General features: G+C 71.1%; 55 protein-coding genes and 1 rRNA gene (1 of these 56 running past the window's edge). 29 read left to right on the forward strand and 27 right to left on the reverse strand.

The features are described 5' to 3' along the window. The 4 genes from ABT129_RS20905 to ABT129_RS20920 all read right to left on the reverse strand — a co-directional run. Positions 1–510, reverse strand: the 5' portion of a protein-coding gene (locus tag ABT129_RS20905) for a heme-binding beta-barrel domain-containing protein (RefSeq protein ID WP_351903426.1). It extends 63 nt beyond the left edge of the window; only the first 510 of its 573 coding nucleotides appear in the window; it begins with the start codon at positions 508–510; the stop codon falls past the left edge of the window. Positions 511–738: 228 nt separating this feature from the next. After that, complete coding sequence (locus ABT129_RS20910) at positions 739–1,656, reverse strand: hypothetical protein (RefSeq protein WP_351903429.1); 918 nt, start codon at positions 1,654–1,656, stop codon at positions 739–741. After that, a complete protein-coding gene (locus ABT129_RS20915) occupies positions 1,653–2,507 on the reverse strand; it encodes a hypothetical protein (protein ID WP_351903431.1) in 855 nt (284 codons plus the stop codon). Before ABT129_RS20915 ends, ABT129_RS20910 begins: the two co-directional genes overlap by 4 nt. Before the next feature lie 17 nt (positions 2,508–2,524). Further along, the gene (locus tag ABT129_RS20920) at positions 2,525–3,322 is read right to left on the reverse strand and encodes a hypothetical protein (RefSeq protein WP_351903434.1); all 798 of its coding nucleotides are present in this window, start codon (positions 3,320–3,322) and stop codon (positions 2,525–2,527) included. Positions 3,323–3,527: 205 nt separating this feature from the next. Here ABT129_RS20920 and ABT129_RS20925 point away from each other — a divergent pair, with 205 nt between their 5' ends. Beyond that, complete coding sequence (locus ABT129_RS20925) at positions 3,528–3,893, forward strand: DsrE family protein (protein WP_351903437.1); 366 nt, start codon at positions 3,528–3,530, stop codon at positions 3,891–3,893. A 24-nt stretch (positions 3,894–3,917) separates the two neighbouring features. Here ABT129_RS20925 and ABT129_RS20930 read toward each other — a convergent pair whose 3' ends face one another. The 9 genes from ABT129_RS20930 to ABT129_RS20970 all read right to left on the reverse strand — a co-directional run bounded on the left by ABT129_RS20930 (position 3,918) and on the right by ABT129_RS20970 (position 9,742). After that, positions 3,918–4,319, reverse strand: coding sequence for a hypothetical protein (locus tag ABT129_RS20930; protein WP_351903440.1), 402 nt, complete (start codon positions 4,317–4,319; stop codon positions 3,918–3,920). A gap of 82 nt (positions 4,320–4,401) precedes the next feature. Then, positions 4,402–4,665 (reverse strand): DUF3099 domain-containing protein, encoded by a 264-nt coding sequence (locus ABT129_RS20935; protein ID WP_351903443.1) that lies wholly within the window; start codon positions 4,663–4,665, stop codon positions 4,402–4,404. A 98-nt stretch (positions 4,666–4,763) separates the two neighbouring features. Then, positions 4,764–5,051 (reverse strand): DUF1416 domain-containing protein, encoded by a 288-nt coding sequence (locus ABT129_RS20940; RefSeq protein ID WP_319311238.1) that lies wholly within the window; start codon positions 5,049–5,051, stop codon positions 4,764–4,766. A 51-nt stretch (positions 5,052–5,102) separates the two neighbouring features. After that, positions 5,103–5,948, reverse strand: coding sequence for a sulfurtransferase (locus tag ABT129_RS20945; protein ID WP_351903446.1), 846 nt, complete (start codon positions 5,946–5,948; stop codon positions 5,103–5,105). A gap of 171 nt (positions 5,949–6,119) precedes the next feature. After that, positions 6,120–6,200: an Ms5788A family Cys-rich leader peptide gene (locus ABT129_RS20950; RefSeq protein WP_351229977.1), complete on the reverse strand. Its 81-nt coding sequence runs from the start codon at positions 6,198–6,200 to the stop codon at positions 6,120–6,122. Positions 6,201–6,383: 183 nt separating this feature from the next. Then, positions 6,384–7,076, reverse strand: coding sequence for an LmeA family phospholipid-binding protein (locus tag ABT129_RS20955; RefSeq protein WP_351903449.1), 693 nt, complete (start codon positions 7,074–7,076; stop codon positions 6,384–6,386). 172 nt (positions 7,077–7,248) lie between these two features. Beyond that, complete coding sequence (locus tag ABT129_RS20960; RefSeq protein WP_351903452.1) at positions 7,249–8,622, reverse strand: hypothetical protein; 1,374 nt, start codon at positions 8,620–8,622, stop codon at positions 7,249–7,251. A gap of 10 nt (positions 8,623–8,632) precedes the next feature. Next, on the reverse strand, positions 8,633–8,887 hold the full coding sequence (locus ABT129_RS20965) for a MoaD/ThiS family protein (protein ID WP_351903455.1): 255 nt from the start codon (positions 8,885–8,887) through the stop codon (positions 8,633–8,635). A gap of 45 nt (positions 8,888–8,932) precedes the next feature. Then, positions 8,933–9,742, reverse strand: a complete 810-nt coding sequence (locus ABT129_RS20970; protein WP_351903458.1) for an alpha/beta hydrolase — start codon at positions 9,740–9,742, stop codon at positions 8,933–8,935. Between the two features lie 255 nt (positions 9,743–9,997). Here ABT129_RS20970 and ABT129_RS20975 point away from each other — a divergent pair, with 255 nt between their 5' ends. The 5 genes from ABT129_RS20975 to ABT129_RS20995 all read left to right on the forward strand — a co-directional run bounded on the left by ABT129_RS20975 (position 9,998) and on the right by ABT129_RS20995 (position 15,414). Further along, on the forward strand, positions 9,998–10,825 hold the full coding sequence (locus ABT129_RS20975; protein ID WP_351903461.1) for a response regulator transcription factor: 828 nt from the start codon (positions 9,998–10,000) through the stop codon (positions 10,823–10,825). Positions 10,826–10,849: 24 nt separating this feature from the next. After that, positions 10,850–11,878 carry a LacI family DNA-binding transcriptional regulator gene (locus tag ABT129_RS20980; protein ID WP_351903464.1) on the forward strand — a complete coding sequence of 343 codons (1,029 nt, stop codon included), beginning with the start codon at positions 10,850–10,852 and terminating at the stop codon, positions 11,876–11,878. Between the two features lie 124 nt (positions 11,879–12,002). Next, positions 12,003–13,208: a S1C family serine protease gene (locus tag ABT129_RS20985; protein WP_351903467.1), complete on the forward strand. Its 1,206-nt coding sequence runs from the start codon at positions 12,003–12,005 to the stop codon at positions 13,206–13,208. 32 nt (positions 13,209–13,240) lie between these two features. Then, positions 13,241–13,969 (forward strand): response regulator transcription factor, encoded by a 729-nt coding sequence (locus ABT129_RS20990; RefSeq protein ID WP_351903470.1) that lies wholly within the window; start codon positions 13,241–13,243, stop codon positions 13,967–13,969. Further along, on the forward strand, positions 13,966–15,414 hold the full coding sequence (locus ABT129_RS20995; RefSeq protein WP_351903473.1) for a sensor histidine kinase: 1,449 nt from the start codon (positions 13,966–13,968) through the stop codon (positions 15,412–15,414). The genes ABT129_RS20990 and ABT129_RS20995 overlap by 4 nt, the downstream gene beginning before the upstream one ends. Here the strand turns inward: ABT129_RS20995 and ABT129_RS21000 are convergent. Beyond that, positions 15,379–16,236, reverse strand: a complete 858-nt coding sequence (locus ABT129_RS21000) for a phosphatidylinositol-specific phospholipase C (RefSeq protein WP_351903476.1) — start codon at positions 16,234–16,236, stop codon at positions 15,379–15,381. The genes ABT129_RS20995 and ABT129_RS21000 overlap by 36 nt on opposite strands. A gap of 126 nt (positions 16,237–16,362) precedes the next feature. Then, positions 16,363–18,168, reverse strand: a complete 1,806-nt coding sequence (locus ABT129_RS21005) for a bifunctional metallophosphatase/5'-nucleotidase (protein ID WP_351903479.1) — start codon at positions 18,166–18,168, stop codon at positions 16,363–16,365. A 161-nt stretch (positions 18,169–18,329) separates the two neighbouring features. On the opposite strand from ABT129_RS21005, the gene mshD reads away from it, so the two are divergent. Next, the gene (gene mshD, locus ABT129_RS21010; protein WP_351903482.1) at positions 18,330–19,256 is read left to right on the forward strand and encodes a mycothiol synthase; all 927 of its coding nucleotides are present in this window, start codon (positions 18,330–18,332) and stop codon (positions 19,254–19,256) included. A 146-nt stretch (positions 19,257–19,402) separates the two neighbouring features. Here mshD and ABT129_RS21015 read toward each other — a convergent pair whose 3' ends face one another. From ABT129_RS21015 to ABT129_RS21030, 4 genes are all read right to left on the reverse strand, one after another. Next, positions 19,403–19,972 carry a hypothetical protein gene (locus tag ABT129_RS21015; protein ID WP_351903485.1) on the reverse strand — a complete coding sequence of 190 codons (570 nt, stop codon included), beginning with the start codon at positions 19,970–19,972 and terminating at the stop codon, positions 19,403–19,405. Next, positions 19,969–21,222: a DUF7224 domain-containing protein gene (locus ABT129_RS21020; RefSeq protein ID WP_351903488.1), complete on the reverse strand. Its 1,254-nt coding sequence runs from the start codon at positions 21,220–21,222 to the stop codon at positions 19,969–19,971. Before ABT129_RS21020 ends, ABT129_RS21015 begins: the two co-directional genes overlap by 4 nt. Then, positions 21,219–21,965 carry an ABC transporter ATP-binding protein gene (locus ABT129_RS21025; protein WP_351903491.1) on the reverse strand — a complete coding sequence of 249 codons (747 nt, stop codon included), beginning with the start codon at positions 21,963–21,965 and terminating at the stop codon, positions 21,219–21,221. The genes ABT129_RS21020 and ABT129_RS21025 overlap by 4 nt, the downstream gene beginning before the upstream one ends. 76 nt (positions 21,966–22,041) lie before the next feature. Next, the gene (locus tag ABT129_RS21030) at positions 22,042–22,473 is read right to left on the reverse strand and encodes a hypothetical protein (RefSeq protein WP_351903494.1); all 432 of its coding nucleotides are present in this window, start codon (positions 22,471–22,473) and stop codon (positions 22,042–22,044) included. 411 nt (positions 22,474–22,884) lie between these two features. On the opposite strand from ABT129_RS21030, the gene ABT129_RS21035 reads away from it, so the two are divergent. From ABT129_RS21035 to pstB, 10 genes are all read left to right on the forward strand, one after another. Continuing rightward, entirely contained in the window at positions 22,885–23,271 is a 387-nt protein-coding gene (locus ABT129_RS21035; protein WP_055601792.1) for a GntR family transcriptional regulator, read from the forward strand. Then, complete coding sequence (locus ABT129_RS21040) at positions 23,268–24,110, forward strand: ABC transporter ATP-binding protein (RefSeq protein WP_351903497.1); 843 nt, start codon at positions 23,268–23,270, stop codon at positions 24,108–24,110. The genes ABT129_RS21035 and ABT129_RS21040 overlap by 4 nt, the downstream gene beginning before the upstream one ends. Next, entirely contained in the window at positions 24,107–25,036 is a 930-nt protein-coding gene (locus ABT129_RS21045; RefSeq protein ID WP_351903500.1) for an ABC transporter permease, read from the forward strand. Before ABT129_RS21040 ends, ABT129_RS21045 begins: the two co-directional genes overlap by 4 nt. A 224-nt stretch (positions 25,037–25,260) precedes the next feature. Beyond that, on the forward strand, positions 25,261–27,528 hold the full coding sequence (locus tag ABT129_RS21050) for an RNA degradosome polyphosphate kinase (protein WP_351903503.1): 2,268 nt from the start codon (positions 25,261–25,263) through the stop codon (positions 27,526–27,528). Continuing rightward, a complete protein-coding gene (locus ABT129_RS21055; protein WP_351903506.1) occupies positions 27,515–28,507 on the forward strand; it encodes a CHAD domain-containing protein in 993 nt (330 codons plus the stop codon). Before ABT129_RS21050 ends, ABT129_RS21055 begins: the two co-directional genes overlap by 14 nt. Continuing rightward, positions 28,504–28,923 carry an NUDIX hydrolase gene (locus tag ABT129_RS21060; RefSeq protein ID WP_351903509.1) on the forward strand — a complete coding sequence of 140 codons (420 nt, stop codon included), beginning with the start codon at positions 28,504–28,506 and terminating at the stop codon, positions 28,921–28,923. The genes ABT129_RS21055 and ABT129_RS21060 overlap by 4 nt, the downstream gene beginning before the upstream one ends. A 257-nt stretch (positions 28,924–29,180) precedes the next feature. Then, positions 29,181–30,323 (forward strand): phosphate ABC transporter substrate-binding protein PstS, encoded by a 1,143-nt coding sequence (pstS, locus tag ABT129_RS21065; RefSeq protein WP_351903512.1) that lies wholly within the window; start codon positions 29,181–29,183, stop codon positions 30,321–30,323. A 106-nt stretch (positions 30,324–30,429) separates the two neighbouring features. After that, positions 30,430–31,404 (forward strand): phosphate ABC transporter permease subunit PstC, encoded by a 975-nt coding sequence (gene pstC / locus ABT129_RS21070; protein WP_351903515.1) that lies wholly within the window; start codon positions 30,430–30,432, stop codon positions 31,402–31,404. Next, positions 31,401–32,474 carry a phosphate ABC transporter permease PstA gene (gene pstA / locus ABT129_RS21075; protein ID WP_351903518.1) on the forward strand — a complete coding sequence of 358 codons (1,074 nt, stop codon included), beginning with the start codon at positions 31,401–31,403 and terminating at the stop codon, positions 32,472–32,474. The genes pstC and pstA overlap by 4 nt, the downstream gene beginning before the upstream one ends. Before the next feature lie 29 nt (positions 32,475–32,503). Further along, entirely contained in the window at positions 32,504–33,280 is a 777-nt protein-coding gene (gene pstB, locus ABT129_RS21080; RefSeq protein ID WP_351903521.1) for a phosphate ABC transporter ATP-binding protein PstB, read from the forward strand. 179 nt (positions 33,281–33,459) lie between these two features. Here the strand turns inward: pstB and ABT129_RS21085 are convergent, their stop codons facing one another. Further along, positions 33,460–34,458, reverse strand: a complete 999-nt coding sequence (locus ABT129_RS21085) for an inorganic phosphate transporter (protein ID WP_328488186.1) — start codon at positions 34,456–34,458, stop codon at positions 33,460–33,462. A 6-nt stretch (positions 34,459–34,464) separates the two neighbouring features. Next, complete coding sequence (locus ABT129_RS21090) at positions 34,465–35,085, reverse strand: DUF47 domain-containing protein (protein ID WP_053643397.1); 621 nt, start codon at positions 35,083–35,085, stop codon at positions 34,465–34,467. A 193-nt stretch (positions 35,086–35,278) separates the two neighbouring features. Between ABT129_RS21090 and ABT129_RS21095 the strand changes: the two genes are divergently transcribed. Next, on the forward strand, positions 35,279–35,635 hold the full coding sequence (locus ABT129_RS21095) for a metal-sensitive transcriptional regulator (protein ID WP_351903525.1): 357 nt from the start codon (positions 35,279–35,281) through the stop codon (positions 35,633–35,635). 39 nt (positions 35,636–35,674) lie between these two features. Here the strand turns inward: ABT129_RS21095 and ABT129_RS21100 are convergent, their stop codons facing one another. Together ABT129_RS21100 and ABT129_RS21105 are read right to left on the reverse strand one after the other, a co-directional pair. After that, positions 35,675–35,863 carry a hypothetical protein gene (locus tag ABT129_RS21100; RefSeq protein WP_351903528.1) on the reverse strand — a complete coding sequence of 63 codons (189 nt, stop codon included), beginning with the start codon at positions 35,861–35,863 and terminating at the stop codon, positions 35,675–35,677. A 150-nt stretch (positions 35,864–36,013) separates the two neighbouring features. Then, positions 36,014–36,856, reverse strand: coding sequence for an SCO4651 family lipoprotein (locus ABT129_RS21105; protein ID WP_351903530.1), 843 nt, complete (start codon positions 36,854–36,856; stop codon positions 36,014–36,016). Positions 36,857–36,986: 130 nt separating this feature from the next. Here ABT129_RS21105 and ABT129_RS21110 point away from each other — a divergent pair, with 130 nt between their 5' ends. Further along, positions 36,987–37,151, forward strand: a complete 165-nt coding sequence (locus ABT129_RS21110; protein WP_351903533.1) for a hypothetical protein — start codon at positions 36,987–36,989, stop codon at positions 37,149–37,151. A 54-nt stretch (positions 37,152–37,205) separates the two neighbouring features. Here the strand turns inward: ABT129_RS21110 and ABT129_RS21115 are convergent, their stop codons facing one another. Together ABT129_RS21115 and ABT129_RS21120 are read right to left on the reverse strand one after the other, a co-directional pair. Next, on the reverse strand, positions 37,206–37,928 hold the full coding sequence (locus ABT129_RS21115) for a phosphatase PAP2 family protein (protein ID WP_351903536.1): 723 nt from the start codon (positions 37,926–37,928) through the stop codon (positions 37,206–37,208). A 232-nt stretch (positions 37,929–38,160) separates the two neighbouring features. Next, positions 38,161–39,189 (reverse strand): C40 family peptidase, encoded by a 1,029-nt coding sequence (locus ABT129_RS21120; RefSeq protein WP_502981837.1) that lies wholly within the window; start codon positions 39,187–39,189, stop codon positions 38,161–38,163. Between the two features lie 367 nt (positions 39,190–39,556). On the opposite strand from ABT129_RS21120, the gene ABT129_RS21125 reads away from it, so the two are divergent. The 6 genes from ABT129_RS21125 to ABT129_RS21150 all read left to right on the forward strand — a co-directional run bounded on the left by ABT129_RS21125 (position 39,557) and on the right by ABT129_RS21150 (position 46,575). After that, positions 39,557–39,865 carry a DUF8827 family protein gene (locus ABT129_RS21125; protein WP_017242359.1) on the forward strand — a complete coding sequence of 103 codons (309 nt, stop codon included), beginning with the start codon at positions 39,557–39,559 and terminating at the stop codon, positions 39,863–39,865. Positions 39,866–39,964: 99 nt separating this feature from the next. Then, positions 39,965–40,804: a hypothetical protein gene (locus ABT129_RS21130; protein WP_351903542.1), complete on the forward strand. Its 840-nt coding sequence runs from the start codon at positions 39,965–39,967 to the stop codon at positions 40,802–40,804. Then, entirely contained in the window at positions 40,794–42,095 is a 1,302-nt protein-coding gene (locus ABT129_RS21135; protein WP_351903545.1) for a hypothetical protein, read from the forward strand. Before ABT129_RS21130 ends, ABT129_RS21135 begins: the two co-directional genes overlap by 11 nt. Further along, complete coding sequence (locus ABT129_RS21140; protein ID WP_351903548.1) at positions 42,092–43,645, forward strand: SCO6880 family protein; 1,554 nt, start codon at positions 42,092–42,094, stop codon at positions 43,643–43,645. Before ABT129_RS21135 ends, ABT129_RS21140 begins: the two co-directional genes overlap by 4 nt. Before the next feature lie 20 nt (positions 43,646–43,665). Continuing rightward, positions 43,666–45,060 (forward strand): ATP-binding protein, encoded by a 1,395-nt coding sequence (locus tag ABT129_RS21145; RefSeq protein ID WP_351903551.1) that lies wholly within the window; start codon positions 43,666–43,668, stop codon positions 45,058–45,060. Then, positions 45,061–46,575 carry a DEAD/DEAH box helicase family protein gene (locus tag ABT129_RS21150; protein WP_351903554.1) on the forward strand — a complete coding sequence of 505 codons (1,515 nt, stop codon included), beginning with the start codon at positions 45,061–45,063 and terminating at the stop codon, positions 46,573–46,575. 22 nt (positions 46,576–46,597) lie between these two features. Here the strand turns inward: ABT129_RS21150 and ABT129_RS21155 are convergent, their stop codons facing one another. Beyond that, positions 46,598–47,158 carry a GNAT family N-acetyltransferase gene (locus ABT129_RS21155; protein ID WP_351903556.1) on the reverse strand — a complete coding sequence of 187 codons (561 nt, stop codon included), beginning with the start codon at positions 47,156–47,158 and terminating at the stop codon, positions 46,598–46,600. 144 nt (positions 47,159–47,302) lie between these two features. On the opposite strand from ABT129_RS21155, the gene ABT129_RS21160 reads away from it, so the two are divergent. From ABT129_RS21160 to ABT129_RS21175, 4 genes are read left to right on the forward strand one after another with little or no spacing between them, the layout of a single operon-like run. Beyond that, positions 47,303–48,205: an ABC transporter ATP-binding protein gene (locus ABT129_RS21160; RefSeq protein ID WP_351903559.1), complete on the forward strand. Its 903-nt coding sequence runs from the start codon at positions 47,303–47,305 to the stop codon at positions 48,203–48,205. Then, positions 48,202–49,002 (forward strand): ABC transporter permease, encoded by an 801-nt coding sequence (locus tag ABT129_RS21165; protein ID WP_351903562.1) that lies wholly within the window; start codon positions 48,202–48,204, stop codon positions 49,000–49,002. Before ABT129_RS21160 ends, ABT129_RS21165 begins: the two co-directional genes overlap by 4 nt. Before the next feature lie 13 nt (positions 49,003–49,015). Beyond that, entirely contained in the window at positions 49,016–50,251 is a 1,236-nt protein-coding gene (locus ABT129_RS21170) for a sensor histidine kinase (RefSeq protein ID WP_351903565.1), read from the forward strand. Then, positions 50,248–50,916 carry a response regulator gene (locus ABT129_RS21175; RefSeq protein WP_351903568.1) on the forward strand — a complete coding sequence of 223 codons (669 nt, stop codon included), beginning with the start codon at positions 50,248–50,250 and terminating at the stop codon, positions 50,914–50,916. The genes ABT129_RS21170 and ABT129_RS21175 overlap by 4 nt, the downstream gene beginning before the upstream one ends. Before the next feature lie 61 nt (positions 50,917–50,977). On the opposite strand, the gene rrf is transcribed toward ABT129_RS21175, so the two are convergent. Further along, positions 50,978–51,069: ribosomal RNA gene (rrf, locus tag ABT129_RS21180) — 5S ribosomal RNA — on the reverse strand; the annotation flags it as partial.

Below are 51,069 nucleotides of genomic sequence, written 5' to 3' on the forward strand. Positions count from 1 at the left end.
CTCCTCCGGCGTCACGACCTTCTTCAGGTGCGCCGACATGTACGGCCGCAGCGGGACCTCGGGGGTCGCCTTCTCGCCCACCCACATGAGGTCGCTCTTGACGTAGCCGTACAGGCGCTTGCCACCGGAGTACGGGCCCGAGGCCGCGGTGCGGGCGACGGCGTCCGTCGCCAGGTCGATCTGCGGCTTCTGGTCGGCGAGCTCGCCGTACCAGATCTCGACGATGCCCTGGTCGCGGACCATGACGACCTCGACCTTGCGGTTCTTGTCGATGCGCCAGTAGCCGCTCTCGCTCTCCAGCGGACGGACCTTGTTGCCCTCGGCGTCCAGGACCCACGAGTGGGACGTGTACTCGAGGAAGTCCCGGCCGTCGTGGCTGAACGTCACGGACTGGCCGAAGTTGCACTTCTCGGCACCGGGGAAGTCGGAGACACCCGCGCCCTCCCACGTACCGAGCAGGAACGCGAGGGGGACGAGGTCCGGATTGAGGTCGGACGGGATCTCGATCATGAGCAGCTCTGGCGTTCTCTAGAAGTGGTTAGCGCTGGCCCTGGTACAGCTTCTTCACGACCAGTCCGGTGAAGGCGAGCACGCCCACGGCGACCAGGACCAGCAGCGTTTCGAAGAAAATGATCACAGGGTGCTCCTCGACTGAGCGGTGAAGGCGGAACGGGCCGAACCCCAGCTTAGTGGGCGGGGGTCCGGCCCACTCGGTGAGGTGGGTCTCGCGCGCTGCGGTCAGCCGAGCAGCTGCGCCTGGAGCGCGACGGCCTGCTGGAAGGGCACGGCCGCCGCCTCCCCCTTCCGGCTCTGGGCGACGAGCGCGAGCGTGTCGCCCGCCTGGAGGTACGCCCAGCGGGTCTGCTCCGGCCCGTACGGCTTCTCCTCGTCGAAGGCGTACAGGGAGAGGTAGCTCAGCCGGACCTCCTCCACCGAGGTGGCCTGCGTCTCCGCGTCGACCCCGGCCGGGAGCTTGAAGCCGCGCGTGCCCGTGTCCAGGATGTCGTCCTTGAACGCCTCGGCGAACGCGACCGACGAGAACCGCAGCAGGTAGATCCGGGTGGACGTACCGTCCGGCGTCGTCCAGCCGCGGGCGGCGATGTGCCGCAGGGCGGAGTCGGCCAGGGCCTCCTTCACCTCGCCCCGGTCGTCGGCGTCGAAGTGTTCGAGGTAGGTGTCGAGACCGATCCAGCCACCGTCGAGGCGGGGGTCGACCTTCGCGCCCACCGGGGCGGGCAGGACGAGTGCGCGCAGGTCGGCGTGGTGGATCTCGCCCCTGTTGCCGTCGGTGTACGGACGCTGGACCCCCTCGGGCAGCGCCGGCAGGGCGATCTTCGGGTAGGTCCAGCGGCCGTCGGACTCGGTCGCGAGACCGGGCACGTCGGTGCGCTCCATGGACGTGATCCCCAGGGCCGAACCGGCCCCGACCCCGCCGCAGACGAGGACCGCGGCGGTCCAGCGGGCGATCCCCCACAGCAACGGCCGCCGGGACTTCTTCGGCGCGGCGGCGGGCTTGGGCTCGACCTCGGTCCGGGCCTCGGGCCGGGCCTGGGCCTGGGCCTCGGGCACGGGCTGGGCCTGGGCCTCGGGCACGGGCTGGGCCTGGGCCTCGGGCACGGGCTGGGCGTGGGTCTGGGTCTGGGACTGCTCGGTCATACGTACTCCCCCGGGGACTCGATGTGGTCGAGCTGCTTCCTGAGCAGGTCGGCCGTGGCCGCCCGGTCGAACGGCCGGGCACTCGCCGCCGTGACCGCGACCATGACCTCGGAGTCGTAGGCGAGGCAGATCATGCCGTCGAGCCGCTCCTCCCGCTCCTTCTTCTTGAGCGTCTCGTCCTCGGGCACCAGGTAGCAGGCGGCGTTCCGGTGGTCCTTGACCTTGGGTCCCTTCGGGAACTCCAGGGCCTCCAGGACCTCCGTGCGGAGCCGGAAGCTCTCCTTGATCCGCTTCTTGTCCTTCATCCGCGTGATGTGGACGGTGATGACGGCCGCCTCGTCCAGGTCGGCGTAGGTACGGACCGCGACGCCCTGGAGGCCGAGCCGGTCGACGCCCTTCTCGTACGCGCGCCGCTTCTTGCCGGAGAGCCCCTCGCCCTCCCGCTTCATCAGCGCGACGGCGTCCTTCTCGCCGAGCTCGCCGTCGTTCCCGTACAGCTCCTGGTCGGGACCGAGCTCGTAGCCCTCCGGCACGGGCAGCAGCAGCTTGCTCAGCGGCGTCCCCGCCCTGCCGCGCGCGGCGGTCTCGGCCGGGTCCTCGTCGTTCGCGACCGGCTCCGGCGCGGACCACACCTGCGTCGGCGCGGTGCGGTCAGCGGAGGAGACGGTGACGGCGGTGTACGCGACACCGCCGCCCGCCACGCCGAGGACCAGCACGGAGGGCAGCACGATCCCGAGCAGGACGCGGCCCGCGCCGCGCTTGCGACGCGGCGACGGCTCGGCGGTCCCGCCGGCGGGAGCGGCGGTGGCGTCGGCGGCGGGACCGGCGTCCGGTCCGGTGGGTACGGTCACGTCGTTCCGGTCCTCACTCACAGGCGCCCCAGCTGTCGCTCGGCCAGCGAACGGATGTCGTTCTCCGAGATCTTCTTCGTGTCGAAGACGAAGATCTCGACCGCGATGTCGCCGCGGTAGAAGTAGGCCCTGGCCTGGTAGAGGTCCATGTAGCCGGACTCCCGGTGCACGGGGAAGACGTAGTAGCGGCCGTTGCCGGAGCCCTTGAGCTCCTCGCCCTCGTTCTCGGCGTACTCCTCGTCGGACATGTAGCCCTGCTGGTCCTCGACGTGCTCCCGCGCGCCGAGTACGTCTCCGGCCCGGTACTGGACCAGGCGGATCTCGGACACCCGGTCCGCGCCCGTCTTCCAGGACGTGACCGCGACGCGGCGGATCCCCAGCTCCAGCTGGTGGCTCAGCGCGTTCCCGGCCCGCTCGAAGTCGGAGGCGAAATCGGGAACGGACTGCCAGCCGTCGGCGTCCCCGAACTCGTCCTTCTTCGCACCCGCGGGCTTCGGGACCAGCAGCTTCCGCAGGTCGCCCTGGGACTTCGCCCGGCGGTCCTCCGAGGCAGGGAGCGGATCCGGTGCCTTGTCCTTCGGGAGGGGCTTCGGGTAGGCGAGGGCCGGCTGGTTCAGCGGCGGGAGCGGGGTCGGCTCGCGGTCCGCCTGGACGCCGTATCCGACGGCGGTCCCGCCGATGAGGCCGAGGACGGCGGCGACCGCGATCAGCCCGACCGTACGCAGGACGCGACGGGGCCGTACGACCGGAGCCGCGGCCTCGGTCACGGTCGGGGCCGCGGTCGCGGTCTCCGTGACCGCCACCGCATCCGTCAAGGTCGCGGTCTCCGTGGCCGTCTCCGCCACGGCGGACGGGGTCGGCGGTGGCGCCGTCTCCCCGCCCGTATCCGTATTTTGGATACTTTCTTCGTTGCTCAAGAGTCCCCCCACGAGACCTGAAGCGCGGATTCCGTTACCCGCGCACCCAGCTGACACCTGAGGGGCGCATGGGGTTGCAGTGCCGCGCATTACAGTTCGGCATATGGCGAAGAAGCTCGTGCTCAAGGTGACCGCGGGGGCCGACGCCCCCGAACGCTGCTCCCAGGCCTTCACGGTGGCCGCCGTCGCCGCCGCCAGCGGCGTCGAGGTCTCGCTCTGGCTGACCGGCGAGTCCTCGTGGTTCGCCCTTCCGGGCCGCGCCGCGGAGTTCGAGCTCCCGCACGCGGCCCCGCTGCCCGACCTGATCGACTCGATCCTGGCGGCCGGCGGCCGCATCACGGTCTGCACCCAGTGCGCGGCCCGCCGCGAGATCGAGGAGAAGGACCTCCTGGAGGGCTTCCGCATCGCCGGAGCCCAGCTCTTCGTCCAGGAGGCGATGGCCGACGAGACCCAGGCGCTCGTCTACTGACCGGCTCCTCCCCGGCGACAGGCCCTAGGCGCAGATGCGCTTGAAGGCGGTCGCACCGGGCCGGGCACGGAACGTCACCTCGTGCCCGGCATCGTCGGTGAAGACGGCCTCCGTCTCGGACCTCAGGGTCATCGTGCCGCGCTGGGTCGGGTTGTCCCACCCGTCGGGCGGGTTTCCCGAGCCGTCGGAGAGCGGGGTCTCCGCCTCGAAGTACGTCGAGCCGACTCGGGCCTCGTCGATGCCGCAGTGCGTGTAGAGGTCGAAGGGAATCGTCCGGACCGGCGGTGTCGTCCGGACGGGCGATGCCGTACCGACGGGCGGTGTCGTACCGACGGCCACCACGCCCTCGTCGGCCTTGACGCAGCCCGTGAGCACCCCGGCGACCACCGCGAGGGCGCAGAATATCCGTCCAGCTCTCTCAGCCATGGCCCTTCGACGTCCGGGCCGGGCCGGCGGTTCCGCACCGCTCACCGGGAACCGGTACAGGCCGCGATCCGTGGCCGGAGTCCTAGGGACCCCGGCGCTTCCTGCCGTCGAGTTCGTCCCACCACTCGTCCGACTTCGGGTCCCCCGAAGGGTCGTCCCACCAGCGGTCCTCGGGGCCCCGGCGGTTCGCGACCATCGCGGCGACCGGGGGGATGACCATGGCCACCACGCACATGCCGACGGCCACCGGCATCGAGAAGAGCCGCACGACGGCCCAGGCGCCCACGAACAGCAGCAGGCAGGCGCCCATCATCCAGAAGTAGACGTGGCGACGTCGTGCGTACACACCCTCAAGGGTACGACCGAAGGGCCGTGCCTCTAGTCCTGGAAATGGCGTCCAACCCCCCAGGAGGCACGGCCCTTCGGCCGGTTCGGTGTCGCGGGTCAGACCGCGATGGCGACCTCGGCGAGGCCACCGTGCTGCGCCACGACCTGACGGTCGGCGGTGCCGCCCGGAACCAGGGCGCGAACGGTCCACGTGCCCTCGGCCGCGTAGAAACGGAACTGTCCGGTGGCGGAGGTCGGGACCTCGGCCGTGAACTCGCCGGTCGAGTCCAGGAGGCGGACGTAACCCGTGACGGGCTCGCCGTCCTTGGTCACGAAGCCCTGGATGGTGGTCTCACCGGGCTTGATCGTCGAGGCGTCGGGGCCGCCGGGCTGCGCTCCACACATGGTGTTCTGTCCTTACGGTCGAGGGGTCCGGAGGAGGGGAGGATCCGGGGGTTACTTGTTGGCGCCGAGCTCGATCGGGACGCCGACGAGGGAGCCGTACTCGGTCCACGAGCCGTCGTAGTTCTTGACGTTCGTGACGTTGAGCAGCTCGTGCAGGACGAACCACGTGAGCGCGGAGCGCTCACCGATGCGGCAGTAGGCGATGGTGTCCTTCGCCAGGTCGACCTGCTCGTCCTCGTAGAGGGCCTTGAGCTCGTCGTCCGACTTGAAGGTGCCGTCGTCGTTGGCGTTCTTCGACCACGGGATGTTGCGGGCGCTCGGCACGTGGCCGGGGCGCTGCGACTGCTCCTGCGGGAGGTGCGCCGGGGCGAGCAGCTTGCCGGAGAACTCGTCGGGCGAGCGGACGTCGACCAGGTTCTGGGCGCCGATCGCGGAGACGACGTCGTCACGGAAGGCGCGGATCGAGGCGTCCTGGGCCTTGGCCTTGTACTCGGTGGCCGGGCGGTTCGGGACCTGGGAGCCGTCGACCAGGTCGCGGGAGTCGAGCTCCCACTTCTTGCGGCCGCCGTCGAGGAGCTTCACGTCCTGGTGGCCGTAGAGCTTGAAGTACCAGTAGGCGTAGGAGGCGAACCAGTTGTTGTTGCCGCCGTAGAGGACCACCGTGGTGTCGTTCGCGATGCCCTTGGCCGAGAGGAGCTTCTCGAAGCCCTCCTGGTCGATGAAGTCGCGGCGGACCGGGTCCTGGAGGTCCTGGGTCCAGTCGATCCGGATGGCGTTGCGGATGTGATTCTTCTCGTAGGCCGAGGTGTCCTCGTCGACCTCGACGAGGGCGACCTGCGGGTTGTCGAGGTTGGCCTCGACCCAGTCCGCGTCGACCAGGACGTCGCTGCGAGCCATGTTGTTCTCCTCCGGGGCAGTGTGCGGCGGTGTGGTGCGGGTGTGGTGCGGTACGCCTCGTCGCGCGAGTCGCGGGCAAGCGGAGCGTGCGTCGGTGACGTGCGTACGGCTACACGGGCGGCCCCGACCTCGGTCGGAGGGCCTGAGGAATACGGGAGTGGTGAGTCCCGCTCAGACGGGGCGACAGAGCATGGCGGCGACGCGGCACAGGTCTACTGCCCGCCGCTTCGTGAGATCCGCCTGTCGCTTCATGCCCACGATCGTAGGGACGGACAGGCGGCCGTGTCACCGGCGTGTCGTATTTTGAGACGCGATCGTCCGAGATGCGAGACGCGAGCGCGGGGGAGGACGGCCGGGGACGCCTCGGCGCCGAGGCGTCGGGCTCTGTTTCTGCGGATCGGACAGACTCGTCTCAGCATGTGACCAACGAGTACGTCAGCCCGCCAGGACGACGTCCTTGCCGCTCACGGAGACGGCCAGGCCGTCCGGTCGCGGCTCGATCTTCTCCACCTTCATCCCCGCTATGGCGCCGATCGGCCGCTCGAAGTCGGTGCGCGCGCGGACCAGGTCCTCGACGCCCGGGATGCCCTCGCCGGGCACCTTGTCGGCGCGGACCCGGATGGTGTCGCCGTTCACCAGGGTGACCGTCGAGAGGACCGTACGGGTCAGGCTGCGGCCCATGATCTCCACGCTGCCGGTCACCTTCACCTTGCCGTTGCCGCCGTAGGCGACGGTGGCCTCCCGGTCGGAGGCCGCCGTGAGGTCCGCGTACGAGATGAGGGCGGTCCCGCTCGCCGAGCCGGCCTTCGCGCCCGACCAGTTCCCGGTCACGGTCACGTCCCGCAGCGCCACGGTCAGCTCGCCGACCCGTATGCGCCGGTCGCCCGCCGTCGTCGTGATCCCGGTCGCCTTCACGTCGACCTCGTCGAACCGCTGGTCCGCGACCTGGGTGAGGAACGGGAAGCCCTTGATCTCCACGTCGAGGGAATCGGTGCTGTCGTAGGCGGAGGAGAGCTTCACCCGGCCGGCCGCCTCCGACTCGGCCCACGACACGGCCAGCCGGTCGATCCCCACGAGGACCCCGCCCAGCACGACGGCCACGATCAACAGAATCCGCAGTGCTCGCATGGGCTGCACGTCCCCCGAATCGACATGAATATGTTTCGGCCCCCCGACACGAAGATCGACGTGTCGGGGGGCCGCTTGGTTCCCGTGCCCCGTCCGGATCAGGGTCCCGTCAGGGACGGACCGGGGCCGGATCAGGGATGCGCCGGGGACGGACCGGTGCCCGTGCGTGGGCTCAGGCCAGGGCCCTGCCCAGCAGGTAGACGGCGGGCGCGGCGGCCGTCAGCGGCAGCGCGACACCGGCCGTCATGTGCACGAAGCGGGACGGGTAGTCGTAGCTGGCGACCCGCAGGCCGACGAGCGCGCAGACCCCGGCGCCGAGGCCGAGCAGCGCCCCGGAGGCCCCCAGGTCGGTGAGTCCGCCGGCCGCGATCCCCGCGCCCGCCGCGGCGAGCAGCGCGGCGACGAGCGAGACGGGGCCGGGCAGCGGGAGCGCGCGGGCGAGGACGGTGGCGGCGACCGCGATGCCGCCGACGACGACCGCGTCGGAGGCGGCGCCGAGGTGTCCGGTGGCGATGACGGTGAGCGCCGCCGAGGCGATGGTGGCCATCAGGCCGTACATGCGCTCGTCCGGGTCCGCGTGGCTGCGCAGCTGGAGGACGAGGCAGAGCAGCACCCAGACGCCGAGCGTGCCCAGGATCGCGGCGGCCGCGTGCTCGCGGCCGGTGACGAGCAGGGCGGCGTCGGCGGCGAGGCCGCCCGCGAAGGCGAGGGCGATGCCCTGCCGGGCGGGCCACATGCCGTTGAGCCGGAACCAGCCGGCGGCGGTGAGGCCCTGGAGCAGGACGAGCGGGACGAGGAGCCCGTACGTGCCGAGGGCGGCGCCCCCGGCGAGCAGCAGTCCGAGGACGGCGGTCAGGGCGGCGGGCTGCATCCCGGGCTCGATGACGGGCGAGCGGCCTTCGGCGCGGGCGCGCTGGGCGTCGGTGATCCGCGTGTTCCCCGAGGTGGTGGGCGAGGAGTAGGAAGGTCCCGCCTGGACCGGCGGGGCGGTGCCCGGGGGTACGGCCGCCGCCGGGACCTGGCCCGGGCCGGCGGCCGGGGCGGGCTCGTCGCCGTACGCGGCGGGGGCCCCGTACGACTCGTGCGCCGTGTACGGGGTCCGCGCAGGCGCGTACGGCTGCTCGTACGACTGCTGACCGTACGGCTGCTCGTACGGCTGCTGACCGGACGGCTGCTCCGCGTACGGCTGCGGTGCGTACGGCTGCTGCTGCTGGTGCGCCTCCGGCGCCCCGTAGGACACCGGGGGCTGGTACGGGGCCTGGTGCTGGTGCGGGTGCTGAGCCTGGTGCTGGTGCTGGTGCTGGTGCTGAGCCTGGTGCTGGTGCTGGTGCTGCTCCTGCAGCGGCGCCGCCGCGGCCTGTGCGGCCCGGGCCCGGTCGGCCTGGAGCTGTTCGTACGAGACGGCCGGCTGGTACGTGGTGTCCCAGGTCTGGCCCTCCCACGTCTGCGTGACGTCGGGGCCCGGCTGTCCCTGTCCCTGCCCCTGTCCCTGGCCGTTCGCGTACGGGTCGTACTGCTGACCGCCGTGGTACTGGTCGTTGCTCATGCTCTGGGGTTCACCCTCCTGCGAACGGGGGGAGCACCTCGACCGTGCCGCCCTCGGCAAGCCGTACCGTCTCATGGCTCCGGGTCCCGACGGGGTTCCCGTCGACCAGGAAGGAGCACCGCTGGAGGACCCGGACGAGCTCGCCCGGGTGCTCCGCGCGGACCGCGTCGAGCGCCTCCGCGAGGTGCTCGGCCGTGTACGGCTCCTCCGCGACACCGGCCGCGGCCTTGGCCGCGGCCCAGTAGCGGATGGTTCCCGCTGCCATAGCGGCGCTCCCTTCGTTCGTGTGCGCGCCGCCCTCCATGATGGTCTATGCGCGCGTCAGCCAGTCCCCGAGCCGGGCGAGCAGCTCCTCGTCCGCCGCGTTCTCGGCGTGGCCCATCCCCCGCTCCAGCCAGAGTTCCGCGTCGCCCGCCCCGGCCAGCATGCGCGGATGGTCGAGCGGGAAGTACGCGTCCCGGTCGCCGTGCACGATCAGCAGCGGGGTCGGCGCGATCAGCGGCACCGCCGCCACGGGGGAGAGCGGCACGGGGTCCCAGGCGCGCCGGTCGATCCGGGTGCGGAACCCGTACCGCCCGACCAGGCGGCCCGTCGGCCGGGTGACCACCCAGTGGAGCCGGCGCATCGGAGCCGTACCCCGGTAGTACCAGCGGGCGGGCGCGGAGACGGCGGCGACCGCGTCGGCGCGTCCCTCCGGTCCCCGGTCCAGGGCGGCGTGGCGCAGGACGACGGACCCGCCCATGGAGAAGCCGACCGTCGCCACGCGCGCGTGGCCGAGCTCCCGGGCCCAGCGGACGGCGGCGGACAGGTCGAGGACCTCCCGGTCGCCGACGGTGGAGCGGCCGCCGGATCCCCCGTGGCCACGGAAGGAGAAGGTGACGACGGCGGCGGCGCCTCGCTCCGCGAAGACCCGGGCGGCGCGCCGGACGGCGGGCCGGTCGGCCGACCCGGTGAACCCGTGGGCGACGACCACCGCCGTATCGGTGACACTTGCCGTGGAGGGTTCGTAAACCGCCTCGATCCGGACATCGTCATCCGTACGCAACATTGCACGCCGGGATCCGGAAGTGATCAGGGAGACATCCGCCATATGAAATCGACCCTCTCCCTCTGAACTCATGTGGGCTATTCTGCTGGGCAGAGGATCCGGGCGACGCAGCCCCCGGGTCCTTTTGCGTTTTCCGACCGTTGTTACGGACGGATGAACAAAAGCTCTCAGGGCGCGAGAGCCGGTAGTGATCTGTACGAAGCAGTGCACGTCCTCGCAGGGACCGAGGAGGAACCGCGTGATGAGCGAGCGAACGAAGCACGACCGGCCGACGGCACGGGTGACACCCCTGCCCGACCGAAGCCGAGGGCTCGGGGGTGGGGCGCGATGAGTTCACTGTTGCTCCTGACCAACGCCCTCCAGCCTTCCACCGAAGTGCTTCCGGCACTCGGTCTGCTGCTGCACAACGTCCGGGTCGCCCCGGCCGAGGGCCCCGCCCTCGTGGACACCCCCGGCGCGGACGTGATCCTCGTCGACGGGCGGCGCGACCTTCCCCAGGTGCGTTCGCTCTGCCAGCTGCTCCGCTCCACGGGGCCCGGCTGTCCGCTGATCCTCGTCGTCACCGAGGGCGGCCTCGCGGCCGTCACCGCCGACTGGGGCATCGACGACGTCCTCCTCGACACGGCGGGACCCGCCGAGGTCGAGGCGCGGCTGCGGCTCGCGATGGGCCGCCAGCAGATCGTCGCGGACGACTCCCCCATGGAGATCCGCAACGGAGACCTGTCGGTCGACGAGGCGACGTACAGCGCGAAGCTCAAGGGCCGGGTCCTCGACCTGACCTTCAAGGAGTTCGAGCTCCTCAAGTACCTGGCCCAGCACCCGGGCCGGGTCTTCACGCGCGCGCAGCTCCTCCAGGAGGTCTGGGGGTACGACTACTTCGGCGGCACCCGGACGGTCGACGTCCACGTGCGGCGGCTGCGGGCCAAGCTGGGCCCCGAGCACGAGTCGCTCATCGGGACCGTCCGCAACGTCGGCTACCGCTTCGTCACCCCGGAGAAGGTCGAGCGGGCGGCCGAGGAGGCGCGGGCCAAGGAGGAGGCCCGGGCCAAGGCGGGGGCCCCCTCCGGCACCGGCGTCAAGGACGCCACGGGCGGTGTCACCCCGCTGGAGGACAGGAACGTGTCAGATGCCACAGTGCGACCTGCCGGTAGGTAGGTCACCCCGCGTAGACTGCCGCGCGTGGCCAAGGTGACGCGGGATGACGTAGCTCGACTGGCAGGTACCTCGACCGCGGTCGTGAGCTACGTCATCAACAACGGACCCCGGCCGGTCGCCCCGGCCACGCGCGAGCGTGTCCTCGCCGCGATCAAGGAGCTGGGCTACCGTCCCGACCGGGTCGCCCAGGCCATGGCGTCCCGGCGCACGGACCTCATAGGCATGATCGTCCCGGACGCGCGGCAGCCGTTCTTCGCGGAGATGGCGCACGCGGTCGAGCAGGCCGCCGCCGAGCGCGGGAAGATGGTCCTCGTCGGCAACTCCGACTACCGCGACGAGCGCGAGGTGCACTACCTGCGGGCCTTCCTCGGCATGCGGGTCTCCGGACTGATCCTGGTCAGCCAGGGCATGAGCGAGCGGGCCGCGAGCGAGATCGAGGCCTGGGACGCGCGCGTGGTGCTGCTGCACGAGCGGCCCGAGGCGCTCGACGACGTCGCCGTCGTGACCGACGACGTCGGCGGCGCCCAGCTCGCCACCCGGCACCTCCTGGAGCACGGTCACGCGTACGTGGCGTGCATGGGCGGCATCCCGAACACCCCGGCCGTCGGCGACCCGGTCGCCGACCACGAGGAGGGCTGGCGCCGGGCCATGCTGGAGGCGGGCCGCTCGATCGAGGGCCGGCTCTTCCAGGCCCCGTACAACCGCTACGACGCCTACCAGGTGGCCCTCAAGCTGCTGGCCGGCCCGGACAGGCCGCCGGCCATCTTCTGCTCCACCGACGACCAGGCCTTCGGTGTCCTGCGGGCGGCGCGCGAGCTGCGCATCGAGGTGCCCACGGAGCTGGCGGTCGCGGGCTTCGACGACGTGAAGGAGGCGGCGCTGACCGATCCGCCGCTGACCACGATCTCCTCGGACCGGCCGGCGATGGCGCGGGCGGCGGTGGACCTGGTCCTGGACGACTCGCTCCGGGTGGCGGGCTCGCGCCGCGAGCGCGTGAAGCTCTTCCCGTCGGCCCTGGTCGTCCGCCGCTCCTGCGGTTGCGACGGCGGCTGAGCGCGGGTCCCCGCCGAGAGCCCTCCCTCCGGGGAGGGTTCTTTATTTCGGGCATACAGGGTTCTGTCGGGCTTCTCAGCCGGTCCTCAGACGGCTCTCATGAACGGCTCCGAGAGTCATAGCCATGACGGACTTCCAGGATCAGCAGCCGCAGCCCCCTTATCCGCCGCAGCCGCCGAGGCCGCCGTACGCACCGGCTCCGCAGCCGGACGCGTACGAGCGGACCGCTCCCCAGCCGTTCCCCACCGAGTCCTTCCCCGCCGGTCCTGGCGCCGCCGGGCCGCACGCCCCGGCGGGCGAGGGCCGGACGGCCGCCCAGCCGATCGTCACCGAGCCCGGCACCACGATCTGGCCGTCCGGCGGGCACGTGCCGCCGCCGGCTCCGCCCGTCCCGCCCGTCACCACCGCTCCGGACGATGGCCACGGCCCGCGCCCCCGGCGCCGGGCCAGGCGCGGCGTCGGCCTCATGGCGGCCGTGGCCATCGCCGCCGCGGCGATCGGCGGCGGCACCGCGACCCTGCTCCAGCAGCTCGGCTCCGACACCCCCGTCGCCGCCTCCTCGCAGGTGAGCGGGGTCAACGTGGCCGCGAGCAGCACGGGCACGGTCGCCGGCGTCGCCGAGGCCGTCTCCCCCTCCATCGTCGAGATCTCCGCGAGCTCGAACGCCGGCAAGTCCACCGGCTCCGGCGTGATCATCACCTCCGACGGCGAGATCGTCACCAACAACCACGTGATCTCCGGCGCGTCCGAGATCACCGTGCGGCTCAGCGACGGCAAGACCTACCCGGCCGAGGTCGTCGGCACGGATCCCGACAAGGACCTGGCCCTCATCAAGCTGAAGGGCGCCTCCGGCCTCAAGGCCGCCACGCTCGGCGACTCCTCCAAGGTGCGGGTCGGCGACCAGGTCGTGGCGATCGGCTCCCCCGAGGGCCTCACCGGGACCGTGACCAGCGGCATCGTCTCCGCCCTCGACCGGGACGTGACCGTCGCCAAGGACGAGGACAGCGGCAACGGCAACGGGCAGCAGGACCAGCGGTACGACCCGCGGCAGGGCTGGCCGTTCGAGTTCGGCGGACAGCAGTTCAACGGCGACACCGGCTCGTCCAAGACCACGTACAAGGCGCTCCAGACGGACGCCTCGCTCAATCCCGGGAATTCCGGCGGCGCGTTGATCAATATGAACGGCGAGATCATCGGAATCAATTCGGCCATGTATTCGCCGAGCGCCTCGAACGGTTCCACCGCCGGAAGCGTCGGTCTCGGATTCGCCATCCCGGTCGACACCCTGAAGGCCGACCTGGACAGCCTGCGCGCGGGCGGCGACAACTGACCGGCGACCGGGTCGCGTGCGACGCTGAGCCCATGACGGGACAGCAGAACGAAGCCGAGCGCATCCTCATCGTCGACGACGAACCCGCCGTGCGGGAGGCCCTGCGCCGCAGCCTCGCCTTCGAGGGGTACGGGACGCAGGACGCCGTCGACGGCCTGGACGCGCTCGCCCGGATGGAGCCGTACGCCCCCGATCTCGTCGTCCTCGACGTCCAGATGCCCCGCATGGACGGGCTGACGGCGGCCCGCCGCATCAGGGCCTCGGGATCCACCGTGCCGATCCTCATGCTCACCGCCCGCGACACGGTCGGCGACCGGGTCACCGGGCTGGACGCCGGCGCGGACGACTACCTCGTGAAGCCCTTCGAACTGGACGAGCTCTTCGCCCGGATCAGGGCGCTGCTCCGGCGCAGCTCGTACGCCCGGGCCACGGCCGCCGCCCCCGCCGAGACCGACGTGCTCGCCTTCGAGGACCTGCGGATGGACCTGGCCACCCGCGAGGTCACCCGGGGCGGGCGGACGGTGGAGCTGACGCGGACGGAGTTCACCCTCCTGGAGATGTTCCTGGCGCACCCCCGGCAGGTGCTGACCCGGGAGCAGATCCTCAAGGCCGTGTGGGGCTTCGACTTCGAACCGAGCTCGAACTCGCTGGACGTGTACGTGATGTACCTGCGGCGCAAGACGGAGGCGGGCGGCGAGCCGCGCCTCGTGCACACGGTGCGGGGCGTGGGATACGCGCTGCGCGGAGGAGGCGGGGAGTGACGATTCCCCCGAAGGACCGGCGGGGTCCGCGGAATCCCCTGGCCTGGTTCCGGTCCCGGCCGCTGCGCTCACGGCTCGCGCTGCTCACGGCGGTCGCGGTGGCGCTGGCCGTCGCGGCGGTGTCGCTCGCCTGCTGGTTCGTCACCCGGGCGCAGCTGGAGGCCGAGATGGACTCCTCGCTGCGCAGCACCCGGCTCGACGCGAACGGGGTGCAGAGCCTGCTCGCGCTGTGCCGTCAGGGCACCACACCGCCGCCGGTGGCGGGCTCGTACACGGTGCAGGTGATCCTCGGCAACGGCAGCGTGTGCACCTCGGGGAAGGCCGCGATCCCGGCCGGGCCCGGTGACCTCGCGGTGGCGCGGGGGCAGCTGGAGCACGCCCTGCACACGGTGAAGGACGACGCCGGGCGGGAGATGCGGGTCTACACCTACCCGCAGGAGGGCCCGATCGCGCTCGCCGTCTCCGTCGCCCGGCCGCTCGCCGAGATCGACAACTCGATGTCCACGCTGCGCTGGGTGCTGCTCCTGGTCTCCGGGATCGGTGTCGTCGGCGCGGGCGCGGCCGGCCTGTGGGTGGCGCGGACCGGCCTGGAGCCGGTGAACCGGCTGACCGGGGCGGTCGAGCACGTGGCCGCGACCGAGGACCTGACGGTGCGGATCCCGGTGGAGGGCGAGGACGAGATCGCCCGCCTCTCGCGTTCGTTCAACGCGATGACGGCGGCGCTCGCCACCTCCCGGGACCGGCAGTCGCAGCTGATCGCGGACGCAGGTCACGAACTCCGTACACCGCTGACCTCGCTCCGTACGAACGTCGAGCTGCTCGCGCGGAGCGAGGAGACCGGCCGGGCGATCCCGCCGGAGGACCGGCGGGCCCTGATGGCCTCGGTGAAGGCGCAGATGACGGAGCTGGCGGCGCTGATCGGCGATCTCCAGGAGCTGGCGCGGCCGGACGCGGACCGGCGCGAGCCGCTCGAAGTGGTCCCGCTGCACACGATCCTGCGGACCGCCCTGGACCGGGCGCGGCTGCGCGGCCCGGAGCTGAGCTTCGTCACGGAGCTGGCGCCCTGGTACGTGCGGGCGGAACCGGCCGCCCTGGAGCGGGCGCTGATGAACGTCCTGGACAACGCGGTGAAGTTCTCGCCGCCCCGGGGCACGGTCGAGGTGACGCTGATGCGGGGCGAGCTGACGGTCCGCGACCAGGGCCCCGGCATCGCCCCGGACGAGCTTCCGCACGTCTTCGACCGCTTCTGGCGGTCGCCCTCGGCGCGGAGCCTGCCGGGCTCGGGCCTCGGCCTGTCGATCGTGGCCCGGACGGTCGACCACGCGGGCGGCTCGGTCGACCTGTCTCCGGCGGAGGGCGGCGGCACGGTGGCGACGGTACGGCTGCCGGGGGCGCCGACGCCGCCGCCGTCAGTTGTGGCGGATGAGGGACTCGACGAGGCCTGAGCGGGTGTTCGGGTAGTCCAGGACGGTGATGCCGAGGCCCTTCCAGGTGTTCGCCGTGCCGTCCAGGAAGCCGTGGACGCGGGGGTTGAGGTTGTCGGAGTTCCACCGCGGCGGCAGGGACGCGGACGTGCTGACGAAGTTGATGTACAGCTTGCCGGGCTGCTCGACGGCCCTGCGGTAGTGGGCCTCGATCTTGGGGTACTTGGCGTTCGGCAGGGCGTTCCAGTCGTCCTGGAGCGCGATGGCCCCGCCGTCCCACCACTTGAGGCCGGGCAGGCCGCCGTTGTCGGCGACGAGGACGACCTTGCCGCGGGCCTCGCCCAGGGAGGGGACGGTGTCGCCGACGCGGAACAGCGGGCGCCAGCCCCGGTTGTCGAGGTAGTCGGTGAAGACGGCGCCGAAGGTGGCGTCGGAGTCCGAGGAGTACTCCTGCTTGACCCTCATCAGGACGGTCTCGGAGGGGTGGGCGGCCAGGAAGTCGCGGCAGGCGACGAGGACGTCGCCGAACATCATGTTCTGGTACGAGGCGCCGTGGTGGATGGCGAAGGAGCCGCCGGTGACCCGGCACCGTACGTCGAGGAATCTGATTCCGGCGGCGAGCTGCTGCGCGATCGTGGTGTTCTGGCACTCGGACCAGGGGCCGCCGAAGCGGGCGCCGGAGTCGTGGGTGCCGGGGATGGTGAGCCGCTGGAGGGGGGTCCCGTCCGGGTGCGCCCCCATCCACGCGCGTGTGTCCACGGCCGCGGCCCGCGCCCCGGGCGCCCCGGCGAGCAGTACGGCCCCGGCCCCGAGGGCCCCGGCGAGAAAGCGTCGTCGCTCCATGGACCGGATAATGACAGGTCCGCGTCAATCTCCGCCAGGGTGCGGAAGCCATGACGAACGGGGGCCGTCCTGCGCCGGACCGGCGGAGGACGGCCCCCGTCTTCGGGGTTCGAAGACCTCGGAGGACTACTTGACGACCGTGATGCGGTCGGTCGCCGGGGCCCGGAGCGGCTCGGCGGCCGACGAGTTGGCCGTCAGGTAGGCGATGAAGATGTCGAGGTCCGAGGCGCCGACGAGCTTGTTCGTACCGGTGGCCAGGACCGGGAAACCGTCGCCGCCACCCGTGAGGAACTCGTTCATCGCGACCCGGTAGCTCTTCGACGGGTCGATGGGCTCGCCGTTCAGCCGCACCGAGCCGACCACGATCCGGTCGGCGCCCGCCTTCGTCATGTCCAGGGTGTAGGTGACGTTCTTCGACACCTGGAGGATCTTCGGGGCCGCCAGGTTGGCGCCGCTGACCTGCTGCTGGAGCGCGGTGACGAGCTGGGCGCCGGTCAGGTCGACCACCGTCATCATGTTGGTGAACGGCTGGACGGTGTACGCCTGACCGTAGGTCACCACGCTGTCCGCACCCTTGGTCAGCGGCGCGCGGACGCCGCCCGGGTTCATCAGCGCGAGCTGGGCGCCGCCCTTGTCGGCCGGGGCCAGGCCCGCCAGCTGCGCGTCGGCGATCAGATTGCCGAGCGGCTTCTCGACCGCGTCGATCGGGTTCTCGATGCTCTCGGCGATGTGGCCGACGGGACGGTTCGCGATCGGCGCGGCCAGCGCGCTCCAGCGCTTGATCAGCTTGCTGATGTCCCCGGCCGGCTTCACGTCACGGGTGACGACGTGGTTCGCGGAGGCGACGGCGGTGCGGACGATGTCCTTCGTACGACGGTCGTAGGTGAGCGTCGTGTCGGTGTAGAGCCGGCCGAAGGAGGCAGCCGACGTGACCGTGCGCGGCTTGCCCGACGGGTCCGGGATCGAGCACGCGTACGCCTGGTGCGTGTGGCCGGTGACCAGGGCGTCGACCTGCGGGGTGACGTTCTTGGCGATGTCCACGATCGGGCCGGAGATGCCGGCGCCGGCGCCCGGGGTGTCGCAGTCGTAGTTGTACGCGCCCGAGGCGGGCAGGCCGCCCTCGTGGAGCAGCGCGACGATCGACTTGACGCCCTTGCGCTCCAGCACCTTGGCGTACTTGTTGATCGTCTCGACCTCGTCGCCGAACTTCAGGCCCTTGATGCCCTCGGCGGAGACGATGTTCGCCGTGCCCTCCAGGGTCACGCCGATGAAGCCGATCTTGACCCCGTCACGCTCCCAGATGAAGTACGGGTCGAGCAGCGGCTTGCGGCTCTTCTCGTCCGTCACGTTGGCCGTGAGGTACGGGAACTTCGCCCCCTTGAAGCGCTTGCCCTTCTCGAAGCAGCCCTCCGTCGGGTGACAGCCGCCGTTCTGGATGCGGCTCAGCTCGCGGGCGCCCTCGTCGAACTCGTGGTTGCCGACCGAGCTCACGTCGAGCTTCAGCTTGTTCAGCGCCTCGATCGTCGGCTCGTCGTGGAACAGCCCGGAGAGCAGCGGCGAGGCACCGATCATGTCGCCCGCGGCGGCCGTGATGGAGTAGCGGTGGCCCTCACGGGCCTGCCGCAGATGCGTGGCGAGGTACTCGGCGCCGCCGACGTTCTGGACGAGCTCGGTCGTGCCGTCCTCCTTGAGGCGCGTGAGCCGGCCCGAGGAGCCGGTCGGCGGCTCCAGGTTGCCGTGGAGGTCGTTGAAGGACAGGAGCTGCACGTCGACCATGCGGCCCCAGCCCTTGCCGTTCGAGCCGTGCCGGGCCTGCGCGTCCTGCGAGGCGCCCGCGGGCAGCGCGGCGACGAGTGCGCCGACGGTGGCGAGCCCCGCGCCGACGGCGAGTATCCGCGTGACTGCCCTCTTCTTCTTCGGTGTCGCTGCCATCGCTCCCCTTGTCCCCGCGCCCGTTCCGGTGCGCCTCTCGACTGCTGACGTGCCAGCGAAGCCTAGAGTCAACGCGCGTAGCGCAACAGGGGGTAGCAGGTTACGAGACAGTTGCCGCCGCCTTTCCCCGGCGCGGCCGCGGGTCGCCGTAGGCTCGTGCCATGACTTCCGACGCGGCGCCGGCCCTCGAACCCGGACGGCAGATCCACACGCATGACGAGCTCACGCCCGAGCAGATCCAGGACGTACTGGATCTCCTCGATGCCGCGGACCGCTCCGACGGCGTGCACGCCGTCTCCGAGCAGGGACGGCTGTACCTCCGGAACGGCCGTCGCGAGGGCGTGCGCCACTTCCTCCTCACCGTCGGCCCCGACCTCTACGGCTACGCGCAGCTGGAGGAGACCGACCCCATCGAGGCCCCGGCCGCCGAGCTGGTCGTGCACCCCGGTCACCGCGGCCGCGGCCACGGGCGGGCGCTCGGCACCGCCCTGCTCGCCGCCTCCGGCAAGCGGCTGCGCGTCTGGGCGCACGGCGGCAAGTCCGCCGCCCGGCACCTCGCCCAGGTCCTCGGCCTGACGCTCTTCCGCGAACTGCGCCAGCTCCGCAGGCCCCTGACGCCCCTGGACATCCCGGAGCCGGTGTTCCCCGAGGGCGTCACCGTCCGCACCTTCGTCCCCGGCCAGGACGACACGGCCTGGCTCCAGGTCAACGCCGCCGCCTTCGCCCACCACCCGGAGCAGGGCTCGCTCACCCAGCGGGACCTGGACGACCGGCTCGCCGAGACCTGGTTCGACCCGAAGGGCTTCTTCCTCGCGGAGAAGGACGGGAGGCTGGTCGGCTTCCACTGGACGAAGACGCACGCCGAGGACCAGCTCGGCGAGGTGTACGTGGTCGGCATCCTGCCCGACGCCCAGGGCGGCGGCCTCGGCAAGGCGCTCACCGCGACCGGCCTGCGGCACCTGGCGGCGCAGGGCCTGCCGACGGCGATGCTGTACGTGGACGCCGACAACACGGCGGCGGTGACGGTGTACGAGCGCCTCGGCTTCGTCACGCACGAGGTGGACCTGATGTACCGCACCGAGTCGTAAGTCCCGCGGGACGCAGGCTCAAACCTGCAGAACGGCCCGCCGGCGTGGCCGGTGGGCCGTTCTGCCTGTCGGAGCCCGTGTGTCCAGGGCCTCCGGGTGGGCCGGGTTCCATGACTCCGGAGGAAGTCGGGTACTCGCTGGGTGACTCACCACGGGTGCCGTTTCTCCGACAGTGTCAACGCGAAGGCGAACAGAACACCTGTAACCATCCACGCAGCCATGCTTCCCGCCGGGTAGAGCGCCAGGGCCCACCAGGTGTGAGAGGAGTGGCCCCCGGGCTGATAGGTGCGGCCGAGGATGAGGTTGAGGATGAGGAACAACAACCCCGCTGTCGCTGCCGTCGCCTCGTTGGCGAGGCGGCGTACGAGAAGGGCCAGGGCGAGAAGGAAAGTGACGTTTCGGGCTACGTCCATTCCCACCATCAACCCGGCCGCGTGCGCAAGCACCACGGTGAGGACAAGGGCACCGCGGTCGTACCGGCCGATGGGAGCCACCGCTGTGCTCTCAGCTGCGTGTAGCCGGCGTTCGAGGCAGTACAGAACGACGACGACGATCAGAACCGGCGTGAAGTAGGCAAGGCGTGCTCCGCTCATGCCGCCGACCAGACTCGGAACTGGAATCTCGCTGGTACCCACGGACCCGCACACCAGGACAAGCGCGACGGCTGCGAGGGGAACGGTCCACCAGCGTCGTACGGCGATCGCGTAGCGGTTCATCGCATGCCCTGCGCACAGTGCTTCTGACTCAGGACCGCCTTGCTGAACCATGCGACCTGTTCCTGGTCCGACAGGCTGCGGATCTGCTGGAGCGCCGCCCAATCAGCCGGGAGCATCCCCTGCCGCATGGCCTGCTCGTCCAGTCCCATCACCAAGGCGGCCCAAGCAGCGGCGGGAGAGCCCGGCTGTCGGCAATCGGCCACACCGCCGAGCGCGGCGGATCCGGTCACCGCCGACTCCGCCAGATCCGCGATGAACTGGGGACGGTCACCCCCACCGGGGACGGGCGGCAGCGACCAGTACAGCGGCCACACGCCCGGCTTGAGCGGAATCTCGGTGGAAGCGACACGCAGCTCTTGAGGAGCGGTTATCCCGGCGGCCTTCAGTCGGCCTATCGGAGGGAGCGCATCCTGGCGCATCTGGTTGGCATAGGACTTGTACTCCGGCGGCACACACACCCTCGGCGCCTGTCCGGTACAGGCCATGGCGACGCTGCGGGGGCTTGTCGGGGGCTGGTAGCCCCAGTCGATCACTACGCTGCGGCCGGCGGCGAAGGTAACTGCCGCTACCAGGATGCCGACAGCCGCGGTCCCGGGTCGCCGGCGCACACCGGCCAGGGACCAGACAGCGAAGGCGAGGCCCGCGACCACGAGCCACGGCACTGCGAACACGGCGGGTTCGCGCACGTCGGTGACAGTGGAAGTTCCGTCGATGAAACCACCAAGGTGCCGCAACCAGGGATTGGTTGTCGCGTGCGGCATGGACAGCCAGGCCCAGCAGCTGATGCCGATGGCAGGAGCCGCAACGCTCCTGGGCAGGACGAGCCCCAGACACCAGCCGATGATGAGCCAGCCGAAGGGAAGCACGACCAGATGCGCCAAGCCGAGCCACCCAGAGCCGCCAGGCCACACCCCTACCGCTCTGCTGGCAATCACAACGGCCCCGACGACAAGGACCAGATGCAGAGTCAAGACAGGCACTGCGGCTCGAAGGAACTGCTGGGGGAGGCGGCGTGCGCTGGTGGCCCGCATCGCGCCCAGCGAGCGGTGGCGGCCCGCCTCCCACGCGGCAGCCCCGGCCACCACCGGGGCGATGACCGCCATGGCGAATGCTGCCAGTTCACCGGACTCCACCCCGTATCCCGATGGCTCAGGGTAGGCGACGTCGTCGATGTACAGACCGACGTAGAACAAAGCGGGCAGGACCAGCCACGGTGCAGCCGAGGCCCGGAGATGCGCCCAGGTGATCATTCAGCCGCCTCCAGCAGCGCCGCGTAGGCGCTCTCCAGACGCCGACCCGATGCGCATTCAGGTTGGGCGTGGCCGGCGAACTCCTCAACCGACCCCTTGAACCTTGGCCGGCCCGCTTCGAGGACCACGACCTCGTCGAAAGCCTGGTCGAGGTCGCCGATGTCGTGGGTAGAGACGATCACATGAACGGTGCCGCGTAGCGAGATGAGCAAGTCGAGGAACCTGCGTCGCTGGTGGGGGTCCAGCCCTACGGTGGGCTCATCGAGAAGGAGCAACTCGGCGTCATGAACCAGCGCCTGGGCGATCGCGATTCGCTGTTGCTGGCCACCGGACAGCGTCTTGACCTTCTCGTTGATCTTTTCACTGAGTCCGACTCGCTCGATAACCTCGGGCGCGGCACGCCAGGCGTCGCGTTCCCGCATGCCCTTGAGCCAGCCGATGTGTGCCACATGCTCTCGGCAGGTCAGTCCGGGCAGGAATCCAGGGCGCTGGGGCAGCCAGGACACCTTGTGCCGATAGTCCCGCACGTGCCTGCGGTTGGCCGGGTCGAGCTTTCCGTAGCGGACAAGTCCAGCCTGCGGGTGCGAGGCGCTGGCGCCGAGGGAGAGCAGAGTGCTCTTGCCGGCCCCATTGGGTCCGAGGAGCACAGTGTGGCCCGGCGAGAACTCCAGATCGAGCTGATCCAGGACCGGGCGCCTTGTGCGGGGATAACGGAAGGTGCAGGACTGGTAGTGCAGGGGCATCGGTGGTACCTCGGCGCCGGAACGAGATTCCTCCTGGTGCGCCCACACAGGGTGGGCGCACCAGGAGGAGCAGAATTTAGTAGGAGACAGTGAGCGACTTGACCGTGAGACGGATACCCGTTGCGCCTTCGTTGACGGCGAAGTAGTAGTCACCCGAGCCGTGATCGGACCACGAACCGGTGGAGGTCGAGGTGCTGCTGGCATGGCACTGCGTGAAACTCGCTCGCACGTAGGACGGGTCGGGTCCGACGGTGTCCTTGCGGAGTGTGACGTTGGTGACTGAGACGCTGCCGTCGGTGCTGCAGCCGGTGAACTTGATGGTGGTGGTGCCACCGGAGTCGTACCAGCGCCGGGACTCGAAGCCAGGAGATACGCCCGTGAGGGAGCTGGACCAGCTGGCGGCGTGCGCGGGCGCGGTGACAAGGCCGAGCACGGCCGCGGCACCAAGGCCGACGACGCCCATTCGCCGGCCGGACTCACGCAGGGTGGTGAGACGTGCAGAACTCACGGAGTTCCCCCTTGGGATAGTTGGCATGGTCAGCGGAGACCGTATGCAGCCAGTCCTTCATGATCAACATTTCGGCCAATAGTTCGTCACCATCACCCCCTGTCAGGTATTTGGCGAATCGCTCACGCCAGACCTGTGGTTCGCTCCCGGGCAGGCCGCCAGCGTCGCAAGGCACGTCGACCATGAACTGGGCGCACGACGCCGAGGACTGAACCGAGGACACATCCGCACACTCCGCCGGTCTGAGACTCGCATCGAGGGCCAGTTCGGCGAGGTGTACGCGCTTCGCCGGCTCGACCTGATGTACTGCACCGAGTCGTAAGTCCCGCGGACAGGGGGGCGGTTGACACCGCCCCCTTCTTTGCACCACCCTTTCACTACTTGATTAGTGAAAGGGTGGTGGAAGGGATCGTGGTCGAGTACCGCATCGACCGGCGCAGTGGCGTCGCCACCTATCTCCAGATCGTCCAGCAGACGAAACAGGCCCTCCGGATGGGCCTCCTGGAACCCGGCGACCGACTGCCCACCGCACGCGAGGTCGTCGAAGCGACGGCCATCAACCCCAACACGGTCCTCAAGGCCTACCGCGAACTCGAACGCGAAGGCCTCGTCGAGGCCCGCCGGGGCCTCGGCACCTTCGTCCGCGCCACGCTCGGCACCGGCCCCGCCGACTCGCCCCTGCGCGGCGAACTCGCCGACTGGGCACGCCGGGCCCGCACCGCCGGACTGGACCGCGAGGACGTGGCCGCGCTCTTCACATCCGTACTGAAGGAACACTTCGAGGGGGACGACGCATGACACGGGACGGCATCGCACTGGAAGCCGATCTCCTCGGCAAGAAATACGGAGGAAGGCGCCGCGGCTGGGCCCTGCGGGAGTGCGACTTCGCCCTCCCCGCCGGCCGCGTCTGCGCCCTCGTCGGCCCCAACGGCGCCGGCAAGTCCACCCTCCTCGCCCTCGCCGCCGGACTGCTGCGCCCCACCGAGGGCACGCTCCGGGCCCCCGCCCGCGAACACCTCGCGTACGTGGCCCAGGACAAGCCGCTCCACCCCCGGCTCACCGTCGCCGACACCCTGCGCCTGGGCCGCGAACTCAACCCGGGCCGCTGGGACGAGGCCGCCGCCCGGCGGGTGATCGCCGACGAGCTCGACCCGCACGCCCTCGTCCGCGACCTCTCCGGCGGACAGCGCACCCGCGTCGCCCTCGCGCTCGCCCTCGGCAAGCGGGCCGAACTGCTCCTCCTCGACGAGCCGATGGCCGACCTCGACCCGCTCGCCCGGCACCAGCTCATGGGCCTGCTCATGGCCGACGCCGCCGAACACGGCACCACCGTCGTCATGTCCTCCCACATCCTCACCGAGCTGGAGGGCGCCTGCGACCACCTCCTGCTGCTCCACCGCGGCCGGGTGCGCCTCGCCGGCCCCGTCGACGAACTCCTCGCCTCGCACACCCTGCTCACCGGCCCCGTCGCCGACCTCGCCCCGCACACGATCGTCGAGTCCCGCACGACGGGCCGTCAGCTCACCGCCCTGATCCGCCACAAGGGCAAGGTCGAAGGCCCCTGGGAGACCAGCGAACCCTCCCTGGAAGACCTCCTCCTCGCCCACCTCCGCACCCCCGAAGGAACCCCGGCATGAGCGCGCTCGCCCTGAAGGGCATCTCCTGGGTGACGGTCCGCCAGTACCGCCGGACCCTGTGGCTCGTGGGCGCGGCGGCGATCGTGACCCTGGCCGTGATCGGGGGGCTGCGGATCTGGGACGCGAGCCAGGAACCCGAGTTCCCCATGGAATGGGGCAGCGGCTACGACCTGCTGCGCGGCGCCATGCAACAGCTCGCCCTCGGCCTCCCCCTGCTCCCCCTGCTCGTCGCCGTCTTCGTCGCGGGCCCGCTGATCGCCCGCGAGTTCGAGTCGGGGACGTACAAGCTCTCCCTCACCCAGTCCGTCAGCCCGGCGGCCTGGCTCCGCGCCAAGCTGCTCACCACGACCGTCGTCGCACTCGGGACGACGCTCGTCCTCACCGCGGCCTACCTCATCGGCTGGTCCCGGCTGTCGAGCACCTGGGGATTCCACTGGTCGGACCGCGGGTCGTACGAGGCGACCGGCACCGTCCTCGGCTCGTACGTCCTTCTCGGCATCGCCGTCGGCGCCCTCGTCGGCCAGCTGATCCGCCGCACGCTCGTGGCGATGGCCGTGACCGGCGGGACCGTGGGCCTGGTCATGTGGGTGCTCAGCGTCTTCCGCTGGGACTTCCTGCCGGTACGGACGATCACCGGCCCCGCGTACGAGAACGCCTCCACCCTCGTCGCGCCGGAGAACGGCCTGCTCGGGGAGCAGGGCCTGATCGGCGTCTCGGGGAAGCGGCTGGCGGGCTGGTTCTGCTCGCCCGAGTCCGCCCCCGGCGGCAGCTGCCGGCTCGACGAACCGGTCACCGCCCAGTACCTCGACTACCACCCCCAGTCCCACTTCTGGCCCACCCAGCTCATCGAGACCGGCATCGTCCTCGCCCTCGCCGCCCTCGCGGCCTACGCCGCCTTCCGCGTCCTGCGCGCCCGGCACCCGTAGCCCTCCGCAGGGCATGACCCTCCGTAAGAAAGAGGGGGGCGGGGCCCGCACACGGCCCCGCCCCCGATTCCCGAACGACATGTCGTCGTTACCGGCCATTCAGACGCGCTTGCGACGCTCACGCAATGAAGCGCTCCGTGTCCGCTCTCCCCAAGGGGAGACTTCCCTCCCCCACGGCCCGCTCCGACGCGCCCGACCACCCCTTCGCGCGGAAGAATGGGGCCATGAGCCAGCAGCCCGCCGAGGTCCCGGTCCAGTCCTCCGCCACGCCGTCCACCACGGCGTCCGCTTCGTCGTCCGCCACGCCGTCCCTCGGCGCCATGCCCACCAGCCGCGCGCAGGTGGTGAACGGGGCCGTCGTCACCGATCTCGACCCCGATCTGGACGCGGATCCGGACACGTACGAGGACGACGGCGCACTCGGCGACGAGCTGCCGCAGGGGCGCTTCCTCGACCGGGAGCGCAGCTGGCTCGCGTTCAACGAGCGCGTGCTCGAACTCGCCGAGGACCCGACCACGCCCCTCCTCGAACGGGCGAACTTCCTCGCGATCTTCGCCTCGAACCTCGACGAGTTCTTCATGGTCCGGGTCGCCGGCCTCAAGCGCCGCATCGCCACCGGCGTCGCCACCCGCTCCGCCTCCGGCCTCCAGCCCCGCGAGGTCCTGGAACTGATCTGGACCCGGTCGCGCGAGCTCATGGCCCGGCACGCCGCCTGCTTCCAGCAGGACGTGGCCCCCGCCCTCGCCGACGAGGGCATCCACCTGATCCGCTGGCCCGAGCTCACGGAGAAGGAGCAGGCGCGCCTCTTCACCCTGTTCCGGCAGCAGATCTTCCCGGTCCTCACCCCGCTGGCCGTGGACCCGGCGCACCCGTTCCCGTACATCTCGGGGCTCTCGCTCAACCTCGCCGTGGTCGTACGCAATCCGGTCAGCGGCCACCGCCACTTCGCACGCGTGAAGGTGCCGCCGCTCCTCTCCCGCTTCCTGGAGGCCTCCCCGCAGCGGTACGTGCCCCTGGAGGACGTGATCGCCGCGCACCTGGAGGAGCTCTTCCCCGGCATGGAGGTGCTGGCGCACCACATGTTCCGGGTGACCAGGAACGAGGACCTGGAGGTCGAGGAGGACGACGCCGAGAACCTGCTCCAGGCCCTGGAGAAGGAGCTCATGCGGCGCCGCTTCGGACCGCCGGTGCGCCTGGAGGTCGAGGAGTCCATCGACCCGTACGTCCTGGACCTGCTGGTCCGCGAGCTGAAGGTCTCCGACGCCGAGGTCTACCCGCTGCCCGGGCCGCTGGACCTGACCGGGCTCTTCGGGATCTCCGGGCAGGACCGGCCCGAGCTGAAGTACCCCAAGTACGTGGCCGGCACCCACCGCGACCTCGCCGAGGTCGAGTCCGCCTCCGCGCCCGACATATTCGCCGCGCTGCGCGAGCGGGACGTGCTGCTCCACCACCCGTACGACTCGTTCTCGACGTCCGTACAGGCCTTCCTGGAGCAGGCGGCCGCCGACCCGGACGTCCTCGCGATCAAGCAGACGCTGTACCGGACCTCCGGCGACTCCCCGATAGTCGACGCCCTCATCGACGCCGCCGAGTCCGGCAAGCAGGTCCTGGTCCTCGTCGAGATCAAGGCCCGCTTCGACGAACAGGCCAACATCAAGTGGGCGCGGAAGCTGGAGGAGGCCGGCTGCCACGTCGTGTACGGCCTCGTCGGCCTGAAGACCCACTGCAAGCTGTCGCTCGTCGTACGGCAGGAGGGCGAGCTGCTGCGCCGCTACTCCCACGTCGGCACCGGCAACTACCACCCGAAGACGGCCCGCCTCTACGAGGACCTGGGCCTGCTGACCGCCGACCCCCAGGTCGGCGCGGACCTCTCCGACCTGTTCAACCGGCTCTCCGGCTACTCCCGCCGCGAGACCTACCGGCGCCTGCTCACGGCCCCGAAGTCGCTGCGCGACGGACTGGTCTCCCGGATCACCAAGGAGATCGCCCACCACCACGCCGGACGGCCCGCGTACGTACGGATCAAGGTCAACTCGATGGTCGACGAGGCCATCATCGACGCCTGCTACCAGGCCTCGCGGGCCGGCGTCCCGGTCGACATCTGGGTCCGCGGCATCTGCGCCGTACGCCCCGGGGTCGCCGGCCTCTCGGAGAACATCCGGGTCCGTTCGATCCTCGGCCGCTTCCTGGAGCACTCCCGGGTCTTCGCCTTCGGCAACGGCGGCGAACCCGAGGTCTGGTTCGGCAGCGCCGACATGATGCACCGCAACCTGGACCGCCGGATCGAGGCCCTCGTACGGGTCTCCGACCCGGCGCACCGGGCCGCGCTCTCCCGGCTCCTGGAGACCGGGATGTCCGACACCACCTCCTCCTGGCACCTCGGCCCCGACGGGAACTGGACGCGGCACGCGACCGACCCCGACGGCCGCCCCCTGCGGCACGTCCAGGAGATGCTCATCGACGCGCGGAGGCGCCGGCGTGCTCAACCCTGACCACTCGCAGGACGTCTCGGCGGGCGAGGTACTGGCCCCCTACCTGCACGCCCGGGCCGCGGACTTCCTCCGCGGCCTCCGGCTGCACGGCGAGAGCGGCTCGGACACGGCCGGGGCGGAGGAGGCGGCCCGCACCCTGCGCGGCGCCGCCCGCCGCATCAGCGGGACGCTCCACACGTTCCGGCCGCTGCTCGACCCCGCCTGGGCGGACCAGCTGCGCACCGAACTCGCCTGGCTCTCCGGCACCCTGGCCCTGGAGCACGCCTGCACCTCCCGGCTGGTCCGGCTGGTGGACGCGCTGTCCCGCCTGTCGAACAGCTCGAACAGCGGCGGGCCCGTCCCCGCCGCCCGGGGCGGCGACACGGCCGGGCTCACCGTCGGTGCCGCCCGGGCCGGCGCCCTCCTCGAACGCCAGCTGACCCTGGCCAGGACCCGCGCCCACTCGGCGGCCCTCCAGGCGCTGGGCTCGGCCCGGTTCCACGCGGTCGCCGACGCCGTCGCCCTCCTCGCCTCCGAGGTGCCGCTCGGCCCGGCCGGCGCCGCCCCGGCCGTGGAGGTCCTGGACGGCCCCGCCGAGGTCGCCGAACGGCGCCTCCTCGACGCGGTGGCCGGCCTCCCCCTCACCCGGGCCGCCCACCCGTACAACGCGGAGGCGCTCGCCCTCGCCACCGGGGAGAACCAGGACGCGCCCTGGCACCAGACCAGGCTCCTGCTCCGCCTCCACCGGTACGCCACCGAGGCCCTGCACACCGGCGGCGAACCCGACTCCGTCCTGTACGAGGCCGCCCGCGCCCTGGAGCGGCACCGGGACGCCGCCGAGGCCGCGACGGCCGCCGCCACCGCCGCCCGCACCCCACGCATCGCCCCGGCGACCGCGTACGCCCTGGGCGTCCTCCACGCCGACCAGCGCCACGAGGTCGAGGCGTCCCGCTTCGCCTTCCAGCGCGCCTGGCGGAGAACGACGGCCCCGGTCCCGTGACAGGGGAGCGCCGGGATCCCGTCCGGGCCGCCGGCTGCGTCCTCTGGCGCCCGGCGCTTTCCGGCCATGGCATCGACATCGCGCTCGTCCACCGGCCGAAATACGACGACTGGTCGCATCCGAAGGGCAAGCGGAAGCGCTCCGAGTCCGCGGAGGCGTGCGCCCTGCGCGAGGTCATGGAGGAGACGGGGCAGAGCTGTGAGCTCGGTCCCCGTCTGCCGACGGTCCGCTACACGGTGGACGGGCGCCCCAAGGAGGTCGAGTACTGGGTGGGGCGCGCCCTCGGCGGCGCCTTCGTCCCGAGCCGTGAGGTCGACCGGCTCCTCTGGCTGCCGCCCTCGGCCGCCCGCCGCCGCCTCACCCAGCCCCGCGACCGCGACCTCCTGGACGCGGCGGTCACCACCTCCCTCCGCTGACGCTCCGGCACCGGCCGTCACGCAGCGCTGCCCCGGCCCGCATCCGCGTCACCCGTCCGGAGGCACCGCACCCGGGCTTCCGGCACGGTTCACTTCCCGTTCACTCTCTCCCGTCGGCGGCTTCACCTGATCTGCCTAATTTCGGCCTTACACGGTGCACAGAGCACAGCGATGCACCACCCACCGACACACGCCGCCGTAGAACGTTCAGGACACTCGGTCCGCGACAAGGCGGCTTCTGGAAGGAACACCCGAAAGTGAAGCTTTCGCGCAAGAACGGGCTTCGCGCCTCCGCGATCGGTGCCCTCGTCGTCTCCGGTGCGCTCGTCCTCTCGGCGTGTGGCTCGGACAACAACACGGAGACGCCGGCCAAGGAAGGCGGCACCAAGACCTCCGCCGCCGCCTCGAACATCGCCTGCGAGGGCGCCAAGGGCCAGCTCCTCGCCGCCGGTTCCAGCGCGCAGAAGAACGCGATGGACCTGTGGGTCAAGAACTTCCAGGCCGCGTGCTCCGGTGTAGAGATCAACTACCAGGCCATCGGCTCCGGCGGCGGCATCACCAAGTTCAACCAGGGCCAGGTCGCCTTCGCGGGCTCCGACTCCGCCCTGAAGGACGAAGAGGTCGCCGAGTCGCAGAAGATCTGCAAGGGCGGCAAGGGCGTCAACCTGCCCATGGTCGGCGGCCCCATCGCCATCGGCTACAAGCTGGACGGCGTGGACAACCTGATCCTGGACGCCTCCACCATCGCCAAGATCTTCGACAACAAGATCACCAAGTGGAACGACCCCGCGATCGCCAAGCTGAACCCGGGTGCCAAGCTCCCCGACAGCACGATCCAGGCCTTCCACCGCTCGGACGAGTCGGGCACCACCCAGAACCTGGGCAAGTACCTCTCGACCGCCGCCGCGGCCGACTGGAAGCACGACCCGAAGTCGAAGTCGTGGCCCGCCCAGGGCGGCCAGGCCGCCAACGGCTCCTCCGGTGTCGCCACCGCGGTCAAGGACGCCGAGGGCTCCATCGGCTACTTCGAGCTCTCGTACGCCACCGCGAACAAGATCTCCACCGTCAGCATCAACACCGGTGCCGCCGCCCCGGTCGCCGCCTCCTCGGAGAACGCGTCCAAGGCCATCGCCGCCGCCAAGGTCAAGGGCACGGGCAGCGACGTCGCCCTCTCCCTCGACTACGCCACGAAGGCCGAGGGTGCCTACCCGATCGTCCTCGTCACCTACGAGATCGCCTGCGACAAGGGCAACAAGGCGGAGACCCTGCCGACCCTGAAGGCGTTCCTCAACTACACCGTCAGCGAGGAGGGCCAGAAGGTCCTCGCCGAGGCCGGCTACGCCCCGCTCCCGGCCGAGATCGCCGCGAAGGTCCGCACGATCGTCCCCACCCTGTCCTGACCCCCGGCCGGGTCCGGCCCCCCACGCAGGGGGCCGGACCCGGCATCCGGTGCACCGCCGCCAGGAGCCCGTACGTCCGTAGGGGCCCCGCAGACCGGAGAAGCAGATGGCTACCACCACACCAGACATAAAGAGGAGCCGGAGCGCCAAGAGCGCCTCCCGCCCCGGGGACCGCATCTTCAGCGGCCTCTCCCGAGGCTCCGGCATCACCCTCCTCGTGATCATGGCCGCGATCGCGGTCTTCCTCAGCTACCGCGCCGTCCTCGCGATCTCGAAGGACAGCACCAACTTCTTCACCACCTTCGAGTGGAACCCGGCCGGCTCCCCGCCGGTCTTCGGCATCGCCGTCCTCGCGTTCGGCACCGTCGTGTCCTCGGTCATCGCGATGTTCATCGCCGTGCCCGTCGCGATCGGGATCGCCCTCTTCATCTCGCACTACGCCCCGCGCAAGCTGGCCAAGCCGCTCGCGTACGTGGTCGACCTGCTCGCCGCCGTGCCCAGCATCATCTACGGCCTCTGGGGCGCGATCTTCCTCGTCCCGTACCTGGCCGGCCTGAACGAGTGGCTCGACCAGTACCTCGGCTGGACGTACATCTTCGACAAGTCCCAGGACGGCGTCGCCCGCAACCTCTTCACCGTGGGCATCCTCCTGGCGATCATGATCCTGCCGATCATCACCAACGTCACCCGTGAGGTCTTCCTCCAGGCCCCGAAGATGCACGAGGAAGCCGCCCTCGCCCTCGGCGCCACGCGCTGGGAGGTCATCCGCATGTCGGTGCTGCCCTTCGGCCGCTCCGGCATCATCTCCGCCTCCATGCTGGGCCTCGGCCGCGCACTCGGCGAGACCATGGCCGTCGCCGTGGTCCTCTCCCCGAGCTTCCTCATCTCCGGTCACCTGCTCGACCCGGGTGGCGGCACCTTCGCGCAGAACATCGCCGCCAAGTTCAACGAGGCCAACGAGTTCGGACGGGACGCGCTGATCGCCTCCGGTCTCGTCCTCTTCGCCATCACCCTGCTGGTCAACGGCGCCGCCCGCTGGATCATCGGCCGCCGCAAGGAGTACTCGGGGGCAGCGGCATGAGCCACGCCATACAGGAACGTCCGGTCTCGACGCCCAAGCGCGCCGGATCCCTCTCCAGCGCCCGCCTCCCCCGCTGGACCCCGGCTGCCGTCGCCGCGGGCTCCGTCGCCGCGGCCGTCGGCCTCGGCCTCGCCGCCGGGTGGCACAGCAAGGTCCAGTGGGGCATCATCGCCGCGCTGATCTTCGTCCTCGCCACGTACGCCCTGACCACCAAGGTCGAGGGCCGGCGTCAGGCCAAGGACCGCGTCGCCACCAGCCTCGTCTGGGTCTGCTTCGTCCTCGCCGTCATCCCGCTGGTCTCGCTGGCCTGGGTGACGATCAGCAAGGGCATGGAAGTCCTCGACGGCTACTTCCTCACCCACTCGATGAACGGCGTCCTCGACGCCGAGGCCGGCGGCGGCGTCTACCACGCGCTGCTCGGCACCATCGAGCAGGTCGGCATCGCGACCGTGATCGCCGCGCCGATCGGCCTCCTCACCGCCGTCTACCTCGTCGAGTACGGCGGCGGCAGGCTCGCCCAGGCCGTCACCTTCTTCGTCGACGTCATGACGGGCATCCCGTCGATCGTCGCCGGCCTCTTCATCCTCGCCACCTGGAACCTGATGCTGGGCTTCGGCCCCTCCGGTTTCGCCGGCGCGATGGCCCTCGCCATCCTGATGATGCCGGTCGTGGTCCGCTCCACCGAGGAGATGCTCAAGCTCGTCCCGAACGAGCTCCGCGAGGCCTCCCTCGCCCTCGGCATCCCCAAGTGGCGCACCATCCTGAAGGTGGTCCTGCCCACCGCGATCGGCGGCATCACCACGGGCGTCATGCTCGCGGTCGCCCGTATCACCGGTGAGACGGCCCCGGTCCTGCTCCTCGTGTTCGGTACGAAGCTCATCAACCCGAACCCCTTCGAAGGCGCCCAGTCCTCCCTGCCGCTCTACGTGTACGAGCAGTACGCGGTCGGCACCGACGCAGCCGTGGCCCGCGCGTGGGCCGCAGCGCTCGTCCTGATCGCCTTCGTCATGATCCTCAACCTGGTGGCCCGCGGCATCGCCCGCTGGAAGGCCCCCAAGACCGGCCGCTGACCAGCGACCACCTCTGGAAGTGAATTGATATGGCCAAGCGAATCGACGTCAGCGGCCTCTCCGCGTACTACGGCGCCCACAAGGCGATCGACGACATCTCCATGACCGTCGAGCCCCGCTCCGTGACGGCCTTCATCGGCCCCTCCGGCTGCGGCAAGTCCACCTTCCTGCGCACCCTGAACCGGATGCACGAGGTCACCCCCGGCGGCCGCGTCGAGGGCAAGGTGATGCTCGACGACGAGAACCTGTACGGGACGAACGTCGACCCCGTCGCCGTGCGCCGCACGGTCGGCATGGTCTTCCAGCGCCCCAACCCCTTCCCCACCATGTCGATCTTCGACAACGTGGCGGCGGGCCTGCGCCTCAACGGCAAGTACAAGAAGTCCCAGCTCAACGAGGTCGTCGAGAAGTCCCTCAAGGGCGCCAACCTCTGGAACGAGGTCAAGGACCGCCTCAACAAGCCGGGCTCCGGCCTCTCCGGCGGTCAGCAGCAGCGTCTGTGCATCGCCCGGGCCATCGCCGTCGAGCCGGACGTCCTCCTCATGGACGAGCCCTGCTCGGCCCTGGACCCGATCTCGACCCTGGCGATCGAGGACCTCATCGGCGAGCTGAAGGAGCGCTTCACGATCGTCATCGTGACGCACAACATGCAGCAGGCCGCCCGCGTCTCGGACCGCACGGCCTTCTTCAACCTGGCGGCCGTCGGCCAGCCCGGCAAGCTGATCGAGCTGGACGACACCGAGCGGATCTTCTCCAACCCGAGCGTCCAGGCGACCGAGGACTACATCTCCGGCCGCTTCGGCTAGACCTCGGACCCAGACTCGTCTGCGGTGCTGCATGGCGGTGCCACCGTAAGACGAAGGGCCCGGCTCCCCCACAGGGGAGCCGGGCCCAACTATTTCAAGCCATCCACAGGCCCCGAAACCTCAGGGCCTCGCGGCCTCAGAAGCCTCAGGGGCCTCAGGTACCTCAGGGCCTCGCGGCCTCAGCCGAAGAAGAGCTGCACCACGTAGAAGCTCGCGGCCGCGACGAGCGCCGCCGCCGGCATCGTGATGAACCAGCCCAGGATGATGTTCTTGGCGACGCCCCAGCGCACCGCGTTGACCCGCTTCGTCGCACCCACACCCATGATCGCGGAGGTGATGACGTGCGTCGTCGAGATCGGCGCGTGGAAGAGGAAAGCGGAGCCGAACATGATCGACGCGCCCGTGGTCTCCGCCGCGAAACCCTGCGGCGGGTCCAGCTCGATGATCTTCCGGCCGAGCGTCCGCATGATGCGCCAGCCACCCGCGTACGTACCGAGCGAGAGCATCACGGCACACGCGATCTTGACCCAGACCGGGATGTCGTCCCCGGCCGACTGCACGTCGGCGATGACCAGGGCCATCACCACGATGCCCATCGTCTTCTGCGCGTCCTGCAGACCGTGACCGAGCGCCATGCCGGCCGCCGACACCGTCTGCGCGATACGGAAGCCGCGCTTGGCCTTGTGCGGGTTGGCCTTCCGGAACATCCACATGATCGCGCACATCACCAGGTAACCGGCCACGAGACCGACGACCGGCGAGATGAACATCGGGATGACGACCTTGTCGAGCACCCCGCCCCAGATGACCTCCGTGCCACCCGCGAGCGCCGCGCCCACCATGCCGCCGAACAGGGCGTGCGAGGAGGAGGACGGCAGACCGAAGTACCAGGTGACCAGGTTCCAGATGATCGCGCCGACGAGTGCGGCGAAGAGGATGCCCATCCCCTTGTCGCCGTGCGGCGTCTCGATCAGACCCTCACTGACCGTCTTGGCGACCCCGCTGCCCATGAAGGCACCGGCGAGGTTCATGACGGCCGCCATCGCCAGGGCCGCCCGGGGGGTCAGAGCCCGGGTCGACACCGAGGTGGCGATGGCGTTGGCGGAGTCGTGAAAGCCGTTCGTATACGTGAAACCGAGCGCGACACCGATGGTCACGATCAGAGCAAAGGTGTCCACGAAGCCTCAGGACTCCTTGACCGCGATGGTCTCCACCGTGTTGGCCACGTGCTCGAACGCGTCGGCCGCCTCTTCCAGCACGTCGACGATCTGCTTCAGCTTCAGCACCTCGATGGCGTCGTACTTGCCGTTGAAGAGCGTCGCCAGCAGCTTGCGGTGGATCTGGTCGGCCTGGTTCTCCAGCCGGTTGACCTCGATCCAGTACTCGGTGAGGTTGGACATCGTCCGCAGGTTCGGCATGGCCTCGGCGGTCAGCTCGGCCGCCCGGGCCAGCACCTCGATCTGCTGCTCGACGCCCTTGGGGAGCTCCTCGACGTTGTAGAGGACGACCAGGTCGACGGCCTCCTCCATGAAGTCCATGATGTCGTCGAGGGACGACGCGAGGTTGTAGATGTCCTCGCGGTCGAACGGCGTGATGAAGGAGGAGTTCAGCTGGTGGAAGATCGCGTGGGTCGCGTCGTCGCCGGCGTGCTCCGCTGCCCGCATCCGCTCCGCGATCTCGGCCCGGGCGGAAGGCTCCGCCCCGAGCAGTTCCATCAGGAGCTTCGAGCCCGTGACGATGTTGTCCGCGGACGCGGCGAACATGTCGTAGAAGCTCGTCTCCCTGGGGGTCAGACGAAATCGCACGTGAGGTCCTCGGGGTGCTGGGTTTCGGTCAGGCTGATGCTAGGCGCATCATCCGGCCACGGCTAACCGGCGTCCTCTCAGTGTCGCCCATCAGGCACAGTGAACTGCACGGGCCCCCGCCCGGATCCGCGGGGATCGGTACCATATACCCACGAGGGGTATACACCCCCTTATTGGACAACGGGAGGACGCGATGACGACCACCGAGGCGGACCAGGTCACCCCCGAGGCCGTCGAGGCCGTCGGGCCCGCCGACCACGAGCACGGTGTGCACGGCTACCACAAGCAGAAGGACGAACACCTCAAGCGGCTCCGCCGGATCGAGGGCCAGATCCGCGGCCTCCAGCGGATGGTCGACGAGGACGTCTACTGCATCGACATACTCACCCAGGTCTCCGCCTCGACGAAGGCGCTCCAGTCCTTCGCGCTCCAGCTCCTGGAGGAGCACCTGCGGCACTGCGTCGCGGACGCGGCGGCCAAGGGCGGCGAGGGCATCGACGCCAAGGTCGAGGAGGCCACGAAGGCCATCGCCCGCATGCTGCGCACCTGAGGCCTTCCTTCAGTACGGAGGGGGAGCCGGGCCGTACCGTCAGCGACCCTCGACGGCGGCCCGCTCCGCCGCCACCCTCAGCACCTCGTCGATCCGGTCGGCGCTCAGCCGCTCCCCGTCGGCGGACGAGGCGGCGATGATCAGCTCGCCGCACAGTTCGATCTCCGCGAGGGCGACGCAGTCCGGGTCTGCGGGCACGGTCGCTGTACCGGGCGGGGCCACGCGCATCCACCTCTTCCTGCCGGCGTCGGTCTCCCTGCGGTCTCCCAGCGTAGGGACGGCGCCACGCACCGCGCATGACACGTCCGGACCATTTGCCGATGGTCCACGCCGACACCGGCCCAGGTCAGGCCCCGCCGTGCCGCGGGCCCGCCGCCCTCAGGCCTCGATCCTGCCCGTGTAGATGTCCCGGCGGTCCGGCAGCGTCACCTCGACGCGGACCCCGAAGCCGTACAGCAGGGTCGTCGACGCGACCGCGACCGTACGGCCCTGATTGCTGAAACTGAACTGGTGGCGCACCTTCCGCAGCCGCCCCTCCCCGTCCAGATACGCGTCGAAGGGCACGCTGTCGTCGGTGAACCCTTTCGCCGCCGCGGCCAGCGCCCCCCTCAGCTGCGGCGAGGCGACCCGCGCGGCCCGCGCGATGTCCGCGACCCCCCGGTAGTGGCCGACTTTCACCCCTGCCAGGTCGACCTGGCCGAGGTACGTGACCTGCCGGGCGCCCCGCAGCAGCTCGGCCGCCGCCGCCGGGTCGGTGGCCCCGCCCGTGACGAGGTTCCCGTCGTCGAGGGTGGTGGTGTCGACCCGCACCCACTTGTCGGCGGGCACCCCGGCGCCCCGGTTCTTCATGTAGAGCGCGCCGGGAGTGAGGAGCTCGGTGATCGGCCGGTGCTCACTGGCCCCCGCCGCGTCCTTCGGCAGCACCACCTGGAGCCGGCCGGTGCGGCGCCGGAAGTCGTAACCGCCCTCGCCCCGGATGGTGACCCGGGTCCCGCCCGCGGCCATCTCCATGGAGGTGCTCGCCTTGGAGGTGCCGGCCTTCGTCAGCGCGTCGGCGGCGTTCCGTACGGCCAGGGCCGGGTCCCCCAGGGGCTTGGAGTCCTCGGCGGCCGCGCACCCGGAGACCGTCCCGGTCCCGACCAGGGATCCGACCAGGACGGCGGTGACGGCGAACACCCCGCTCCCTCGACCGGGCGGCCGCCCGTACCGCTGCACCACCATCGCCTGCAACCCCCAACGCCTCACCGCTGTCTGCCCGGAACCCGCCCTCGGCCGGGATGCGCGGACCCGGGGACACCCGATGCGCATAACGACGGTCGGGGCGTGCCGTCACGCGCAGTACGGTGGTGGGGTGTACGCGCAGGACTCTCCCCACACCACGACGACGACGGAGCGCGGATCGTTCGCGCTGGCACGGTGCAGCTGCGGCTGGACGGGCCCGGCCCGCAGATCGCGCGACAAGGCCCGCACCGACGCGACGGACCACCTCCGCACGGCCGCCGACCCGGAGGCCTAGGGGGCCGGCGTCCGTGGCCGAGGGCGAACCCGGCCGGACCGGAAGCGCAGGCCCCTAGGCCGCGAGGTCGTTGCGGTCGGTGCCGGTGGCCGGGCCGCCGATGCGGGACTCGGGGATGCCGACCGCCTCCGGACGCCGCGGCCCCTCGGCCCGGCGGGAGCGGACGAGCCGGGCTCCGCGGCCCGAGCGGGCGACGGCGGAGACCACCGGGGTGAGCAGAGCGAGGGCCAGCGGGGCGAGGAGCAGCGCCACCGCCGTGCCGAGGGCGAGGCCGCCGATCACGTCGGTCGGGTAGTGGACGCCCATGTAGACGCGCGCGAAGCCCTCGGCGAGGGCGAGACCGATGGCGGCGAGGCCGAACCTGCGGTGGGCGACGAAGACGCCGACGCCCAAGGCCATCGCCAGGGTGGCGTGGTCGCTCACGAAGGAGAAGTCGGTCTTCCCGTCGACGAGGACCTCCAGCCCCTGATGGTCCTTGAAGGGTCTGGGGCGCTCGACGAAGCCACGGATGGGGATGTTGACGAGCAGCGCGATCCCGGCGGCCAGCGGGGCCCAGACGAGCCCGGCGACGGCCGACACGGAGTCGACGAGGGCACCGCGGCGGCGGACGCTCCACCAGCACCACAGGCAGACGAGCGCCATCGCGAGCATGATCCCGTACTCGCCGACGAATCCCATGACGCGGTCGAACCACGGCGGCGCGGCCTTGGCCAGCCCGTTGATGTCGTAGAGCAGGCTGACATCGGGGTTCGAACCGTCCGATGCGAGTCCAGCCATCTGCTGCGGCCCCTTGCTCTCGTGTCTGTGTCTTCCAACCCCCGTGGTCAGAGCGGTCGGATCAGGGAACGAACCGCCTGAGGCGCACGTTCCGATCTCTCCGGTGGATCATGATGACGTTATCGAAGAGTGACGGTTCACCGCAGCTCAGGGCCTATGCATGACGGAGAGTTCCGGCCATGTCCCGTACGCCCCGAAGGTACCCGCCGACCCGACGGTCCGTCTCCTCGCGTCACGCCTGCGGCAGATGGGTCGGCAGCGCCGCCGCGCCCTCCTGGGTGACCCGGGTCGCACCGAAGTAGTCCGCGCTGTCGATCCGGCTGAACCGGATGACGGCCCCGGTGCGCGGCGCGTCGATCATGTACCCGCCGCCCACGTAGATGCCGACGTGCCGGATGGCCCGGGAGTTGGTCAGGTCGTCCGAGAAGAAGACGAGATCGCCCGGGAGCAGCTCGTCCCTGCTCGGGTGCGGCCCGGCGTTGTACTGGTCGTTGGCGACGCGCGGCAGCGTGACGCCGACGGTCTCGTAGGCGGCCTGGGTGAGCCCGGAGCAGTCGAACCGGCCGTTCTGCGCGGCCGTGCCCGTACCACCCCACAGGTACGGGGTGCCCAGCTTCCCCTGCGCGAAGTGGATCGCGCCCGCCGCCTGCCGCGAGGGGTCGACACGCCCCACGGGCCGGGCGAAGCTCTTCTCCAGGGACCGGATGATCCGCACGTAGTTCTGCGTCTCGCTGATCGGCGGCACGCCACCGTGCTTGATCACCCGGTACGCGCCCGCGTTGTACGCCGCCAGCATGTTGCTCGTCGGGTCCCCGGGCACGTCCTTCACGTAGCCGGCGATCTCGCAGTCGTACGAGGCGGCCGACGGGATCGCGTCCTTCGGATCCCAGATGTCCCGGTCCCCGTCCCCGTCCCCGTCCACGCCGTGACTGGCCCAGGTGCCGGGGATGAACTGGGCGATGCCCCGGGCGTCGGCGGGGGAGACGGCGCGCGGGTTCCAGCCGCTCTCCTGGTAGAGCTGCGCGGCCAGCAGCGCCGGGTTGATGGCGGGGCAGAGGTTCCCCCACCGCTGCACCAGCCCCTGGTAGAGCGCGGGAACGGATCCCTTCGCCAGCGCCACGGTGCCGTTCTTCCCGCTGCCCGCCCCGCCGGCCAGACCCGCCGCCGCCGAGTACGTACCGATCACGAGCAGTGCGACGAATCCCAGGCAGACCCCGAAGGCCCCGCCGGCCACCAGCCACGCCTTGCCGGCCCTACGCACCGTCAACCACCCCTCGGCTCATGGCAGTACGCCCCGGAGGCCAAGTCTAGGCGCCGGAGCTCCCGGCGGGGCCGATTGCGCGACACCCCGTCCGGCACCCCGCCGCCGACGCCGCCCCAAGAGTGCAACAACGACAATCATTGCCCGGAGTCACTCTCCGTGATACACAGAGTGACCATACGCTTCTTCGCATGGAAACCGGCCACACCACCGCAGGTCAAGACGGTCGGATCGGTCAAGTGTGCGGGGATCGGGTAAAGAGAGCCGCCAAGCCGTCACACGCGGGCGGTTTCATCAGGGAAGATAGGGCGATGACCCATGCCGTCCGGCAGGGGCAACTAACTACCCAACAGGGGCGGTGAGTTACATGTACCTGGCGGCAGAGAAGGGCGACATCACCACCATCATCGGTGGAATCGCCCCGAACTGGGGCCCCTTCGGCAGCCTGGGCGCCGAGGCCAAGATCATGATCGAGGTCGTGATGGCCGTGGCCATCCTGCTCTGCCTCGGCATCGCCATCTGGGGAGCGGCCAAACAGCGCATCGGCGCGACCGCCCTCCGCGACACGTTCAGCGCGGAACAGGGCAAGGGCCTGATCGTGGCCGGCCTCACCGGAGTCTTCATCATCGGCTCCCTGGGGACGCTGTTCACCATCGTGTACGGGATGGCCGTCTGATACCCCGTCGGACCCGGCCCTCCTGAGATTGCGTTCCCTGATGTCCAGTCATGTTGCAGCACTGCCCGTACCGCGAACCAGTGAGGGGGCGTACCCGGCATGAGTCCCGGTGACGAGCACGACAGCTTCGGCGGCGTGGGCGGCTCGGGCCAGACCCGGACCCGCTTGCCCGAAGGCAACAGCGGCGACGTCCACGGCGGCCCCCGCCGCCCCGCCCGCAGCTCCCGCTCCCTCATCACGGTCGTGGGCGTGGTGGTCCTCCTCGTCGCGGCCATCGCCTTCGCCAACCGCGGCGGCACGGACCCGGCGGACACGGCGGGCCCCACCGCCGACACCCCCGGCAAGACCGCCCCCACCGCGGCGACGGGCGTCCCCCCGGTCACCGGCAAGAACGGCACCATCCCCACCGGCTACGCCCACGACGCCCAGGGCGCCCAGAGCGCGGCGACGAACTACGCGGTGGCGCTGGGGTCGGCGGACATGTTCGTGGCCGCCACGCGGAACGAGATCGTCCAGGCGGTCTACGCCCCCGACGTCCTCGCGGCACGCCAGGGCGACTTCGACAAGGTGTACGCCGACAAGGGCTTCCTGGCCAGGGTCGGCCTCCAGGAGAACGGCACGGCCCCTCAGGGGCTGACGTTCGTGTCCCGCGTCATCCCCGTGGGATCGAAGGTGGAGAGCTACACCGACGGCAAGGCGACGGTGTCGGTCTGGTACTCCTCCCTGTTCGGTCTGGCGGGTGAGGGCTCCAAGAACCCCGTTTCCGAGGCCTGGTACACCAACTCGTACGAACTGCGGTGGGTCGAAGGCGACTGGAAGGCAACCGGCTTCAGCCAGAAGGACGGTCCTGTCCCCGTCGGCCGCGACCAGCGGGCGTCCACGGCACAGGAAATGAGCGACGCTGTCAGCCAGTTCGGAGGCTTCAGTTATGCCCGGTGAGCGCCTCTCGCGCGGTACCAGGATCGTTGCCGCCCTCGGCACGGCGCAGGCGGCCGTCGTACTGTTCGCCGGTTCCGCCTTCGCGGCACCGACGCCCACGCCCAGCCCGAGCGCCGGCGACAACCCTTGTGACCTGATCCGCGGTCCCGCCCGCGACCTCTGCGAGAAGGGCCAGACCGGCGGAGGCGGCGGTGCCCCCGTCACCGACCCCACCTCCGCGGTCGACCCCCTCTCCTCCCTCGCCCGCGGCTGCGCCGACGCCGCCGTGGCCACCATCGACTACCTCTCCAAGGCCGTCAAAGAGACCGCCGACGTCGACTTCACCAACCTGGAGTTCCTCGGCCGGTACGCGATCGTCTTCGCCGCCGCGACCGTCCTCACCCTCCTCCTCTGGCTCCTCGCCGTCGCGAAGCGGGCCATCCGCGGCGTCCCGCTGACCACCGCCCTCTCCGAGGCCATCGGCTTCCTCTGGCTGACGGTCCTCGCCTCCGCCTTCACGCCGCTGATCCTCTACACCGTCGTGAACGCCACCGACGCCGTCACCGAGGTCATCGCCTCCGGCACCGGCCAGCAGACCGACATCTTCTTCGGCAGCTTCAAGGAGGCCCTCCAGAAGGGCGACAGCATCGGTGGCGGCCCCATCATGCTGATCATCGTGTCGCTGGTGACCGTCCTCGCCGCCGGCGTGCTGTACCTGGAGCTGTTCCTCCGCGCCGTCCTGCTGTACGTCGGCGCCCTCCTCGGCGTCGTCGTCTACTCCGGCCTCGTCGACAAGAACATGTGGGGCCACGTCCGCCGCTGGGCCGGCATCATGATCGCGGTCATCCTGGTCAAGCCGGTCATCGTCATCGTCCTCGGCCTGGCCGGCGCGCTCTCCTCCGGCACCGGCCCGGACTCGTTCTCCGCCGTCGTCTCCGGCCTCGCGATCATCCTGCTCGCGATCTTCGCCTCGGCGATGATCTACCGCTTCGTCCCCGGCTTCGGCGACGAGATCGCCGCCTCCCGCAACAACCGTCTGCACCGCGCGGGCGAGAACACGGCGGCGGCCGTCATCTCCTCCCCCGCCTCCCTCGTCTCCCAGGGCATCAAGACGCACAGCTCCCGCGGCGACGGCGGCGGCCAGTCCTCCCAGCCCGCCCGCCCCGCCAATCCGATCTCCGGCGGCATGGCCGCGCACAGCAGCCGCGGCGGCAGCGGCGGCGCGACTCCCCCGCCCGCTCCCCGCAGCAGCAGCCCCACCGCGGGCACCCCGCACAGCAACCGCAAGAACTCTGGAGGTGGAGGGCGTTGACGACCCAGTCCCAGCCGGTCGCGCCCCGCCGTACGTATCTCGTGGGCCGGGCCCGGCCGAACGCGATCGTCGGCAAGAACCGCGAGACCGGCGAGATCGCCCTGATCATCGTCGGCGCCTTCCTCGGCATGATGAGCGGACTCCTCGTCCCCGTCCTCCCCCTGCGGATCGCGCTCCTCGCGGGCCTGCCCATGCTCGCGATCGCCGCCGTGTACCTCCCGTACAAGCACCGCACCTTCTACAAGTGGTTCGAGATCAACCGCAGCTACAAGCGGATGCTCAAGCGCGGCACCGCGTACCGCTCCGTCGTCACCGAGGCCGGCACCCGCCTCGACGGCCGCGAGGTCGAGGTCGGCCCGCCGCCCGGCATCGGCCGCGTCGGCTGGCTCGCCGCCCCCTTCGGCCCGGACGAGATCGCCGTCCTCCTGCACGCCGACCGCCGCACGGTCACCGCCGCCATCGAGATCGAGGGCCCCGGAGTCGGCCTGCGCGACAGCGAGGACCAGGAGGCCCTGGTCGACCGGTTCGGCACCCTCCTCAAGCACGTCGCCAACGGCGACGGCTTCGTGACCCGCCTGCAGATGCTGGCCCGCACCCTCCCCGCCGACCCGGACGCGCACGCCAAGGACGTCGGCCAGCGCGGCGACCCGCACGCGCCCCCGTGGCTCATGGAGTCGTACGACCAGCTCCAGTCGATGGTCTCCACCTCCAGCGAGCAGCACCGCGCCTACCTCGTGGCCTGCATGCACTACACGCGCGAACTCGCCGCCGAGGCCAACGCCATGGCCCGTGCCGCCAAGCACGCCTCCGGCGCCCGCAAGCTCGACCGCGACGCCGGCCTCGCCGTCGTCATGGCCCGCGAGCTCACCGACATCTGCGCCCGCCTCGCCGAGGCCGACATCCGCGTCCGCCAGCCCCTCGGCCAGTCCCGCCTCGCCTCCCTCGTGCACTCCATGTACGACCCGGACCACCCCATCGACCACATCCAGGCCATGACCAAGCGGAACGCCTGGCCGGCCGAGCTGGACGCGATGGAGCCGACGTACCTCCAGGCGAAGACCCGCGAGTCCTCCACCCGCGCCCCCTGGTGCCACGCCACGGCCTGGGTGAAGGAGTGGCCGATGACCCCGGTCGGCGTCAACTTCCTCGCCCCGCTGCTCGTCCACACCCCGGACGTGATCCGCACGGTCGCCGTGACCATGGACCTGGAGCCCACCGAGGTCGCCATCGAGCGGATGCTCACCGAGAAGACCAACGACGAGGCCGACGCCAGCCGCGCCGCCAAGATGAACCGCACGGTCGACCCGCGCGACATCGCCGCCCACGGCCGGCTCGACCAGCGGGGTGAAGATCTCGCCAGCGGCGCGGCCGGGGTGAACCTCGTCGGGTACATCACGGTGTCGTCGCGTTCGCCCGAGGCCCTGGCCCGGGACAAGCGCACGATCAGGGCCTCCGCCGGCAAGTCGTACCTGAAGCTGGAGTGGTGCGACCGCGAGCACCACCGGGCCTTTGTGAACACCTTGCCGTTCGCGACCGGCATCCGCCGCTAGGGCCGAAGGGGCACAGACCCATGCGAGATCCGCTGTCCGTCCTCACCGACGCCTTCACCTCCTTCGTCTTCGGGAAGGTGGAGACGACCCGTCTGCCCGTCCGCACCTCCACCGGACAGGCCCAGGCCGTCTACCTGCCGACCGCCGCTCCCGGTCTCGGCGACTCCGGCGTCATCATCGGCCGCGAGGTCTACAGCGGCAAGGGCTACATCTACGACCCCTTCCAGCTGTACGGGCAGCAGCTCCCCGCCCCGCACTGGCTGGTCCTCGGCGAGTCCGGAAACGGCAAGTCGGCCCTGGAGAAGACGTACGTGCTCCGCCAGCTCCGCTTCCGCGACCGGCAGGTCGTCGTCCTCGACGCCCAGGGCGAGGACGGCGTCGGCGAATGGAACCTCATCGCGCAGGAGCTGGGAATAACTCCCATCCGGCTCGACCCGATGGTCGCCAACGACTCCGGCATCCGCCTCAACCCCCTCGACCCCTCGATCACCACCACCGGCCAGCTCGCGCTGCTCCGCACGATCATCGAGGTGGCGATGGGCCACGGCCTCGACGAGCGCTCCGGCTTCGCCCTCAAGGTCGCCCACGCCTACGTGACCGACCACACCACCGAGCGCCAGCCGATCCTCACCGACATCGTCGAGCAGCTCCGCCACCCCGAGCCCGAATCGGCGGAGGCGATGAACGTCGACATAGACGACGTACGGGCCTGGGGCCTGGACGTCGCCCTCGTCCTGGACCGCCTGGTCGACGGTGACCTGCGGGGCATGTTCGACGGCCCGACGACCGTCGGCATCGACCTCGACGCGCCCCTGATCGTCTTCGACCTCTCCCACATCGACCGCAACTCCATCGCCATGCCGATCCTCATGGCGATCGTCGGCGTCTGGCTGGAGCACACCTGGATCCGCCCCGACCGGAAGAAGCGCATCTTCCTCGTCGAGGAGGCCTGGCACATCATCAACAGCCCGTTCGTGGCGCAGCTGTTCCAGCGGCTGCTCAAGTTCGGACGCCGCCTCGGCCTCTCCTTCGTCGCCGTCGTCCACCACCTCTCGGACGTCGTCGACGGAGCGGCGGCCAAGGAGGCCGCGGCGATCCTCAAGATGGCCTCCACCCGGACCATCTACGCCCAGAAGGCCGACGAGGCACGCAACACGGGCCGGGTCCTCGGCCTGCCCCGCTGGGCGGTGGAGATCATCCCGACCCTCACCCCCGGCATCGCGGTCTGGGACGTCAACGGCAACGTGCAGGTGGTCAAACACCTCATCACCGAACGGGAACGCCCCCTCGTCTACACCGACCGCGCCATGACCGAGGCCTCGGTCGTCGACCCGGAACTGGAGTGGGAGACGGAACAGCGGGCGATCCTCGTCGAGCAGCAGATGAACGGCACGTCGCAGTCGACGGTGGCGTAGATGGACTCGGCACGGAAGGGGGGAGGAGTCTCCGACGGGCTGCTGCTCAGCCTGTTCGGCCTCCTCCTCTGTCTCACGGTCCTGGTGTGGACGGCGACCGGTCTGGCCGGTCTCTTCGCCCACGGCGCCTGGCCGCAGGGCGTCGCCTACACGGGCACGCCGTCGGCCCTGCGTTCCCTGGTGACGGCCCCGACGGACCTCGCGGCGGCCTGGCCCGCCACCCCGCCGGCCCAGCTGTCGGGGTACGGGCTCTTCTGGGGCCTGCTGATCGGTGAGGCGATGATCCTGCTCGTCCTCGCGGTCTTCGCGCTGGGCACGATCGCCCGCTGGCGAGCGGTCAGGGCGAACAGGAGGACCGGCACGTACGACCACGCCCCCGCCGCTCCGGTGCGCAAGGACCTGCCCCCGCGCGCCCCGGCCGAACCGGCCCCCGTGACCCCGCCCCGTACGGAGACGCCCCCGGCCCCCACCACGGTCGCCCCCGCGGTACCGGCGCCCCCGGCGGCACCGGTCGTCCCCGCCCCCCACACACCCGCACAGACACCCGCCACACCCACCGCGGCCGTCCCGGCCCCCGCCGTGCACGCTCCGGCGACCCGTACCCTCTACGGCCCCCCGGAAGCCCGCCACCCCGCCGCCGTCCAGGCGATCCGGGACGCCGAGGGCCCGGTCCTGGTCGTCACCTCCGACCCCGCCGTCTGGTCCACCACCAAGGACGCGCGCGGCAAACTCGGCCCGGTCCTCGTCTACGACCCCGGCCACCTGTGCGACACCCCCGGACGCCTCCACTGGTCGCCGTCCGAGGGCTGCGAGGACCCGGCCGTGGCCACGGAGCGAGCCGTCGCCCTCCTCGCCCCCGTCCGCCCGCACTCCCGCCTCGACGCGGCCACCGCCGACACCGCCGAGACGCTCCTGCGCAGCTGGCTGCACGCCGCCGCCGTCGACGGCCGCCCCTTCCGCCAGGTCCACCGCTGGGCCCAGGGCGCCGGCGCCCACGAGCCCGTACGGATCCTCCGCAGCCACCCCAAAGCCGCCTCCGGCCACGCGGGACTCCTCGAATCGGCCCTCACCGCGCACCCCGAAAGCCGCCGCCTGGCCCAGGAACTGACGGCACGTACGCTCGCCTCGCTCTCCTCGGTCCACATCCGCGAGGCCTGCACACCGAATCGAACGGATTCGCTCGCGCTGGCATCATTCCTGCCCGAAGGGGGCACCCTCTACGTGGTGGGGGAGCCGATCGAGGATCCCCGCACCCACCCCGGCGCGATGCCGCTCCTCACGGCGCTCGCCGCAGACGTGGTCGAGCACGGCCGCCGCATGGCCGCACGGTCAACCGACGGTCGGCTCGACCCACCAATGACGCTCGTCCTCGACGACGTCGCCGCCGTGGCCCCGCTCCCCCAGCTCCCGGAGCTCCTCGCCACCGGCCACACCCTGGGCCTCCCGACCCTGGCCCTGATGCGCTCCCGCGAACAGGCCAGGTCCCGCTGGCCGGAGAACTCCCTCAGCCGCTGACACCCCCTGCCGGAGGCGCTCCTCACGCCGGCCGGGGCAGCGCGTGCTCCAGCTCGTTCGCCTCCTCGGCACCGTGCAGGGCGACCCGCGCACCGGTCGCCACGAACCCGAGCCGCCGGTACGCCGCCTGGGCCCGGGTGTTCTCCGCGTGGACGTACAGCCGCACCCGCTCGATCCGCGGCTCCTCCAGCGACCAGGACCACTCCGCCGCCGCCTCGAACAACGCGTCGACGGCCCCCGAGCCCCGCGCCTCGTCCCGGACGAACACCCCGACGACATGCGTCTGTTCCACCTCCGGGACGTCCCCGAAGAACGACTCGGCCCCGGCCCGCTCCACGAGCACCGTCACCGTGCCGACCCACCGCCCGTCCGGCGCCTCCGCGACGAACTGGCGCACGGCGCCGGGCCCGTCCTCCGACCCGTTCTCCGTCCGCTCCCGCCAGAAGGAGTCCGGCCGCGCGGCGGCGACCTCGTGGGTCTCCAGGAAGGCAAGGTGCGCGACCGGGTCCAGGAGGGCCGTGAGCCGCAGCTCCCGGGCCTTCTCCCACTCGTCGGAGCGGATGGCGCGAATCGAAAGGTCCATGCCGGCCATCCTCGCCGCTGCCCGTCCCACCGACAACGAATATTCCTGCTCGGCGCCCGCGTGGTACCCCGGTACTACACCGGCGCCCCACCTCCCACCCCCGGTCCGACGTCCGGCCTTCCCCAACTCCCTAACGTCGACAGCATGATCCGAGCAGAGAACCTCACCAAGCGGTACGGGGACACCACCGTCGTCCACGACCTCAGCTTCACCGTCCGCCCCGGCACCGTCACCGGCTTCCTCGGCCCCAACGGAGCCGGAAAGTCCACCACCCTCCGCATGATCCTCGGCCTCGACGCCCCAACCCGCGGCCACGCCACCGTCGACGGCCTCCCCTTCGCCCGGCACACCGCCCCGCTCACCCGCGTCGGCGCCCTCCTCGAAGCCCGCTCCGTCCACCCCGGACGCTCGGCCCACCACCACCTGATGGCCCTCGCCCACACCCACGGCATCCCCCGCGCCCGGGTGGAGCGGGTCCTCGCCCTCACCGGCCTCACCCACGTCGCCCGCAAGCGCGTGAAGGGCTTCTCCCTCGGCATGGGCCAGCGCCTCGGCATCGCCGCCGCCCTCCTCGGCGACCCGGCCACCGTCGTCCTCGACGAGCCCGTCAACGGCCTCGACCCCGAGGGCGTGCTGTGGATCCGCACCCTCCTCAGGTCCCTGGCCGCCGAGGGCCGTACCGTCCTCGTCTCCTCCCACCTCATGAGCGAGATGGCCCTCACCGCCGACCACCTGATCGTCATCGGCAAGGGCCGGCTCCTCGCCGACACCACGGTCGACGAACTCGTCCGCACCTCGGGCGGCGCCACCGTCAAGGTCGTCACCCCGGAGGCGGACCGGCTGCGGAACCTCCTCCCGGGCGCCGGGATCACGGTGGAGGCCCCCGACACCCTCCTCGTCACCGGCCCGGACGCGCCGGAGATCGGCCGCGCGGCCGCCGCCCACGGCCTCCCCCTCCACGAACTGACGCCGCGGGCTGCCTCCTTGGAGCAGGCGTTCATGGCCCTCACCCACGACTCCGTCGAATACCAGGGAGCCTCCGCATGACCACCCCGGCCCTCACCCCTCCCGCCCCCGCCGCCCCGGCCCTGACCCACGCGCGCGTCGTCCGCTCGGAGTGGCACAAGCTGTGGACCCTCCGCTCCACCTGGATCACGGTCCTCACCTCCACCGCACTCGTCCTCGGCGTCGGCATCCTCATGGGCGCGACCTACACCTCCGACGGGGGCGACTCCGACGTCGACACCGTCGTCCTGAGCCTCTACGGCAGCCAGCTCGGCGGCATCGCCCTCGCCGTCCTCGGCATCCTGGTCACGGCGGGCGAGTACGCGACCGGCATGATCCGCGCCTCCCTCACGGCGGTCCCCCGCCGGCTGCCCGTCCTGTGGGCCAAGGCGACCGTCTTCACCACCGCGGTCCTCGCCCTCACCCTCCTCACCAACCTGCTGACCTTCCTCGCCGCCCAGGCCTTCCTCTCCGACACCGACCAGGCCGCCTCCCTCACCGACGACGGCGTCCTCGCCGCCCTCGCGGGCAACGCCGCCGGCCTCACCCTCCTCGGCCTGATCGCCCTCGGCCTCGGCGCCGCGCTCCGCTCCGTACCGGGCGCGATCGGCGCCTTCGTCGGCGGCGTGCTGATCGTCCCCGAGGTCCTCGGGATGCTGCCGTACGAGGCGATGGACACGGTCGTCCGGTACTTCCCCACCCAGGCGGCCGGCGTCCTCGGCTCCGCCGCCCCCCTGCCGGGCGCCGCCTCCCCCGCCGCCGCCCTGCTCGCCCTGGTCCTGTGGGCGGCCGCGGCACTCGCCGTCCCCGCCCTGTTGCTCAGGCACCGGGACGCATGAGGATGATGACCGGGTGACCACGGAAGCGACCGCGACGACGGGCCTCAGCCGCTCCATCCAGCACCTGCTCGCACGGGCCCGGGCGTTCGACGCCCGCCGCCCCTGGCCGTGGGACGCCGCGGTGACGCTCCTCTGGACGGCGGCGGCGCTCGTGGACGCGTCCGGCGGCTGGCGGAACACCGCCCCCGACCCGTCCGTCCCGGCCTGGCTCGTGGCCACCCTCAGCCTCGCCCTCACCCTGCCGCTGTACCGGCGCCGCCGACAGCCCCTGGCCGTCCTCACCGTGATGGCCTGCGCGGCGCTCGTCAGTGCCGCCTCGGGCGCGTTCCTCCAGGCCGGCTACCTCCAGCTGATCCCGCTCTTCCAGATCGCGCTCGTCCGCCCGCCCCGCGCCCTCCTGTGGGCCTTCGCCCTGCTCCTGCCGCCGCTCCTGACGGGGGCGGTCCGCTTCCCCCGGGGCAGCTGGGACCAGCACGTCGTCCCCACCCTGTGGGCGTACGCGCTCGTCGCCCTCCTCGGCATCGCGGTCCGCTCCCGCAAGGACCACACGGCGGCGCTCGTCGACCGGGCCCGCCGCCTGGAGGTCGAGCGCGACCAGGAGGTCCGCCTCGCGGCGGCCGCCGAACGCACCCGGATCGCCCGCGAGATGCACGACATCATCGGCCACAACCTCTCGGTCATCACGGGCCTTGCGGACGGCGGACGCTACGCGGCGGCGAAGAACCCCGAGCGCGCCGCCCAAGCCCTCGACGCCATCGGTACGACCAGCCGCGAGGCCCTCGCCGAACTCCGCCGCCTCCTCGGCGTCCTCCGCGACGACGAGCAGGAGGCGGCCCGCGATCCCCAGCCCACCCTGGCCGACCTCGACACCCTCATCACCGGGGTACGCAAGGCGGGGCTGCCCGTTCGGTTCGACCAGGACGGCGACTCTCCCGCTCCAACCCTCCCCCCGGGCGCCCAGCTGACGGTCTACCGGGTGGTCCAGGAAGCCCTGACGAACACCCTGAAGCACGCGGGCGGGGGAGCGAGGGCGACCGTGCTCCTCACCCACACCCCCCGGGAGGTCCGGGCGGAGATCACGGACACCGGCCCCGCCGCCTCACCGCCCCCACCGTCCGGCCAGGGCCAGGGACTTACCGGAATGCGCGAGCGCGCGGCCCTCTACGACGGCACACTCGACACCGGCCCGCTGCCGACCGGCGGCTGGCTCGTCAGACTCCGACTCCCCCGGGAGGGTTCCCCCTCGTGACGACCGTTCTCATCGCGGACGACCAGGCCATGCAGCGCTTCGGCTTCCGCATGCTGTTGGAGAGCCAGGACGACATGACCGTCGTCGGCGAGGCCTCGAACGGCACCGAGGCGATCCGGCTGGTCGACCAACACCACCCCGACGTCGTCCTGATGGACATCCGGATGCCCGGCCTGGACGGCATCGAGGCCACCCGCCGCATCGTCGCCACCGGCGACCGCACCCGGATCCTGATCGTCACGACCTTCGACCTCGACGAGTACGCGTACGACGGCCTCCGCGCCGGCGCCAGCGGCTTCCTGGTGAAGGACGCCCAGCCGGAGGAGCTCCTCGCCGGCATCCGCGCGGTCGCGAGCGGCGACGCGGTCGTCGCCCCGAGCCTCACCCGCCGGCTCCTGGACGCCTACATCCACCATCTCCCGGCCTCCCCCACCACCGATCCCTCCCCGGAGGACCCGCGCCTCGGCTCCCTCACGGAGCGGGAACGCGAGATCCTCACGGTCATCGGCCAGGGCTGGACGAACACCGAGATCGCCGAGCGCCTCCACCTCGCGGAATCGACGGTGAAGACCCACGTAGGCCGCATCCTCGCGAAGACGGGCGCCCGGGACCGCGTCCAGGCGGTGATCCTGGCGTACGACACCCAGCTCGTCGCGCCGGCCTGAAAAGGCCCGTAAACGCAGAAAAGCCCCGCACCATGAGGTGCGGGGCTTTCCCACAATGATTGTTCGGCGGCGTCCTACTCTCCCACAGGGTCCCCCCTGCAGTACCATCGGCGCTGAAAGGCTTAGCTTCCGGGTTCGGAATGTAACCGGGCG

The organism is Streptomyces sp. NPDC002057, assembly GCF_040296665.1.
GTDB lineage: Bacteria > Actinomycetota > Actinomycetes > Streptomycetales > Streptomycetaceae > Streptomyces.

Excerpts from the sequence above, each read along its gene's own strand:
- ABT129_RS21145 (WP_351903551.1), top strand. The coding sequence starts at position 43,666 with ATGCGAGATCCGCTGTCCGTCCTCACCGACGCCTTCACCTCCTTCGTC.
- ABT129_RS21155 (WP_351903556.1), bottom strand. The coding sequence starts at position 47,158 with ATGGACCTTTCGATTCGCGCCATCCGCTCCGACGAGTGGGAGAAGGCC.
- ABT129_RS21165 (WP_351903562.1), top strand. The coding sequence starts at position 48,202 with ATGACCACCCCGGCCCTCACCCCTCCCGCCCCCGCCGCCCCGGCCCTG.
- pstB (WP_351903521.1), top strand. The coding sequence starts at position 32,504 with ATGGCCAAGCGAATCGACGTCAGCGGCCTCTCCGCGTACTACGGCGCC.
- mshD (WP_351903482.1), top strand. The coding sequence starts at position 18,330 with ATGACTTCCGACGCGGCGCCGGCCCTCGAACCCGGACGGCAGATCCAC.
- ABT129_RS21000 (WP_351903476.1), bottom strand. The coding sequence starts at position 16,236 with ATGGAGCGACGACGCTTTCTCGCCGGGGCCCTCGGGGCCGGGGCCGTA.
- ABT129_RS21050 (WP_351903503.1), top strand. The coding sequence starts at position 25,261 with ATGAGCCAGCAGCCCGCCGAGGTCCCGGTCCAGTCCTCCGCCACGCCG.
- ABT129_RS20970 (WP_351903458.1), bottom strand. The coding sequence starts at position 9,742 with ATGAGTTCAGAGGGAGAGGGTCGATTTCATATGGCGGATGTCTCCCTG.
- ABT129_RS21005 (WP_351903479.1), bottom strand. The coding sequence starts at position 18,168 with ATGGCAGCGACACCGAAGAAGAAGAGGGCAGTCACGCGGATACTCGCC.
- ABT129_RS21115 (WP_351903536.1), bottom strand. The coding sequence starts at position 37,928 with ATGGCTGGACTCGCATCGGACGGTTCGAACCCCGATGTCAGCCTGCTC.
- ABT129_RS21025 (WP_351903491.1), bottom strand. The coding sequence starts at position 21,965 with ATGCCCCTGCACTACCAGTCCTGCACCTTCCGTTATCCCCGCACAAGG.
- ABT129_RS20990 (WP_351903470.1), top strand. The coding sequence starts at position 13,241 with ATGACGGGACAGCAGAACGAAGCCGAGCGCATCCTCATCGTCGACGAC.
- pstC (WP_351903515.1), top strand. The coding sequence starts at position 30,430 with ATGGCTACCACCACACCAGACATAAAGAGGAGCCGGAGCGCCAAGAGC.
- ABT129_RS21095 (WP_351903525.1), top strand. The coding sequence starts at position 35,279 with ATGACGACCACCGAGGCGGACCAGGTCACCCCCGAGGCCGTCGAGGCC.
- ABT129_RS20965 (WP_351903455.1), bottom strand. The coding sequence starts at position 8,887 with ATGGCAGCGGGAACCATCCGCTACTGGGCCGCGGCCAAGGCCGCGGCC.
- ABT129_RS20985 (WP_351903467.1), top strand. The coding sequence starts at position 12,003 with ATGACGGACTTCCAGGATCAGCAGCCGCAGCCCCCTTATCCGCCGCAG.
- ABT129_RS20950 (WP_351229977.1), bottom strand. The coding sequence starts at position 6,200 with ATGAAGCGACAGGCGGATCTCACGAAGCGGCGGGCAGTAGACCTGTGC.
- ABT129_RS21045 (WP_351903500.1), top strand. The coding sequence starts at position 24,107 with ATGAGCGCGCTCGCCCTGAAGGGCATCTCCTGGGTGACGGTCCGCCAG.
- ABT129_RS21125 (WP_017242359.1), top strand. The coding sequence starts at position 39,557 with ATGTACCTGGCGGCAGAGAAGGGCGACATCACCACCATCATCGGTGGA.
- ABT129_RS21040 (WP_351903497.1), top strand. The coding sequence starts at position 23,268 with ATGACACGGGACGGCATCGCACTGGAAGCCGATCTCCTCGGCAAGAAA.
- ABT129_RS21135 (WP_351903545.1), top strand. The coding sequence starts at position 40,794 with ATGCCCGGTGAGCGCCTCTCGCGCGGTACCAGGATCGTTGCCGCCCTC.
- ABT129_RS20975 (WP_351903461.1), top strand. The coding sequence starts at position 9,998 with ATGAGTTCACTGTTGCTCCTGACCAACGCCCTCCAGCCTTCCACCGAA.
- ABT129_RS20940 (WP_319311238.1), bottom strand. The coding sequence starts at position 5,051 with ATGTGTGGAGCGCAGCCCGGCGGCCCCGACGCCTCGACGATCAAGCCC.
- ABT129_RS20960 (WP_351903452.1), bottom strand. The coding sequence starts at position 8,622 with ATGAGCAACGACCAGTACCACGGCGGTCAGCAGTACGACCCGTACGCG.
- ABT129_RS20925 (WP_351903437.1), top strand. The coding sequence starts at position 3,528 with ATGGCGAAGAAGCTCGTGCTCAAGGTGACCGCGGGGGCCGACGCCCCC.
- ABT129_RS21160 (WP_351903559.1), top strand. The coding sequence starts at position 47,303 with ATGATCCGAGCAGAGAACCTCACCAAGCGGTACGGGGACACCACCGTC.
- ABT129_RS21150 (WP_351903554.1), top strand. The coding sequence starts at position 45,061 with ATGGACTCGGCACGGAAGGGGGGAGGAGTCTCCGACGGGCTGCTGCTC.
- ABT129_RS20955 (WP_351903449.1), bottom strand. The coding sequence starts at position 7,076 with ATGCGAGCACTGCGGATTCTGTTGATCGTGGCCGTCGTGCTGGGCGGG.
- ABT129_RS21020 (WP_351903488.1), bottom strand. The coding sequence starts at position 21,222 with ATGATCACCTGGGCGCATCTCCGGGCCTCGGCTGCACCGTGGCTGGTC.
- ABT129_RS21100 (WP_351903528.1), bottom strand. The coding sequence starts at position 35,863 with ATGCGCGTGGCCCCGCCCGGTACAGCGACCGTGCCCGCAGACCCGGAC.
- ABT129_RS20930 (WP_351903440.1), bottom strand. The coding sequence starts at position 4,319 with ATGGCTGAGAGAGCTGGACGGATATTCTGCGCCCTCGCGGTGGTCGCC.
- ABT129_RS21105 (WP_351903530.1), bottom strand. The coding sequence starts at position 36,856 with ATGGTGGTGCAGCGGTACGGGCGGCCGCCCGGTCGAGGGAGCGGGGTG.
- ABT129_RS20910 (WP_351903429.1), bottom strand. The coding sequence starts at position 1,656 with ATGACCGAGCAGTCCCAGACCCAGACCCACGCCCAGCCCGTGCCCGAG.
- ABT129_RS21015 (WP_351903485.1), bottom strand. The coding sequence starts at position 19,972 with ATGAACCGCTACGCGATCGCCGTACGACGCTGGTGGACCGTTCCCCTC.
- ABT129_RS21130 (WP_351903542.1), top strand. The coding sequence starts at position 39,965 with ATGAGTCCCGGTGACGAGCACGACAGCTTCGGCGGCGTGGGCGGCTCG.
- ABT129_RS20945 (WP_351903446.1), bottom strand. The coding sequence starts at position 5,948 with ATGGCTCGCAGCGACGTCCTGGTCGACGCGGACTGGGTCGAGGCCAAC.
- pstA (WP_351903518.1), top strand. The coding sequence starts at position 31,401 with ATGAGCCACGCCATACAGGAACGTCCGGTCTCGACGCCCAAGCGCGCC.